43 protein-coding genes and 1 pseudogene are annotated in these 51,321 nt (G+C 56.0%); 25 read left to right on the top strand and 19 right to left on the bottom strand.

Annotation, left to right across the window (positions count from 1 at the left end; genetic code table 11):
• Positions 1-178: 178 nt before the first annotated feature.
• The gene (locus O2S87_RS07400; protein ID WP_475408159.1) at positions 179-466 is read left to right on the top strand and encodes a hypothetical protein; all 288 of its coding nucleotides are present in this window, start codon (positions 179-181) and stop codon (positions 464-466) included.
• A gap of 5 nt (positions 467-471) precedes the next feature.
• On the top strand, positions 472-1,422 hold the full coding sequence (locus tag O2S87_RS07395) for a hypothetical protein (protein WP_475408158.1): 951 nt from the start codon (positions 472-474) through the stop codon (positions 1,420-1,422).
• 51 nt (positions 1,423-1,473) lie between these two features.
• On the opposite strand, the gene O2S87_RS07390 is transcribed toward O2S87_RS07395, so the two are convergent.
• A complete protein-coding gene (locus O2S87_RS07390) occupies positions 1,474-2,571 on the bottom strand; it encodes a hypothetical protein (protein WP_475408157.1) in 1,098 nt (365 codons plus the stop codon).
• A gap of 159 nt (positions 2,572-2,730) precedes the next feature.
• Here O2S87_RS07390 and O2S87_RS07385 point away from each other — a divergent pair, with 159 nt between their 5' ends.
• The 7 genes from O2S87_RS07385 (at position 2,731) to O2S87_RS07355 (ending at position 12,649) form a co-directional block, all read left to right on the top strand.
• Entirely contained in the window at positions 2,731-3,735 is a 1,005-nt protein-coding gene (locus O2S87_RS07385) for a DUF932 domain-containing protein (RefSeq protein ID WP_475408156.1), read from the top strand.
• A gap of 20 nt (positions 3,736-3,755) precedes the next feature.
• Positions 3,756-4,094, top strand: a complete 339-nt coding sequence (locus tag O2S87_RS07380; protein ID WP_475408155.1) for a hypothetical protein — start codon at positions 3,756-3,758, stop codon at positions 4,092-4,094.
• Positions 4,095-4,353: 259 nt separating this feature from the next.
• Positions 4,354-4,617: a hypothetical protein gene (locus O2S87_RS07375; protein WP_475408154.1), complete on the top strand. Its 264-nt coding sequence runs from the start codon at positions 4,354-4,356 to the stop codon at positions 4,615-4,617.
• Between the two features lie 52 nt (positions 4,618-4,669).
• Positions 4,670-6,262, top strand: coding sequence for a type I restriction-modification system subunit M (locus O2S87_RS07370; protein ID WP_475408153.1), 1,593 nt, complete (start codon positions 4,670-4,672; stop codon positions 6,260-6,262).
• The gene (locus tag O2S87_RS07365) at positions 6,259-7,593 is read left to right on the top strand and encodes a restriction endonuclease subunit S (protein ID WP_475408152.1); all 1,335 of its coding nucleotides are present in this window, start codon (positions 6,259-6,261) and stop codon (positions 7,591-7,593) included. Before O2S87_RS07370 ends, O2S87_RS07365 begins: the two co-directional genes overlap by 4 nt.
• A 6-nt stretch (positions 7,594-7,599) precedes the next feature.
• Positions 7,600-10,590, top strand: coding sequence for a type I restriction endonuclease subunit R (locus O2S87_RS07360; protein ID WP_475408151.1), 2,991 nt, complete (start codon positions 7,600-7,602; stop codon positions 10,588-10,590).
• 64 nt (positions 10,591-10,654) lie between these two features.
• Positions 10,655-12,649 carry an ATP-binding protein gene (locus O2S87_RS07355; RefSeq protein WP_475408150.1) on the top strand — a complete coding sequence of 665 codons (1,995 nt, stop codon included), beginning with the start codon at positions 10,655-10,657 and terminating at the stop codon, positions 12,647-12,649.
• Between the two features lie 36 nt (positions 12,650-12,685).
• Here the strand turns inward: O2S87_RS07355 and O2S87_RS07350 are convergent, their stop codons facing one another.
• The gene (locus tag O2S87_RS07350; protein WP_475408149.1) at positions 12,686-15,265 is read right to left on the bottom strand and encodes a GmrSD restriction endonuclease domain-containing protein; all 2,580 of its coding nucleotides are present in this window, start codon (positions 15,263-15,265) and stop codon (positions 12,686-12,688) included.
• 341 nt (positions 15,266-15,606) lie between these two features.
• On the opposite strand from O2S87_RS07350, the gene O2S87_RS07345 reads away from it, so the two are divergent.
• The 3 genes from O2S87_RS07345 to O2S87_RS07335 are packed head-to-tail and all read left to right on the top strand — an operon-like array spanning position 15,607 to position 17,491.
• The gene (locus O2S87_RS07345) at positions 15,607-16,839 is read left to right on the top strand and encodes a tyrosine-type recombinase/integrase (RefSeq protein WP_475408148.1); all 1,233 of its coding nucleotides are present in this window, start codon (positions 15,607-15,609) and stop codon (positions 16,837-16,839) included.
• Positions 16,840-16,894: 55 nt separating this feature from the next.
• Positions 16,895-17,047 (top strand): hypothetical protein, encoded by a 153-nt coding sequence (locus O2S87_RS07340; RefSeq protein ID WP_475408147.1) that lies wholly within the window; start codon positions 16,895-16,897, stop codon positions 17,045-17,047.
• 33 nt (positions 17,048-17,080) lie between these two features.
• Positions 17,081-17,491, top strand: a complete 411-nt coding sequence (locus O2S87_RS07335; RefSeq protein WP_475408146.1) for a DUF8104 domain-containing protein — start codon at positions 17,081-17,083, stop codon at positions 17,489-17,491.
• A gap of 11 nt (positions 17,492-17,502) precedes the next feature.
• Here O2S87_RS07335 and O2S87_RS07330 read toward each other — a convergent pair whose 3' ends face one another.
• Complete coding sequence (locus O2S87_RS07330; RefSeq protein WP_475408145.1) at positions 17,503-18,501, bottom strand: Cdc6/Cdc18 family protein; 999 nt, start codon at positions 18,499-18,501, stop codon at positions 17,503-17,505.
• A 204-nt stretch (positions 18,502-18,705) separates the two neighbouring features.
• Between O2S87_RS07330 and O2S87_RS07325 the strand changes: the two genes are divergently transcribed.
• On the top strand, positions 18,706-19,470 hold the full coding sequence (locus O2S87_RS07325) for a Cdc6/Cdc18 family protein (RefSeq protein ID WP_475408144.1): 765 nt from the start codon (positions 18,706-18,708) through the stop codon (positions 19,468-19,470).
• A 344-nt stretch (positions 19,471-19,814) separates the two neighbouring features.
• On the opposite strand, the gene O2S87_RS07320 is transcribed toward O2S87_RS07325, so the two are convergent.
• Both O2S87_RS07320 and O2S87_RS07315 read right to left on the bottom strand, forming a co-directional pair.
• On the bottom strand, positions 19,815-20,405 hold the full coding sequence (locus tag O2S87_RS07320; protein WP_475408143.1) for a hypothetical protein: 591 nt from the start codon (positions 20,403-20,405) through the stop codon (positions 19,815-19,817).
• A 50-nt stretch (positions 20,406-20,455) separates the two neighbouring features.
• A complete protein-coding gene (locus O2S87_RS07315; RefSeq protein WP_475408142.1) occupies positions 20,456-21,436 on the bottom strand; it encodes an alpha/beta hydrolase in 981 nt (326 codons plus the stop codon).
• A gap of 136 nt (positions 21,437-21,572) precedes the next feature.
• On the opposite strand from O2S87_RS07315, the gene O2S87_RS07310 reads away from it, so the two are divergent.
• The 3 genes from O2S87_RS07310 (at position 21,573) to O2S87_RS07300 (ending at position 24,875) form a co-directional block, all read left to right on the top strand.
• Positions 21,573-23,009 (top strand): NAD(P)H-hydrate dehydratase, encoded by a 1,437-nt coding sequence (locus O2S87_RS07310; protein WP_475408141.1) that lies wholly within the window; start codon positions 21,573-21,575, stop codon positions 23,007-23,009.
• Complete coding sequence (gene moaC, locus O2S87_RS07305) at positions 23,002-23,502, top strand: cyclic pyranopterin monophosphate synthase MoaC (protein WP_475408140.1); 501 nt, start codon at positions 23,002-23,004, stop codon at positions 23,500-23,502. The genes O2S87_RS07310 and moaC overlap by 8 nt, the downstream gene beginning before the upstream one ends.
• Before the next feature lie 212 nt (positions 23,503-23,714).
• Positions 23,715-24,875, top strand: a complete 1,161-nt coding sequence (locus O2S87_RS07300; protein WP_475408162.1) for a glutathione-independent formaldehyde dehydrogenase — start codon at positions 23,715-23,717, stop codon at positions 24,873-24,875.
• A 34-nt stretch (positions 24,876-24,909) separates the two neighbouring features.
• Here O2S87_RS07300 and O2S87_RS07295 read toward each other — a convergent pair whose 3' ends face one another.
• Entirely contained in the window at positions 24,910-25,059 is a 150-nt protein-coding gene (locus O2S87_RS07295; RefSeq protein WP_475408139.1) for a hypothetical protein, read from the bottom strand.
• A gap of 152 nt (positions 25,060-25,211) precedes the next feature.
• Between O2S87_RS07295 and O2S87_RS07290 the strand changes: the two genes are divergently transcribed.
• Positions 25,212-25,364 carry a hypothetical protein gene (locus O2S87_RS07290; protein ID WP_475408138.1) on the top strand — a complete coding sequence of 51 codons (153 nt, stop codon included), beginning with the start codon at positions 25,212-25,214 and terminating at the stop codon, positions 25,362-25,364.
• On the opposite strand, the gene O2S87_RS07285 is transcribed toward O2S87_RS07290, so the two are convergent.
• Entirely contained in the window at positions 25,361-26,473 is a 1,113-nt protein-coding gene (locus O2S87_RS07285) for a CobW family GTP-binding protein (RefSeq protein ID WP_475408137.1), read from the bottom strand. The genes O2S87_RS07290 and O2S87_RS07285 overlap by 4 nt on opposite strands.
• Before the next feature lie 246 nt (positions 26,474-26,719).
• Here O2S87_RS07285 and O2S87_RS07280 point away from each other — a divergent pair, with 246 nt between their 5' ends.
• Positions 26,720-27,037: an RPA12/RPB9/RPC11 RNA polymerase family protein gene (locus O2S87_RS07280; RefSeq protein WP_475408136.1), complete on the top strand. Its 318-nt coding sequence runs from the start codon at positions 26,720-26,722 to the stop codon at positions 27,035-27,037.
• 91 nt (positions 27,038-27,128) lie between these two features.
• Here O2S87_RS07280 and hflX read toward each other — a convergent pair whose 3' ends face one another.
• The 9 genes from hflX to glpA all read right to left on the bottom strand — a co-directional run bounded on the left by hflX (position 27,129) and on the right by glpA (position 38,298).
• A complete protein-coding gene (gene hflX / locus O2S87_RS07275) occupies positions 27,129-28,433 on the bottom strand; it encodes a GTPase HflX (protein ID WP_475408161.1) in 1,305 nt (434 codons plus the stop codon).
• A 132-nt stretch (positions 28,434-28,565) separates the two neighbouring features.
• Positions 28,566-29,291, bottom strand: a complete 726-nt coding sequence (locus tag O2S87_RS07270; RefSeq protein ID WP_475408135.1) for a ribosome assembly factor SBDS — start codon at positions 29,289-29,291, stop codon at positions 28,566-28,568.
• 56 nt (positions 29,292-29,347) lie between these two features.
• Positions 29,348-29,533, bottom strand: a complete 186-nt coding sequence (locus tag O2S87_RS07265) for a DUF7576 family protein (RefSeq protein ID WP_475408134.1) — start codon at positions 29,531-29,533, stop codon at positions 29,348-29,350.
• Positions 29,534-29,568: 35 nt separating this feature from the next.
• On the bottom strand, positions 29,569-30,933 hold the full coding sequence (locus O2S87_RS07260; protein ID WP_475408133.1) for a glycerate kinase type-2 family protein: 1,365 nt from the start codon (positions 30,931-30,933) through the stop codon (positions 29,569-29,571).
• A gap of 62 nt (positions 30,934-30,995) precedes the next feature.
• Positions 30,996-32,372 carry a CRTAC1 family protein gene (locus O2S87_RS07255; protein ID WP_475408132.1) on the bottom strand — a complete coding sequence of 459 codons (1,377 nt, stop codon included), beginning with the start codon at positions 32,370-32,372 and terminating at the stop codon, positions 30,996-30,998.
• 77 nt (positions 32,373-32,449) lie between these two features.
• On the bottom strand, positions 32,450-33,724 hold the full coding sequence (locus tag O2S87_RS07250) for an FAD-dependent oxidoreductase (protein WP_475408131.1): 1,275 nt from the start codon (positions 33,722-33,724) through the stop codon (positions 32,450-32,452).
• Positions 33,725-33,953: 229 nt separating this feature from the next.
• The gene (locus O2S87_RS07245) at positions 33,954-35,261 is read right to left on the bottom strand and encodes an anaerobic glycerol-3-phosphate dehydrogenase subunit C (protein WP_475408130.1); all 1,308 of its coding nucleotides are present in this window, start codon (positions 35,259-35,261) and stop codon (positions 33,954-33,956) included.
• The gene (glpB, locus tag O2S87_RS07240; RefSeq protein ID WP_475408129.1) at positions 35,258-36,553 is read right to left on the bottom strand and encodes a glycerol-3-phosphate dehydrogenase subunit GlpB; all 1,296 of its coding nucleotides are present in this window, start codon (positions 36,551-36,553) and stop codon (positions 35,258-35,260) included. Before glpB ends, O2S87_RS07245 begins: the two co-directional genes overlap by 4 nt.
• A gap of 2 nt (positions 36,554-36,555) precedes the next feature.
• Positions 36,556-38,298 (bottom strand): anaerobic glycerol-3-phosphate dehydrogenase subunit GlpA, encoded by a 1,743-nt coding sequence (glpA, locus tag O2S87_RS07235; RefSeq protein ID WP_475408128.1) that lies wholly within the window; start codon positions 38,296-38,298, stop codon positions 36,556-36,558.
• Positions 38,299-38,588: 290 nt separating this feature from the next.
• Here glpA and glpK point away from each other — a divergent pair, with 290 nt between their 5' ends.
• The 4 genes from glpK (at position 38,589) to O2S87_RS07215 (ending at position 45,510) form a co-directional block, all read left to right on the top strand.
• The gene (glpK, locus tag O2S87_RS07230) at positions 38,589-40,130 is read left to right on the top strand and encodes a glycerol kinase GlpK (protein ID WP_475408160.1); all 1,542 of its coding nucleotides are present in this window, start codon (positions 38,589-38,591) and stop codon (positions 40,128-40,130) included.
• A 2-nt stretch (positions 40,131-40,132) separates the two neighbouring features.
• Positions 40,133-41,110 (top strand): DUF7973 family transport facilitator, encoded by a 978-nt coding sequence (locus O2S87_RS07225; RefSeq protein WP_475408127.1) that lies wholly within the window; start codon positions 40,133-40,135, stop codon positions 41,108-41,110.
• A gap of 159 nt (positions 41,111-41,269) precedes the next feature.
• Positions 41,270-42,448, top strand: a complete 1,179-nt coding sequence (locus O2S87_RS07220; RefSeq protein ID WP_475408126.1) for a Cdc6/Cdc18 family protein — start codon at positions 41,270-41,272, stop codon at positions 42,446-42,448.
• Positions 42,449-42,654: 206 nt separating this feature from the next.
• Entirely contained in the window at positions 42,655-45,510 is a 2,856-nt protein-coding gene (locus O2S87_RS07215) for an extracellular solute-binding protein (protein ID WP_475408125.1), read from the top strand.
• An 11-nt stretch (positions 45,511-45,521) separates the two neighbouring features.
• Here O2S87_RS07215 and O2S87_RS07210 read toward each other — a convergent pair.
• Both O2S87_RS07210 and O2S87_RS07205 read right to left on the bottom strand, forming a co-directional pair.
• Positions 45,522-46,741 (bottom strand): annotated as a pseudogene (locus O2S87_RS07210) (RNA-guided endonuclease InsQ/TnpB family protein).
• Positions 46,738-46,863: a hypothetical protein gene (locus O2S87_RS07205; RefSeq protein ID WP_475408124.1), complete on the bottom strand. Its 126-nt coding sequence runs from the start codon at positions 46,861-46,863 to the stop codon at positions 46,738-46,740. The pseudogene O2S87_RS07210 and the gene O2S87_RS07205 overlap by 4 nt, the downstream one beginning before the upstream one ends.
• Before the next feature lie 234 nt (positions 46,864-47,097).
• On the opposite strand from O2S87_RS07205, the gene O2S87_RS07200 reads away from it, so the two are divergent.
• Positions 47,098-47,385, top strand: coding sequence for an HPr family phosphocarrier protein (locus tag O2S87_RS07200; RefSeq protein ID WP_475408123.1), 288 nt, complete (start codon positions 47,098-47,100; stop codon positions 47,383-47,385).
• 2 nt (positions 47,386-47,387) lie between these two features.
• On the top strand, positions 47,388-49,100 hold the full coding sequence (ptsP, locus tag O2S87_RS07195) for a phosphoenolpyruvate--protein phosphotransferase (protein WP_475408122.1): 1,713 nt from the start codon (positions 47,388-47,390) through the stop codon (positions 49,098-49,100).
• A gap of 93 nt (positions 49,101-49,193) precedes the next feature.
• Here ptsP and O2S87_RS07190 read toward each other — a convergent pair whose 3' ends face one another.
• Positions 49,194-50,585, bottom strand: a complete 1,392-nt coding sequence (locus O2S87_RS07190; RefSeq protein WP_475408121.1) for a PAS domain S-box protein — start codon at positions 50,583-50,585, stop codon at positions 49,194-49,196.
• Positions 50,586-50,910: 325 nt separating this feature from the next.
• Between O2S87_RS07190 and O2S87_RS07185 the strand changes: the two genes are divergently transcribed.
• Entirely contained in the window at positions 50,911-51,297 is a 387-nt protein-coding gene (locus tag O2S87_RS07185; RefSeq protein WP_475408120.1) for a hypothetical protein, read from the top strand.
• Positions 51,298-51,321: the final 24 nt, after the last annotated feature.

Below are 51,321 nucleotides of genomic sequence, written 5' to 3'. Positions count from 1 at the left end.
GTGAGTGTAATCTCGATTGGGGACTCTTTCATTCTAGCACCGAAACAGTCCCCTTCCTCTAACGTATCAACTGCTACTTCGTTGCGGTGAGTGTTGGCTTGGTTCTAAACGATCCTGAGACGCGACCAAAATATTGGTCGCATCACTGGTGACGATGGTCGGACGGAACTTGTTCTATATGCAGATCGACTACTGGTCACGTGAGCTCCGCGCTGATCGATATGCAGCCGAGAAAGTCGGATCCGAGCCATTGGAACGGGCATTGAAGGCTTTTGATAATAACCGGGACAATATGACGAATATTCGTTATGTCTCTGCTGTGGGGATCGCAGATTTTGGTGGTCGATTCTCTCTTCGGCGATCAGTAGACCGGCTTTTTGATCTGTTCTTTGGCGAGTATTCTATTCGGAAGGCCCATCCGGATATACAGGAACGTCTGGAAAATCTGCCTCAGATCACTGATTGAATCGCATGATTCGGAGTATAGATCGCCTTTACAAGGAGTACTTCGAAGACCAATTAGAACCCGGTGAAAGCTACAACAGTGACTTCGTCGAAGAAAAAGAAGGATGGAGAACACAGTTCCAAACACTCCACCAAGCAGAAGACAAATACAGCGACAGTGAAGAAAACGCATTGAACGCAGGCTGGTGGGAAGGCCTCAACATGACAGGAGTCGGCAGCGAATCAACAGAGACCAAGTACTACGACACGGAAACCGCGGAAGACCACTACCTTGGCGGAGAAGCAGTAGATCCCTGGGAACCCGCCAACTCCGGACAAGGAGATGATGCGGTAAGATCGACCGAATTTGAGGGAGGTTTCGCAGGAAACTGCGAAGAAGAAACCTGGACCTATCAAGGTTCGGACGAAATACCTGAATGGAGTTGTGAGGGTGAAGAAGATCCGACTGGTAGCATCACAGGAACCACGGTAGTGGAAGTCCCTGATTTGACCACAACCGCTCACCTGCCGGAACGTGATGATGACAAGTTTGGCATCGTACTGTTTCCGTTCAACAACCAGCCAGAGGGCCAGAGGCCTAACTACATTCCAGATGGTTTAGACACTCAAATTTCACACTACGCTGATGTGTCTGATAGCGGAGGCGACAATAGGAACATCAATCATGCTGAGGTTACGTGCTGGGCAGGAAGCCTAAACGAAAAGCCGAACGACGTTGAGAACTCGGATAGAGCGTTTGTAGAGGATAGAGTTGACATGGGTACTCAAGACCCTGAAGAAGTAATTAAACAAGTAAATGATCCAGGCGAATACAACGGCCACTCATGTGAATGGCAGTACGACGTAACCGACTTTGACGATCCGGTCAAAGGCGGAGAAGTAATCGCATTACATCAAGACGAGAACGAACATTACCTTCAAGATATGAGGGATGAAGGTGTAGAAATTCCAGAATAAGAGAGGAGTTTTTCGAGAGGCCTAAATTAGGCCTCTTTTTTATGTTTGTTTTTATACAGTTCCATAGAATGTTTCGAAGGCTTCTTCGCCTGTCTCGATTAGTTCCGTGTGGTTCTCGAGTAATTCCTCGGCGTACCCGTTGAAGTCGTCGTAATCTAGTCTTCGGGGTAGTTCAGAGGGGGTTGATGTGAGGCTTATTGCTTCGTAGCTGTCAGGGTCTTCGCCAAGGAATTCGAGTGCTTCGTCGAATTGGTCTTCGATGAATATTGTTTCGAGTACTGCGGTTGAGTCTCTTACTGGGCCTAGGAATAGTTCTCCGTCTTCTGCAAGAACGGCCTCTTCAATGTATTTAGGGAGAATCTCTAAAGGCACTCCTGCTTTCTCCTTCAAATCAATATCCTCTGCCTCATAGACACTTCTCAAAATTCCTTGGTAAAAACCTGTCTCCTGTAGTGAGGCATCTTTCAAATTAGACTCATCAAATCCTGCTAACCGGTCAGTTATATTATCGTTGCGGTTTTTAAGAGGTTCATCTTGAATGGCTCCCGCATTATGGGTATTGGAGTCTACAGTAAGTGATTCGTGTTCTGTTGAAAATAACCTCCCGATTCCGTGGTCTTCAACATTGTCATCAGTAACTTTGACTATTGTGTTTTTCAGGTTTTGTCGCTGTACCTCTTCTTTTATTCTTTTGTTGGCTGCTGCGACTGCGTATCTTATTCTTGCTGAAGATTGTCCTCCAAGTTCATCGCTATAATGCTCTACGATAGGATTAAAGAAGTTGGCTGTTGCTTCTCCTACTGCCTCAGGGTCTGTGAAGTCTATTCCTTCATAAGCATTTTGAAGCCCTACTTCTAAGGCGTTTTTACCCCCGGCATCTCTGCTAGCTAAATCCTCATAAAAATCCATTTCTCCACAGTCTACGTATTCCCAAGTAGTATCTGTGTTGAGGCCTTCACTTTGATCATTAGAATCTTTAGAATCATCATTGTTTGAATCAGTGGAGTTGTTAGATTCTGGGTCAGGATCTCTTATGGGTTCTTGGGAATCGTTTCCTATGCAGCCTGCCGCTCCTGTTGTTAGTGCTGCTACTGTTGCTGCAACGAATTTACGCCTACCTATCGAAGTATCGTCATTATTTTTTCTCATTTGTTATCAAGGCCTCGTTACTAAGTAGCAATATAACATGATGTCTTATATGTTTTGTATGAAAACAAGTTTCTGAGTTTCAGAGTATCCTTGGTTCATCGGAAGCTTGGTCTCTCGTTTCTGTATTATTCTGGTTTGTTCTTAGTATGGGTTAGAAGGGTGAATCGAAAAATGAAAGGTGAAAATTATGATTTCAGTGGATTGGATAATTTGTATAAAACCGCGGAGGAGCTGCCGGAGGTGAGTCGACACGATGTGTATGCTCATCAGGAAGAGTTGGATGAGTGGGAGGAGATCCCGTACCGGGACTCGTTGTGGACGGATGATGGCCGTGCTACAGGTGTTGTGTCCAGTAGTGAGAGTTTCTACAACGTGATTCAGTACGGTGATATTCTGGGGACGGTTGGTGATGCGATCGGTCGACACGAGGATATTTGGCCGGAAGGCCGTGTTTCGTTGTCTCCGTCGGCGCACAAGATGTCGGCCTCGATCGATTTTGATGGGGCACGAGTTTACGCTGCTGAGGGTGATCCGGTTGATCTCGGGTTGCAGATTCAGAGCGGGCATTCCGGGTATCACGGCTTGAAATACGATATCGGTGCGGAACGTGAGGTCTGCAGTAACGGGATGACGGCGTTTGTTTCTGAATTGGGTTTCGAGCAGACGCACAGCGATCCGTTCGATCCTGGGTTGGCGTATAATGCGGTCGACGCAGTGGTTGAAAGCCCGGAACAGGTTGAGCACCGGTTGGAAGAGGCCCAGGAGCGGGAGTTGATGAATCAGGATGAGGCCTTGCTGGTGTTGTTGGAGACGGGTGTCGGCCTGTATCTGGAGGATCCGGTACCGGATCTGTTGAACGCCTTGTTTGACGAAATAGATGATCCGGAGGCCCCGACGTTGTGGGAGACGTACAACGCGGCCACGCGTGCGTTGACTCATTATACTCGCGATGTCCCGGAGTACGAGCTTGCCACGGGTTTTGAGAAGGCCTCACAGTTGTTGGAGACCGGGAACAACGAACTCCCGGAGCCGAAAGAATTGGGTCGACAAGCGGTTGATCGGCGTAGCCGTGCGTTGATTGAAGATGGTGATGCTGAGCCGTATTGGGAGAGCGAGCCTGAAACCCTGCGAGAACTCATGCAGATGCACGAGGCAGAGGCTTAGACTCGGGGGTGAATGCTGTTATGAGTGATTACGATGATGTGGAGCCGTTGGCTCAGTGGGAGGCTGCCCTCTTGCCGGACTGGGAGTGGGAGGCCTTCGAAAAGAAGGATGACGAGCTGTATTTTGGCCGGGTTCGGTCGCCGAAGACGTACGGGGACTGGGAGTACGGCTACTTTTCCGAGGCCCAGTTGAAGAGGGCGGGTGCGTATCGAACCGATCTTGACCCCGATAGTGAAGAGCCGTTGTTTCCGGACGGTGGAGGCCTCGACGAAGAACTAGCTGGAGTGTATGAAACCGAGTTAGAGGCCTTACGTAATGGCGAGTGTGGTTTCGATCTCGACGAATGGGGGTGTGACTGACGGTCGACGTAGACGATCTGATCGAGGAATTTCTGGAGGAGAAAGAGTACGTAGAATTTCGGAAGCCCTACTGGCTGTTCCTGGATTCCAGAGAGGAGCTGGAGTGGGGCTTGTTCAATTATTTTCCAGAAGCACATTACAAGAAGGCGATTGATCAGGCCTTCCAAGAAGATGCAGAAATTCGATTGAATTCAAAATCTGAGACTGATTACCAATCACGGGTGGATGACCGATAACAGACTTCGCTGAAGACGATCCGTTGAATCGGACGCTGGAAGAACAGTTGATTGACGACATAACCTACCGCTTCATCCTGAAACAAAACCAGTTCCTGAGAGGTGAGTACAACAGCGATGTCTCACATTTAGATGGAGAGGAACTGCCTCACGGAATCCAAATCATCTACAACAACGGAGGCCCGCAGTACTCGGTCGAAAAATACCTACCTATCTGGCACTACGACAACACCATCGAACACCTTCAAGACAGCTACGAGGCCTTACTCGAATTCACTGATGAATAATCGCAGTTCTCCCAACACAAGTATTAACAGAGTATCCCTACCAGTAGATTATATGGCAATTGCCGGGAATTCTAATGGAGAGCTTGAAAAGAAGCTCTGGAAAACTGCCGAAAAACTTCGAGGCCCTGTCGATCCATCTGAGTACAAGGATTTCGCGCTCGGTTTACTGTTTCTCAAGAGTATGTCTGATTCTTTCGAGCAGCGGCGACAGGAGCTTGAGGAAAGCACGAGGGATCCGGAGTCCCGGCACTATACTGAGGATGAGAAGGAACGGGAGTATATTCTAACTGATAAAGATGAGTACAAGAGCGAGAACGTGTTTTACCTTCCTGAAGAAGCTCGGTGGCAGTACTTTGTCGACAACGCTACTGACCCTCAAATTGGTAAGAAGATCGATGATGCGATGCGGACTATCGAGGATGAGAACCCGCGGCTCAAAGGAATTCTGCCAAAGGGATACTCCCGATCATCAATCTCAAGCAACTCTTCTGACGCATTAGAAGGCCTCATCAACTTGTTTGCAGATCTTGAGATGGGCGAGGTCGACGAGAACGGTGATGAGAAGCAGGATGAGGATATTTTCGGCCGTGTCTACGAGTACTTCATCAAACAGTTTGCGATGAAAGGCGGGCAGAAAGGGGGCGAGTTCTACACTCCAAAAAGCGTGGTCGAACTCATGGTCGAGATCTTAGAACCATATGAAGGCCGGATTTTCGACCCATTCAGCGGCTCCGGTGGAATGTTCGTCCAGAGCCAGAAATTTATCGAAAGCCACGGTGGCGACACCGACAAAATCTCGATCTACGGTCAAGAAATCAAGGAGAGCACTCTCCAAATCTCTAAGATGAACCTGTACCTCCGAGGATTGGACGGAGACATCAAACAAGGTGACAGCATCCTCAACGACCAACACAAAGGCCTCGAAGCTGATTACATTCTCACTAATCCTCCATTCAATATGAGCGAGTGGGGCAAGGACTCGATCGCAGACGATGATCCTCGCTTCAAATATGGTGTAGCACCTTCCAATAATGCGAATTACGCCTTCATCCAGCACATGATTACTCATCTCAACGATACCGGGATGGCAGCCACTGTTATGGCGAACGGAGCGATGTCCGTTCAGGGCAAAGAAGGGGAAATTAGGCAGAGTATCATCGAAGATGATCTGCTTGATGCTGTTATCGCACTTCCCAAGGAACTGTTCTTCACAACAAGCATCCCTGCCTGTATTTTCATTTTGAGTAAGGGGAAAGACTCTGACAAGTACCGTGATAGAGGCGGTGAAACACTGTTTGTAGATGCCAGAGAGGAATTCGAGAACATCAACCGGACACAAAACACTCTTTCTGAAGAGAATATTAATAAAATTGTTGAGAAGGTCAGAGCCTATCGAGGTGAAGAAGGAGCAGCCGAATACAAGGATGAGATAGGATTCTGTAAGATATCTAATATCGACGATATAGAAGAAAACCGTCATATAATCACGCCCGGCAGATACGTCGGAATCAAAAAACAGGATAGCGACGATGAACCCTTCGACGTTAAGATAGAAAGGCTGTCAGCTGATCTCAGAGAAAATTTCCAGAAATCCAACGAGTTACAGGATCAGATTGAGAAGAATTTGGAGGTGCTTGGATTTTGACTTCAAAACAAAAAGAAATTAACGAAGAAATCCTGTCTTCCAATGAAAAATTATGTGACGGGTGGGAGGAAGTAATTTTTTCAGATGTTATCGAAATAAATGACTATCCATCTGCTGAGAAAGGTGATGAGTATAAGGCCGTTGGTATGGCTGATGTGGGCAGAAACAAAAGAAAAATTCAAAATTGGGACATAAAAGAATACTCCTATTCAAGACCCAGATTTAGGAACGCACAGACTTTAATGGCAAGGATCACACCTTGTCTTGAAAATGGAAAAACAGCTTATGTTGATGTTTTTGATGACGATGAAGTTGCGATTGGATCGACGGAGTTCATAGTTCTCTCGGATACAGAAAAAACAATTCCAAAGTTTGTCTACTATACTGCTCGAAGGCCTGAAATAAGACAGTTTGCGATCAAGAGGATGACAGGAACCTCAGGAAGACAGAGGGTTCCTTTGGACATCTTTGACCAGAAACGTATTAGGATTCCACCAATAGAGGAACAGAGAAAAATTGTTGCCATTCTCGATAACTTGGACACAAAAATTGAAATAAATAACAAAATTAGAAATAAGCTGGAAGATCTAATACAGACAATCTTCAAATCCCGTTTCGTAGATTACGATTCATATAGCGAATTCAAAAATACAGATATTGGGGAAATCCCGGTAAATTTCAAAGTAGTTGAGTTAGATAGCATCGTGGAGCTGAAGAGAGGCTATTCCTATAGCAGTGATTATCTTGATAAAGAAAATGAAATTAATGACAGCTACCCTATGATAAATCTGAAGAATGTACAAGAAGGAGGCGGTTTTAGATCTGATGATTATAAATACTATACAGAAGATGTAATTAAAGATAGATACCATATCAAGGAAGGGGATCTCATTTTAGCAATTACAGAGCAGACGCTAGATGGGGAGTTGATAGGTTCTCCAGCTATAATACCGGATCTGAATGCAGAAAAAAGCATCATTTCACAGGATTTGGCAAAAGTTCTGCCAGAAAGCGTCTCAAGGGAGTTCCTGTATCATTTATTCAAAGCAGATGATTTTGATGAGTACACAACATCAGTGGCGACAGGTACTACAGTATTTCATCTTAGCCTAACCTCGATAGGCGAGTATGAATTCTCACTGCCTCCTGAGGACGAAATTAAAAAGTTTACAAACATAGCTCGACCGATTCACAAGCAGAAAAGTGTACTATTAGATGAAAATAGACGTCTCGCTCAAATTCGAGATACTCTCCTTCCTAAGTTGATGTCAGGCGATATCAGAGTTAACAACATTAATCTTGAGAATTTAGAGGTTACTAACGAGGTTTGATTGGTTATGTCGATGAACGAGATGGAGCTGGTGGAGAAGCCGATTTTGCAGATTTTTCAGGAGATCGGTTATGAGTATAAGCCAGGGGTTGAGCTGGGGCCTAATGGGGCTGATCCTGAGCGGAGTTCTCTGTCTGATGTTGTCTTGAGGGGCCGGTTAGAGCGTAAGCTTCGTGAGTTTAATCCGGGTCTTCCTGAGGCGGCGATTGAGGATGCTATTTCGCAGTTAGTTGGTTCTAATTCTCCAAGTCTGTTGAGGAACAACAAGGATTTCCACGAGAAGCTGGTGAATGGTGTCCAAGTGGAATACGAGGTTGATGGTGAGGTCCGAGGCGATTTTGTCGATGTATTCAATTTTGATGAACCTGAAAGGAATGATTTTTTAGTTTCTAATCAGGTGGTTATTCAGATTGGTGATGGGCCTCAGCGGAAGCCGGATATCGTAGTTTTCGTGAATGGCCTACCTATTGGCGTGTTGGAGTTGAAGGATCCGACGAATCCTCAGGCCTCGATGGGGAATGCGTATAAGCAGGTGACGGATCGGTACGTGAACGATATTCCGGACCTGTTCCATTACAATGAGCTGATCGGTATTATGGATATGAATAATGCGAAGCTCGGCTGTTTGAGTGCGGGTTGGGAGTGGTTTTCGCCGTGGCGGTATATTGATGAGCAGAAGGATGCGACGGATGAGTTACCGCCTTCTGAGGTTTTGATTCGTGGTGCTTTCGAAAAGAGTCGACTGCTAGATCTCATTGAGAATTTCGTGGTGTATGATGGTAGTGCTGGGAAGCTGAGTAAGAAGTTGGCTGCGTATCACCAGTTTTACGCGGTGAATAGTGCTGTGGAGAGCAGTCGGAGAGTTGTGCCTGATCCTGATGAGAATCGTATTGGCCTGGTTTGGCATACGCAGGGTTCGGGGAAGTCTCTTTCAATGGTGTTCTATGCGAAGAAGATCAAGCGTGAGAGTTCGATGAGGAATCCGACTCTTGTGTTTTTGACTGATCGGAATGATCTTGACGATCAGTTGTACAAGGAGTTCGAGAAGCATGGTTTGAATGCGGAGTGGGCGGATAAGGATAATCGGGTTCAGCTTCGGGAACGGTTGGATCGGGAGGCTGGCGGTATTATTTTCTCCACGATTCAGAAGTTCCAGACAACTGATGATGAGGTCAGGTATCCGGTGGTGAATGAGCGTGACAATGTGATTGTGGTGGCGGATGAGGCCCATCGTACGCAGTACAAGAGTTTGGCTACGAATGTGCGTGATGGGCTGCCTAATGCGTCGTATATCGGGTTTACTGCGACTCCGATTGAGAAGGAGGATCGGTCGACGACGAATACGTTTGGCGGTTATATTAGCCAGTATACGATTCGGGAGTCGGAGAAGGATGAGTCGACGGTTCCGATCTATTATCAGAGTCGTTTGGCGAAGCTGCAGATTAATGATCCTGAGATCGAGAACCGGTTTAATGAGTTGATGGCGTCGAAGTCGGATGATTTGAAGAATGAGATGAAGCGGAAGTGGACGCAGCTTCGCAGGATCATTGAGAACAGTGAGGAGCGGACCGAGATGATCGCAGAGGATATTGTCGACCACTTCAATAATCGGGAGATTGAGGGCAAGGGGATGGTGGTTGCGATCAGCCGTGAGGCTGCTGTTAATCTCAGTAGGAAGATCAGGGAGGTGCCGGGTGCTCCAGAGACTCGGGTTGTGATTTCTGGGTCAGAGGATTTCATCGAGAATCCGATTTCGAACGAGACGTTAAAACGCCGGTTCAAGGATCCGGACGACCCATTCGAGATCGTTGTTGTCTGCGATAAGTGGTTGACCGGGTTCGATGCACCGCATCTGCATACGTTGTACGTGGATAAGCCGATGAAGAACCATAACTTGCTTCAGGCTATTGGACGGGTCAATCGGGTGTACAAGGACAAGCCGGGAGGCCTGATTGTTGATTATATTGGTATTAGTGAGCGGTTGAAGGAGGCCTTGGATAAGTATACTTCTGAGATTCGGGATGATGCGATGTTGGATATTGAGGAGGCTGTGAAGGTTATGCGGGAGAAGCATCAGGAAGTCGCTGATTTCTTTTCGGCTGTGGATTACAGTGATTGGCCGCAGCTTGAGCGGTTGGAGCGTAAGCGGTTGTTGTATAAGGCCCAGAATGAGGTTTTGATCACGGAGGAGCGGGAGGATCAGTTCCGGAAGTCGATGAAGGGTTTGAAGAAGGCTCATTCGTTGGTGACTCCGCATTCTGCGGCGAGTGAGATCCGTGTGGATGTCGCGTTCTTTGAAGCTGTGCTTGGTGCGATAAATAGTATTGAGAATTCTGGTAATCCTGATGAGGTGGAGGGGTTGGATTCTGCGATGAAGGAGTTGGTGGCTGCTGGTGTAGGTATTGAGGATTTGATTGAGGTAACTGGTTTCGATAAGTGGGAGAAGCAGAAGCCGGTGTTGAGTGATGAGTTTTTGCAGGAGGTGGAGGCGGTTGAGTTCGAGAATTTGCAGGTGAAGATGCTTCGCCAGTTGCTGGAGAACGAGATTTCAACGAGGAAGCAGGGTAATTTGGCGAAGTATGAGTCGTTTGAGAAGGAGTTGCAGGAGACGATCGAGGATTACAATCAGGGCTTCCTGTCCACGGGCCAAGTTATTGATGAGTTGAAGGATTTTGCCGATGAGATTCAGGAGACTGATGATCGGCAGGATGAGTTGAATTTGAGCGATCAGGAGTTGGCATTCTATGATGCGATCTCGACGAATACCGATACCGAGATCGATGAGGAGACGTTGAAGCAGATTGCCCGTGAATTGAAGCAGAATTTGAAGGATAGTGTCGAGCTCGATTGGACGAACCGCGATAAGATCCGAGCCGAGATCACGACAGAGGTCAAAGCAGTTCTACGAAGCAACGGCCTCAGTTTGTACAAGCATGAGCACTTGGTTGACCCGATTATGGATCAGGCCGAGGCCTTCTACGGCGGGGCTGCTGCGTAGGGTATCTTCTATTGAAACATGGCCTTACGGGATATAGTAGAGTTCTGGTTAGCACCTCTTTTTCATGGATCGATCTGGAGAAGGGTTAGTTGATTTTGCGAAGCGGAATGGGGTGTTGGATGATCCGGAGGTACGTCGACTGGTATTGGCAGCCGGTGTTTCAGGCAATGAGAAATTGCAGAAGGCGGCCTCGAAAGCAGTCGTCGGTAAGTCGATTCAGCATTTTCAGTATCCGTTTAGGCCTGAACTCAGCAGTGGCAGTATTGAGTTGGGCAGAACGTTCGATGGAGGACTGTTTCGATTGGAAGAGGATGGTTTGACGCGGCATTTTCTCGCGGTAGGCCAGTCGGGTAGTGGTAAGACTACGTTGTTCTATAATCTATACGAGGAGTTGGGGTGTCCGGCTTGGTTTTTTGATTTGAAGCGGGATTACCGTCATCTCTCGGAGAAGCATGAGTTGTTGGTGTTGCCGTGGAGTGAGTTTCGGTATAATCCGTTGAGGCCTCCTGAGGGTGTTTCTCCGAGGAGGTGGGCGCAAGTGTTCAGCGAGATCTTTGGTCATGCGACCGCGTTGCTTTCGGGGTCGAAGAATTACCTGTTGAAGAAGGTCATTGAGTTGTATCGTTTGTATGGTTTGTTTGATGGTGTTTCAGGGCCGTACCCGAGTCTTCACGAACTCGAACTATTGATCAAGAGCGATAAGATGAATTATGTCCGTACATCATCGAATTACCGTGACCGGTTGCTGAATCGGTTGGAGGCGATTAATTTGGTTGCGGGTAAGGTGTTTGACTGTAGTCAGGGCCATTCTATCGAGGAGTTGTTGGAGAGGGATGTGGTGTTTGAGTTTGATGGTGTGAGCCGTGACTTGCAGAATTTGTTGATGGAGTCGTTGTTCGCTCAGGTGTACGAGTATCGGTTAGCAGAGAATAATCGAGGTGAAAATTTGCGGCACGTGTTTTTCTTGGACGAGGGTAAGCAGGTGTTTTCGGTGTACAAGGAGCGTCAGGATGCCTCGGGTATTCCAGAGATCGATCAGTTGACGGCGAAGATGCGGGAGTTCGGTGAGGGCTTGGTCGTGGGTGATCAAGAGGCCTCGAAGTTGACCGATTCGATTAAGGCGAATACGTATACGAAGGTGTTGCTGCCTATGGGAGACCGGAAGCAGTTTGACGCGTTGGCAGGGTCAATGAATTTGTCTGAGCGGCAGAGAGAGTTTGCTTCTGAGCTCGGTGTCGGTGAAGCAGTAATCCAGGTCGGTAATGGTAGCCCAGTCCCGGTCTCTTTGAACGATTACGGCTTAAAAAAGGATCTCAGTGACTCCAAATTAAGCAGTCGGATGAGTGAGGAGTGGAGCCGGTTATCGTATACTGAGCGGCAACGTTCTGCTGCTTTCCGAAGCGAAGTAGCCCCCGGTCGATCAGAAGAAGTTGAGGAGCCTGAGATTATTGATGATCCTCCGGAACAGGTCGACCTCTCCAGTGATGCTGATCGGTTCCTAGAAGACGTGGTGGAGAACCCTTTCAAGCCGTTGACGGAGCGGTACGAGCGTTTTTCCAGTCGGTACAAGGGAAACAAGGCGAAGGACGAGCTCGTCGATAACGGAGTTCTATTCGAGCGTCAAGTGAAAACAGACGAGAGTCAGAGAAAACTCCTTGAACTAACAGACAAAGGCAGAGACTATGCAGAAAATGTGTTAGAGTTGGAGGCGAAACATAGGGGTCGTGGAAGCGTTGTCCACCGCTACTGGCAAACTCAGATCAAGGAGGCCTTCGAAAACCAAGGCCACCACGCGTTCCTTGAGAAATTCGATGCAGATGTCTACGTCAACATGGGAAACACGGAGTTAGTAGTCGAGGTAGCCATGGGAAACAACGCCCGAGAAATCAAGCACCTACGGAAACATCTTGACCGAGGATTCACGACGTGGATCGCTGCCAGAAATCAGGAGATCTTGGAGGGATTGGAGCAGAGAATACAGGAGCAAGGCCTCAACGCTGATCAAATAGTATTTCGGCTGGTTCGGGACTTCAATAGACCTGAGAATTTATCGAGTTAGGGTGTTCGGCGGTTTCGGCATATCGGAATATAGTAGTTAGATTACTTTTTGTACTTCGTTCCAGTTTTTGAGTATGTTGTCGCCTTTGGTCCACCAGTCTTCGAATGGTGGTCGGGAGGCTGCCTTTGTGATTTCAGCGTACTGGCCTCGTCCAATTGTGTTGATGGATGGAATATTGTAGGCGTGGTTCTCAGAGATTAGCCATCGATCGTGGATTTCGCCTGCTGTTTCTCCTGAAATGACCCGCATCTCGGCCTTTACTCCTTTCTCTTTGAGTTCTTCTTTGAATCTCTCAAAGTCTCCTCTGAGGTTATGGTCAGTTTGAGCGGTTCCGGTGAGGATACGGACTTCGTCGACATCGTCGACGTCTATCTCTTGAATGATGTATTCCAGCCCCTTTCGGGTGAAGTACTTGTCAAACCAGTAGACGTAGGAGTCTGATTTACGGACAAGCTCTCGCATATTCATTTCGTTGGTGAACGGTGTTTCTGGTGAAAGCGTTCCAGCACCTCCCGTTATGTCTTCTTCCCCGGTTACTTCTTCCAACTTATTTAATATCTGTTGAGCTCTGTAGTTCAGGAACCGGTCGTAGTCGTTGTCCATCAAGCCCGATTCATTCAGATTCGGGATCAAGTGGGTTTCAAGCGAGTCTTCGAGCTGAGGATTGTCGATCTCGCTCAAATACTCTTTTGGTGAATCGCTGAAGTCTGAGGATTTGTTGATGTTTGCTGAGAGGAACATAATATTCGCTATACTGTTGATCATCTCGTCCTCAACGCCTTGGGTCCGTAGATAGTTGCGTGGGAAGATGTGGTGCATCTCCGTCTGCTTGTATTTGGAGAAGTTATCGTGAGATACGGGAGCGTTGTTCACAGGGTTATCCGGGTTCTCACTGGCGAACAGGCAGATTATGGTTTTGACGAAAGCGTTTCTCAGAGAATAGTTCTGGTTGATGATGTCGTCGACGGTTCTCCGGATGTAACTGTACTGGAATTCGACTGGATCTTCTTCGACTATCTTTTCTATCGATTGACCGTCTTCTTCCAATTTGCTGGCGACGGCAGAGTCGAAGCGGTTAGAAATAGCAGATTTCCAGAACCAGCGGATAAGCTTCTGTTTCTGCTCTTGGCTTGGCTCTTTATTCCCCATCAGGTAGAAGAACCGACTAAGAGGCACGATTTGTGCAGGGTATGGGAGAAGATTCAGAGTTGGGAGGCTTAGGTTGTTGTGTAAGAAGTCGATTGATTTTTTAATTGACTCCACAACGTTTTCCCACTCTTCTTTGACCGCTTCAGTATCCAGTCCAAGAATGTCTTGTCGACGGCAACGTCCGGCGATATTCAGGGAAACTGATTGTAGTATGGTTATGTCAGGCAGATCTTCTCCGATTTCGTCTTTGAATTCAGCTAGTTCATCCCGTAGATTGAATTCTTGGCCACTCCAAGTCTTGGCGATCATTAGATCAACGACAGTCAGAGTTTGGCCCTTGGTGTTGATCCGTTCGAAGATGTCACAGACTGCTTCCCAGTCAGCTTTGTTAGTGAGTATAATCGAGAAGTCGTAGTCGTGGAAGACTTTTCTCAAATGGTTCAGTTTTCCTCTACGATCTTCAGGGAACTGAGATAGATATTCTATATCTAGTTCTCCCCGATCCACAAGAATTCGTTCTAAGGGAATGAACCGCGATTCTATCTCTTCCTCGATTATTCTAATTTCATCAAGAGTGGCTTTTCCTGAGTCTGTGATGTAGTATCCGCCGTCTTCCTTTTTGATTAATTGTAGTGTCCGTAGCCAGCGACAGCGTCGAGCGAACTGTTGGTAGGCTGTGGTGGTAGAGCCTCCGTAGATCTCTTGGAAGTCCGGTTTAGCTTCGTTGCGAGTGATGCCAGGACTTTCTTGAATCAGTTCGAGGGTTTCCTTGATGAACTTTGATTGGTTGACGAGGTTGTTTGCGACGTATTGGTAGTCGCGGTTCTCCAATGCGTGTTCGCCATCTGGTGTTAGTCTATAACCGTTCTCGGTCTCTGCGAGAATATTAATATCTGCTAAGCTGCTAAGGAATTTGTCTAGAGGGTTATCTCCAATATCTAGATTTTCTTGGACTTCATCTAGAGTTGAGTCTTTCACCCCCTCTAAGACCTGTATCAGCATATCCTCGGCCTTGACTCCTGGTACAGAGTACATACTCTTTTTCCGGTCTCGGATATCCCCTTCCAAGATGAATTCTTCCTCTTCTAGGTCGAATACAACGTCTATTTCTTTCTCCCCGCCCTGCATTTCCAGTTCATCGCTTTTGGCGGCGTAGTAGAGACTTTTTAGCCTTTGCTGGCCGTCTACCACGAAGAATCGATACTTGAGGTTCGAAGAGCCAGATTCGTTGTCTCCAATAGGAGCAGAGTACGTGAAGTCCTCGTTAGTAACCCAAAAAATCAGGCTGCCAATAGGATACTTCTTGTAAATACTGTCGAGGAGATCTAGGATCTTCTGCTCGTTCCAGACAAACTCTCGCTGGAATTCTGGTATGTGAATGCTTCCTTCATCAATACTCTTGATTAGTTCTGCATAGCTGAGATCGTCATTCGCAATGTTCCCCTCTTCGGGGATCGTGATGTCCATTGTATGAACAGTAACTCGGAGATTACTTATTTTATTCTTTGGACCAACATTACGCAAGAGAAACAAGCCAAGGGAAATTGTCGAGATCAACGTTCGTATCTGAATTCTTATTCAGGGAACTTATTTAAAAATTCTAAACCAATCTTCACTTGGAAAATCAAACGAAGGAAGGAGAGGCGAAAAGCACGGCAAGCAGAACGCTTGAACCGCTCATATCTAGGCGGGTCCTGCCATTCGATCAAGGGTTCAATGGTTAACCATTCGAATCCATGTTTTTTCGATCAACTGAAACCGTGTCTATCGGATTCTCCTTCTTAATTCAACAGTGAAACTCTAGAACTATGTCAACCACAGAATACGTGAATGTAAACCGCGATCTCAACAATTTATCTAAAACCACTATCAACTCTGACAATATTCAAGCACTCCACGATTTCGTGAACCACTGCGCTGCCGAAGGAATCAGTGAAGTCCAACAATCACGGCTTCTCTGGTCTTGGAAGACGATGCTAACAAAATTCTCGCCCACAGATTTCACGATGCGCGGAGCTGACGAAAATGAATTAAAACAGATTCTTGCAGCAGTCAACCGCAGTGACTACGCTGACTCAACTAAGGTCAAATTCAAGACCGCTGTAAAGAAGTTCTACCGTATCGAGAACGGAGGTCATGAGCAACCGGAAAAAACTCTGTTCTTCAAAGTCGGTAAAGAGCAGTCTTCGATCAGTAGAGAAGATTTGTTCACAGAAGACGAATTGAAACGACTGTTCAGCAGCTTCTCCCGTGTTCGTGATCGGGCTTTTACAATGATGATGTATGAGTCTGCAGCACGGCCTGGCGAACTCTTAGCCCGGAATATTGGAGATTTCACCTCGGATAGCAAAGGAGATTTCATCTATCTGGAAGGCTTGAAAGGTACACCTGATCGGACGAATCAAATGGTTCGTTCCGGTAGGGCTGTTCGTGAGTGGCTTATGCAGCATCCTCTTGGCGGCGAATTAGGTGATCTGAAGGATCCGAGTGCTCCGCTATGGGTGAAGATGGGCCAACAGAAATGTACTCGATGTGGTGATATTCCCCAGCAGCACAGTGAGAACTGCGACTACGACCCTGATCTCTATGATCGGTTGCAGTACAGGAATTTCTACAAAATGTTCAAGAAGGCCTGCAAAAAGGCTGATATCCCTGAGAATAAGACTCGGCCCTACAATCTGCGGCATACTCGTTTGACTGAGGTGGCGACGTTCATGGGTTATGAGCAGTTGAATAAGTTCGCTGGTTGGAAACCAGGAAGCGACCGAGCTAAAGTCTACGTCCATCTCAATAATGACGACGTCAACAAAGCCATCAGAGAACAATACGGTTTATCGGGTTCAGAAGATGAGGAGAAGGAGGTTCAGTGCCCGTTCTGCAGCACAGTCAACCAATCAGGTCACAGTGAGTGCCGGACGTGTGGAAGGCCTCTCTCATTGCAAAGCGGGTCCGAGAAAGAGGAGAAACAGAACGTCTTGGAGCGGTTGTCGGAGCTGGAGGAGAAAGGTGTCTTGGATAAATTGGATCAACTTGATCTCTAACGAACACCGGTCTCTCCCAGGGTTAAATCAATCCTCTTTGACTAATTATGGATCTATGAGGATTGCATCTGGCGAGGTTTTCGAGGCGGAAGAACTACTGGAAGAAGTGGAGTCGTGGACTGAGGTAGAGATCGAGGAACTGCCCCAGTTCTATAGGAAGAAGGCAAGGGAATACCGAGAATGGCTTACGCAGCAAGGCCTGGAATAACTGGTTTACCCATCCTTCTCGTTATTTCCTTGGGTGAGATACTTCGACTACGATGACAGCGTTGGGGGAAGCAGTTTCCCCTTAGATGATTTTGATGTCGACGAGTTCCTCGAAGAGTCTCAAAGCCAGGAAGAAGAACGGTTAGAACGCGAGCTGGAGCAGATTTTTGAGCAGCTCGAAGAACGCGACCGGATCCACGAAGAGGCCTTGACCGAGTTAGAATCTAAACTCGACTGGTACATCGACCGATTAAAAGACCTGTACTTGAGGAAGCGTGACGAGGGCAAACCCGAGTTGAAAAGCCGGATCAAAGAATTCTACCGCGAAATCAGACGGGAGAAGCGGGAGAGGTGGCGTGACCGCCAACGCTTGGAGAAAGAACGCCGCCAACTACGGAAAGAAATCAGAGGGATCGTCGACATAGATCTTGAAGACCTATTGTAGTTGTCTGCTTTTCAATCAGTCAAGCGAATTTCTCTTGTCTTGCCTTTGGAGCCGCCGTAGTGGTAGTCTGCCGTGATTAGATTGAGTTGCTCTAGTTGTTTGAGATAGTCGCTGACCCGCCGGTTTGAAAGAGGATTTTGGGTTTGCTCTTGGTATCGTTGGTAGATTGATCCTGTATTCGTACTTCCCGAGCTTTCAGAAGCGAGTTCTGCGGTTATTTTGTAGAGTTGTCTGTGAGTCTGGGAGAGGCGGTCATGCTGTTTTTCGATGTATTGTCTGCTCGCTTCTCTGCGAGTCTCTTCAATTAACGATTCGGTGATCGTGTTATCCGCATTTTTTGCGGCGGTTCGGAGCCAGGTTAATCCTAGGCTCATATTCTGTGTGTTGGAGGCAATGTGTTGCAGGGCTTCTTTTTGTAGGGTCTGCGGCTTCAGTGATTTTTCTGCTCGATCAGCCAGTATTTCGTATACTTGATCTGGGTTGTAGGGTTCGAATGCGAGCTGCTTCGGGAGTAAACTGCTCAGTGTTCTTTCTTCTAGTTCGTTACTGAGATCTGCATGGTTGGCTGTGATCAGTATTAGGCCAAGATCTGCGTCTAATCGGGAAAGGAAGTAGAGTAGGTCGTCGGCATCATTCAGCAGCAGAAAATCGAGATCGTCCAATACGATGATTGTCTCAAGTACCTCTATTTGTTTTTGTAATCGTCGTTGGAGTTCTGAAGTGTGATGCCCGGTCCTTACAGGTTCACGCCCTACCTTTTCTAGTATCTGTTTCAGGATTTTGTACTGAGTATCGTATTCGAGGCAGTTGATGTAACAGGTAGTGGCGGTTGATTCTTTCACGGCGTGGTTTATGAGACTGGTTTTTCCTATGCCGTGTGATCCGTGTATGTGGATGTTCTGGAGTTGTTGAACTGCTGTTTGAACCTGTTCTAATTCGGCTTCTCGATGTAATAGCTCAGTAGGCTGGAATTCTCTTTGCAGTGGTTCTGGGTTGTGGATGACACTCATAATGGTATAATTGGTGACTCGATAGAGGCATTGTTTTGAGATGAGGGTGTTTCGCTTGATTAAGTTTCAGATAACAGATTGTATTATTCCCTATAGAAGTGTGGTGTGGTAGCACGTTTTGAAACATTTGTTTGGCCTTATGTGGATATATAGGGGGGTGATGTATCGTTGTTTGATCAAAGGGATCAGTCGCAGAAGCGGGGTGTGCTGCGTTCGGAGTCGTATCTTACTGATGGTTATGTGCCTGAGGAGACCGTGGGACGAGAGGCCGAGATTGAACGTATCGCGGACGCTGTTAGACCGTTGGCCCGTCGACGTACTCCGAGTAATCTCTTGGTGTATGGCCCAGCAGGTATGGGGAAGACCACCTGTGTCAGGTATGTCATGCAGAAGCTAGAGGAACAGGTATCGGTGAAAACGGTGTATGTCAATTGTTGGCAGTACAATACTCGGCCTTCGTTGTTGACTGAGTTGTTGATTCGGCTGGGCTATCCTGCACCGCGTAAAGGCAAACCGATTGATGAACTGCTTTCTAAGCTTAGAGAGTGGCTGGATAAGAATCGGAGTGTAGCTCTAGTTTTGGACGAGTTTGACCAACTCAGTGACCAGACCGAGGTCGTCTATGATCTTCAATTATTGAATATGGAAGCAGAGAACTCGATTGCTGTTTTGATGATCTCGAATCAGAGTCCTTCACGACTGAATTTGAATTCTCGTAGCCGGTCACGGCTCAATCATGATACTCTCGAATTCGAACCGTACACTGCTTCCCAGATCGCTGGGATACTCGAAATGCGGGTCAAACAGGCCTTCCATCCTGGAACCGTCTCCGAAGAAGTCATACAAAGAATTGCTGAGCAAGTAGCAGAAACTAGTGGAGACTGCCGAAAGGCCTTACAGATCCTACTGCAGGCTGGGAGGAAGGCAGAAAAGCATGACCAATCGAAAATCTCGATACAAAATCTATAGCCTCCTTGTTAATCGATCTGGATGGGTGCTCAACCTCTTTATTTCGACAATAGAGGGCTCGGGTTAATAGTCGGTCTACAAGGACGCGTCCCCGCATTTTTATTGAGGAAGCGGTGTAATACTACTTCAGCGGAGCATAGCCTCTAACAAGGGAAAACACGTGGACTGAAGCACGATTACCAAGCAAACATATTAATGGCAACGACAGAAGCCGTCGAAAAATACGGTTTCAGACCTCGATATGTCAGATTGTCTTGGTAAGGACGAGAGCCCGGGTTCAAATCCCGGCCTAGGCTTGTCCATTCTCGTCGACGAGCATTATTTCACATACGACCATTTCACGGTTACGTCGTCGTCTCGACACACGACATCAGTAGTTCGATTATCGCTTGGTCGTGATCCGTGTTCGAAAAGAGCCGAACAGAGCCGCTACGATAGAATCCCACGGTGATCTCCGCGCCGTCTTCGAGCCGGAGGCGGGTTAAGAGATACGAGACGTTCGAGCCGTACTTGTCGAGCAGCGAACGGGCCGTTTCGGTGTCGTCGACGGTCAGATAGCAGTTCCCGTGGGTGTTGGCTTCGAGCGAGAAGTCGGTGATCCGTAGCGCGGTTATCTCCACGCCGACCTCTTGGTCGGCCAACCGACTCGCGATTGCTGGCAGATCGAAGCCCGTCTTGTGGGCCTCAAACTCGGTGACAACCTCGTTGAGTCGATCGAGCACCGTCTTTGTAGCCTGTTTGTCTGCGTACACTTCGAGTCGGCTGCGTTCGAAGTCGACGCGAAACGGAATACTGCTGGTTTCGGTGACCTTCTTTGTCACCGTTTCACCGGCAGTCGCATCGTACGAGCTGACCTGAATCGACTGGGTCGTAATCAGCTTGGCTGCAACAACGCTGTCGCTCACGTAGGTAATATCGAAATCACTCCGTCCCATGCTGTCTTTCTCAGTCTTCCTCTTTCCATCTCACCGTGCCCACCGATGTATCAGTCGAACGCCTTCCAAAGCGCCTCGCCCACGCTCGCCCGCACGTCAACCGCGGCCTCAACGCCCTCGAAGGGATCGGCCAGTCGTCGCATGTTGGCAAAGTCGTGGATCATGTCGTCGTAATGCAGGTGCTCGACGTCAACGCCAGCGTTCTCCAGTGCGTCGATGTAGGCGAACCCCTCGTCACGTAGCGGATCGTAACCGCAGGTGACGACTGTCGCGTCGGGCAGCTCCGAAAGTACTCGCTCGGGCGCACGCAACGGCGACGCCCGGAGGTTCGCGCCGTCGACATCCCCCCGAAGATAGTGGTTCCAGAACCAGACCATCGCCCGCGCGGTGAGGAAGTAGCCATCGGCGTTCTCGTCGTACGATTGGGTCTCGAACTGGTGATCGGTCACCGGATACAGCATGGCCTGATGGTCGATCTCGGGCGTCCCGACCTCTTTTTCTGCGGCCATCTGTGCTACCACCGTCGCCAGAGTCCCGCCCGCGCTCTCACCGGCGACCGCCAGTCCGTTCTCGCCAGCGATCTCGTCGGCGGTCCATTTCGTCGCTTCGTAGGCGTCCTCGACGGCGGCTGGGAAGGGGTGTTCCGGCGCTTTGCGGTAGTCGACCGAAACGACCACACAGCCGCTTTCGTTGGCCAGCGAGCGAGCCACGCCGTCGTGGGTGTCGAGATTCCCGGCGACCCAGCCGCCGCCGTGGAAGTAGACCGTCGCGGGGCGTTCGGCCTCTGGATCGGGGTCGTAGACGCGCACCGGGATCTCTCGCGCCGGAGTGTGGATCGTCAGATCCTCGACTGACGCGACCAGTTCGGGCTCGACGTCGGGCGTGAACAGGTCGCCGAGCGTCTCCCGCGTTTGTTCGGGCGACATCCGACTGATGTCTGGCTCGCCCATCTCGACGAGGGTATCGAGGACGTTGTTCGCATCAGTATCGAGCGCGTCGGCGCGCCGCTGGTCGACTGGTATCTCGGACATAACGTGGTCGCATGCGGCACCCGTTTCAATAAACGTCTATTGCGGCCGCCTCATCCGGTCGAACGAATAGGTCTATCGGCCTGTTTGCCTGCCCAAGGTCCCCTACAGTTACGGGTTCGGCCGTCCTAGCGGTCGTATGATCACAGCCGACCGCATGGCGGCCGTCGACGCCAACACCGCCGCCCTCGGAATCCCCCGCAAACAGTTGATGGAGTCCAGCGGCAACGCCGTCGCCCGTGTGGTTCGCACCGAAGTAGAGCCCGGTAGCCGGGTCGTCCTCGTCTGTGGCCGCGGCAACAACGGCGGCGACGCCTTCGTCGCTGCGCGGTTCCTCAGCGACTACGATGTCGAAACGGTCCTGCTGGGCCGCCCCGAGGCCATCGGTACCGCAATCGCCCGCGAGAACTGGGCGGCCCTCCGGAACGCCAACCTCCCGACGACGGCCGTCACCGATACCACCGACATCGACGATCTCGATCTGGAGGCCGACTGCATCGTCGACGCCATGCTTGGCACCGGCGTCACGGGTGCGCTCCGCGAACCCGAAGCGACGGCGGCGCGAGCGATCAACGCGACCGATACACCGGTCGTCTCGGTCGACGTGCCCTCAGGGGTCGATGCCGACACCGGTGAGGCTGCGGGGGTGGCGGTAGAGGCCGACCACACCGTCACCTTCCACGACACCAAACCGGGACTCGAATCGCTCGACACACGAGTGACGGTTGCTGACATCGGCATCCCGGAAGCCGCCGAGTTGTTCGTCGGGTCGGGCGACGTTCGGGGTCGAGCGCGTGCAGCCGAGAGCCACAAAGGCGACCACGGCGAGATCCTCATCATCGGCGGCGGTCCCTACTCCGGCGCGCCTGCCCTCTCGGCGCAGGCAGCCCTCCGCTCAGGGGCTGATCTCGTCCACGTCGCCTGCCCCGAGTCGGTCGCACCCGCCGTTCAGGGCTACAGCGAGAACCTCATCGTCCACCCCTTTGACGGCGACCGATTCGCCCCCGAGATCGTCGACACCCTCGTCGACCTCGCCGCCGAGCAGGATGTGGTGATCTGTGGTCCCGGCCTCGGTGCTCACGAGGAGCCGCTGGCGGCCATCGAATCGTTTCTGTCGGCCTACCGGGGTCGGGCCGTGGTCGACGCCGACGCGCTGTCGGTCGTCCCCGAGGTCGAGACCGACGCGACGTTGATCTGTACACCCCATCAGGGTGAACTGGTGAAGATGGGCGGCGAGACCGACGACGACTGGGAGCGCCGCGTCGAGTTGGTCGACGCGTTCGCCGCCGAAATCGGTCACACACTCCTTGTGAAAGGTGCCTACGACATCATCGCCGACGGCGAGGAAACGCGGGTGAGCCGGACAGGCAACCCCGGGATGACCGTCGGCGGCACCGGTGACGTGTTGGCGGGCGTCGTCGGCTCGCTGTTCACCGGCCGCGAGCCGCGGGCGGCCGCGGCCGTCGGCGCATATATAAATGGCCGTGCGGGTGATCTGGCGTTCGACGAGCAGGGGTACGGCCTCGTAGCGACGGACCTAATCGACTGGCTCCCCGAGGCGTTCACCAATGAGTGAAGATGCCGAGAGGGCCGACCGCGAGGAGCTAACGCACACCGATGAGACCGGATCGGTCCAGATGGTCGACGTCGGCGACAAGCCCGACACGAATCGTCGAGCGGTTGCCACCGGGCGGATCCGGCTTCAGGAGTCGACCGTCGACGCCATCGCGGCCGACGAACTTGGTAAGGGCGACGTGTTGGCAACCGCCCGAATCGGCGCGATACAGGCGGTCAAACACACGTGGGAGACGATCCCGATGTGCCACCAGATCCCGATTACGAACGTCGAGACCGAGTTTGCGGTTGCTGAGGATCACATCGAACTCACCGTCACCGTCGAAACCACGGGCAAAACCGGCTGCGAGATGGAGGCTCTCGAAGGCGTGACCACTGGGTTGAACGTCGTCTGGGATATGTGCAAAGCAGTCGAAAAGAATGACGAAGGACAGTATCCCTCGACGGCCATTCAGAACGTTCACGTCGTCGACAAACAAAAACAGCAGCGCTGAGATTTCTCGCCTGTCTTTGATCGATAAAACCGAACCGAAATCACTGACTGTTCGTCGTTATGCTGTTAACTGCGGGAGCTAACTAACAATCATTATACTTTCGCCATCGTCTGTTGTCATCGTATTATTTTACAATCTTGAATTATAGAGAAAATTATTCACAACCAGCGGGCCAACGTTTCTGTTGCGGAGAAAGGTGTTATCAAATGTCAATGCAAGCAGTCGTCTATCAGGGACCTCACGACGTCACAGTCGAGGAGGTCGACGAACCGACAATCGAACACGAAAACGACGTGGTTATCGACATCTCGACGACCGCAATCTGTGGGTCGGACCTCCATATGTACGAGGGACGAACCTCGGCGGATCCGGGCATTGTTTTCGGCCACGAGAACATGGGCATCGTCTCCGAGGTCGGCGACGCCGTAAGCACGCTCGAAGCGGGCGACCGGATCGTCGCTCCGTTCAACGTCGCCTGTGGCTTCTGTAAGAACTGTGAAAACGGCAAGACGGGCTTCTGTACCAACGTCAACCCCGGTTTCGCTGGTGGGGCGTATGGCTACGTCGCCATGGGGCCGTATAAAGGCGGACAGGCCGAGAAGCTCCGCGTTCCGTACGCCGATTTCAACGCGCTCAAACTCCCGGAGGGGGACGTCCACGAGGATTCGTTTTCGCTACTGGCGGATATCTTCCCGACCGGCTGGCACGGCACGCGGCTTGCGAACCTCGAACCCGGCGACTCGGTGGCCGTCTTCGGTGGCGGACCGGTCGGCCTGATGGCTGCCTACAGCGCTGATATCCAGGGAGCAAGTGAGATCTACGTCGTCGACCGTGTCCCCTCGCGCCTCGAACTCGCCGAAGACCACTGCAACGCGACGGCGATCAACTTCGAGGAGGGCGATCCAGTCGAGCAGATCATCGACGAACACGGCGCGATGGTCGACAAAGGCGTCGACGCCGTCGGCTATCAGGCGATTGACCCCGAGACCGATCCGAGCGACGACGCCTACGACCCGGCCCGCGAGAACCCGGCGGTCGTCCTCAACCAGCTGATTCAGGTGGTTCGACCAACCGGACAGCTCGGGATTCCCGGCCTCTATGTGCCGTCTGACCCCGGTGCACCCGACGAGATGGCCGCACAGGGTCGACTCGGCATCGACTTCGGGAAACTCTTCGAGAAAGGAATCAAACTGGGCACCGGCCAGTGTAACGTCAAATCGTACAACCGCGAACTCCGGGATATGATCATCTCGGGGAAAGCCGATCCGAGCTGGGTCGTCTCCCACCGCGTCGACCTCGAGGAGGCTCCAGATATGTACGAGGCCTTCGACAACCGCGAAGAAGGTGTGACGAAAGTGCTGCTCGAACCCTAAGGCCGAACCCGCCGAATGCTGATTTATTTATCCGCTAACTTCGGAGCCACGCGGTTGGGTGCTCGCTCCGAAGGTGGTCCTGATAGGCGGTCACGAGTCTGGCATACGATGTCTCGAACGTAATCCACTCGCAGTGTCGACACTCTCCAGAGAGGCTGCCCGTCGTGTGTGTGTTGCAATCCATAGATGCCCGATTGCCAGCCGAGACGCTCGACCGGCACTCGGTGAGGAGTTGGACGGGGTGTATATGAGTATATCGGCGTTCGTGATGCTTGTGGCCGTTGATTCATTACAACTGACAAAACCGATACGACTGTTGGCTGCCTACAGTGTTCCATGTGTCAGTACTGTGCCTACAGTTTCAGCGAAGGCTGGACGGCTCTGCTCGAATACGACGAGGTGTACCAAGCCTCGATGGGAGCCGAATCAGCGTCGACCCACGGCTTTCACGAGTCGTGGGACGAACTTCGCGGCGAACTCGAACTCTAACTTCCGGTCGACTGAATCGGAAACGGCGTCGCCGTCTTTTCGTCGACTGCGGCCTCCGGTTCGACCACACAGTCGTCCAGCCTGGCTTCGATCTCGCCTCGATCCATCTCGGTTCCGATGAAGACGAGTTCGGTCCGTGGCTCGTCGTCGCCCCACTCGCCGATCGGTCCGGCCTGCACCGCCGCCCCGGCTCGATTCATCCCGATCACCTCGTTGCTTCCGGCGACGTAGCAGACGCCCTTGGCGCGAATCACGCCCGCCGGTCGCTCGACGAGTCGGTCGGCCAGCGCGTCGGGATCGAACGGTCGGTATCGTCGGTAAACAAAGGAGTCGACGGCGTGGCGCTCGTGCTCGCCGTGGTCGTGGCCCTGGGTCCTGTCGTCGCGTGACTCCCGCAACGCGGCTTTCCAACCTATCGAATGGCTGGCCTCCGCATAGTCGAACCGGCCGGTGTCGACCACGAGCGCAGGGTCAATCTCGGCGTACTCGGTCGTTCGTATCTCGGCTCGTGGATTGAGTTCAGCGACGACCTCGCGAATCTCGCCAAGCACGTCGTCGGGTACTATGTCGCATTTGTTTATAAGCAGTACGTCGCAGAACTCCACGGACTGGACGAGCACCTCTGCGAGCGGTCGTTCGGGATCGCTCGCGCCGGTCGGAAGCGACGCGCCCGCGTCGAACTCCTTCCAGAAGCCGTATGCATCGAGCACCGTCACCATCGTATCGAGACGGACCGCCTCGCTTGGGTCGACGTCGGCTTTCGATTCTCCGGTAAGCGTCCGGGCGATCGGCGTCGGCTCGGAGATCCCTGAGGCCTCGATCACCAGCGCGTCGACCTCCCGAGTTTCGACGAGGTCGACGATTCCTTCGGCGAGATCGCCGTCGAGCTGACAGCAGATACAGCCGTTCGACAGTTCGACGAGCCCGGTCTCTGGATTCTCGCGCTCGATGAGGTCGGCGTCGACATTGACCTCGCCCATGTCGTTGACGACGACCGCGAGCTCGTAGCCGCGGTTGTGTTCGAGCAGGTGATTAACGAGCGTTGTTTTGCCCGCACCCAGCACCCCGCTGATCACCGTCACCGGCGGCCGACTGTCCGTGGGAGTCATAGTCTCTCTCGGTGTCCGATCCGCAAAAAGCTGCAGAGCCGTCGGTATTCATGATGGTCATCTCGTCCCGAGATTCTGAGCCATCTCTCCGACACCCTGTGATAAGCTGATAACTGTTTGATACGGTCGCACGTTGCCGCTTGCTTCTTCGATAGCTCAGGACAGCCAGCAGAACGCAGGTGCCTGAAATCCACGACGAATCGGAAGTTAACACATATATCCGACACCCGTGTATGGCTCGTTTATATGCAATTCTGTGGCGAGTGTGGTTCGTTGATGCATACGGCGGGCGACAGGTGGGTGTGTCGCTCCTGTGAGAACGCCGAGCCGCGGGACTCGCAAGCGGAAGCGGCGATGGCGACCCAGGACGGACAGCGAGACGACGGTGCACCCGCTGTCGCCGACGCGACCCAGGGTTCGGCTGAGACGATCCAAGAGCCCTGTCGGGCCGACGAGTGCGACAGCAACCGGGCCCGCTACGAGATGATGCCGAAGCCGGGCGGCTCCTACGAGGTTCGGTTGTTCACCTGCGTCGAGTGCGGTCACAAGTGGCGCGAGTCGTAATGCGGTTTGCTGTAGGAACGTACTCTCTTGCGACCCGTGCCGCGTACAGTCGGCTTCGCAAAAAGCATCGCTTCAAATCGAAAACGGGGCCTCAGGCCGACTCGACGGTGTTGAGTTCGGCGGCCTTCGCTCGGGCTTGTTCGATAATCGCCGGGCGGGCATCGAACTCCAACAGCACCTGTTCGGGCTCGTAGGACTCGGTCTCGACGTGGGCGTGGTCGTGGATCCACGAAACCAGGCTCATTGTTTCGTCGGTGATCGGCACCAATAGGCGTTCGTGTTTCCACTCCGGCAATTCGGCTTCGACGCGTCGACGGAGGGTGTCGATGTTTTCGCCCGTGTGACCCGAGACGGCGATGGGGTTCGGGGCGATTGCCGACAACGCCGCGATCTTCTCGTCGAGTTCCGCATCGGACAGTAGGTCGACCTTATTAAACACCGTGAGGATTGGGGCCTCGTTGCGCTCGTGCAGCGTATCGTGAGAGGTGACGAGCTTCTCGCGCATCTCCCTGATCGGTTCGCTGGCGTCGACGACGAGCAAGACGAGATCGGCCCGATACACTGACTCAAGGGTCGATTGGAAGGATTCGACCAGCCAGTGCGGGAGGTTCGAGATGAATCCGACCGTGTCGGTCAGCAGGATCTCGCGGCGTTCGAGTTCGGCACGACGTGTGGTCGTCCCGAGCGTCGTAAACAGCATGTCCTGGGATTCGGCGACCGTATCGAGATCCGGGTGTTTGTCGACGTTCTCGTCGACGTCGAGTTCGGCGGCCAGTTGCCGCAACAGTGTCGACTTGCCGGCGTTGGTGTAGCCCGCCAGCGCGACGAGATCGAAGCCCGACTCTCGGCGTTCGGCCCGTCGTTTTTCTTCGGTTTCGGCAATCGAATCCAGCTCCTGTTTGATGTTGGAAATCTGGGCTTTGATGTCGCGTTCGCGGCTCTCGTCGTACTCACCGAGTCCCATGAAGCCGGGGCGTTCATCGCGCTTGGCGAGGCTGGCTTTCGCGGCCGCTCGCGGGAGTTCGTAGCGGAGTTCGGCGAGTTCGACCTGGAGCTGAGCCTTTCGGGTGTTGGCCCGCTGGCCGAAGATGTCGAGAATGAGTGTAAATCGGTCGAGGACCTCGGTGTCCTCGGGGAGGGCCTGGCCGATGTTGAACATCTGGAACGGGCCAACCTCGTTGTCGATAATGACGGTGTCGGCGTCGGTCCGATCGACCAGCGCGGCGAGTTCCTCGATCTTTCCCTCGCCGAAACAGTAGGCGGGGTCCTCCTCGCGTGTCTGGGTGAGTTCGCCGACGACCGTGTAGCCCGCGGCCGCGGCCAGATCCCGAAGCTCGCTGAGATCGGCCGTCCCGCTGTCGACTCGTTTGGCAACGATCGCTCTCGTTGATTCCATCGTTCCCATCGTTCTCAGCGACCCTCCGGTTGATCGGTAGACTGCGGGAGTGTCGACGGACAGCTAGTTGTGAGCAGTGTGAACCACGTCCATGGAGTAGATTGGCTCGCCACGGTCAAGAATCCCTCGGCGTCACCGCGTTTTGATGTCGTCTTCGTCCTTGATAATCCGGGTTTCGGCCTCGCCGCTCGTCTCTTCGTTCACGAGGTCGTAGAACTCGTTTTGGAGCCCTGCAGGGAACGTCAGCACGCCAACCCACGAGCCGTCGGCCTGCCACTCTTCGCGTTCGAGTTCGCCGTACTGTCGGACCTTCGCCTGGCCACTGCCGGCGTACTCCGGTGGGAGTTGGACCGCGATTGTCACCTCGGCAAACCGGATCGGAATCACCGGCCGAAGCGCGTCGAGCGCCTCGTCGACCTGCGAGGAAACTGGCTGCATGGGATCGATTCGAAAGCCCGCTTCTTCGAGCGCGCGCTCGATCCGCTCGGGTGGGTGTGGCGCGTCGTCCATTTGGGGGTTGACCGCGTTGCGCGCGATGCGGGTGATGAGCTGTTTGCGCTTTTGTTCCTGCATTTCGCGGCGCTGGTCGGCGGTGATCTGGATCTCGCCGCGTTTGATCACCTCTGGGATGATCTCCATCGGATCGGTCGTCTCGAAGACGGTTTCGAGGTCGGTTTCGGCCGGTCGGTCGCCCCGCGAGGCATCCTCGAAGACGTCCTCGGCGGCGATCACGTCTTCGAGGTCGCCGTCGAACTCATCGCGTTTGATCTCCAGTGCGGCATCCGGGTCGACGAGTACTTCGAAGCGTGCGCCGTGCGATTCGAGGCGCGCGGTGACTGCATCCTCAAGCGAAATCATATCTGCTGATAGCGTCGCTGATGGTAAAAACTCTCCCCGAGCGCCGTTCGGATCGGTTACTGGGCTAGCCACTCGTCGCGGCACGAATCGCTGCAGAAATTGTGGTGGACAGCCTGTCCGTCCTCGACCGCCGGGACGACGCGGTGGGTGGGTGACTGTACGATCTTATCGCCGCAGCGATCACATGACGGCGCGTTTTCCTCTGTGACATCCTCGCCGAGATCGGACGTGGGATCGACCATACTGCCAAAAGAACGGTCTCGGTATGTTAAGGTGTCTACTCGCCCCCGCCAGCCAATGAGAATCCTGGTACAACGACCACCCGCAGATCGTTGACGTTCGTCCCGGTCGACCCCGTCCGAATCAGCGCGGCTGCCGCATCGAGCGCCGCGTAGGCGTCGTTGTCGGCCAGTGCGGCTCGGCCCCAGTCGGTCGAGACGGTATCGCGATCCACGATCGCACCTGCCGCGTCGGTGACGCCGTCGATGCCGTCGGTGTCGACCGCGGCGATCACGACACCAGGTTCGTCGAGTTCGATGCCGCCAGCGAGAACGAACTCCTGATTCGGTCCGCCCCGACCCTTGCCGTGGACCGTGACGGTTGTCTCGCCGCCCGAGACGACGACTGCTGGCGGTTTGGCCGGTTCGCCGCTGGCCCGCATCTCCTCGGCGATTGCGACCTGTGCAAGGGCGGCCTCGCGTGCCTCGCCGCGAATCCGCGAGGAGAGGATCAGTGGGTCGAAGCCGGCCGCCGCTGCCTCGGCGGCCGCCGCACGAACGGCCACCATCCCATCGCCAAGCACCGTGACCGACACCCGCTCGAAGATCGGATCGCCGACACCGGGAGTCTCAGTTATCTCGCTGTCGACACCCTCCTGTAATCGCCGTTTGACTGCCTCCGGCAGGCGACAGCCGTAGCGGTCGACGACGGCCTGTGCGTCGGCAAACGTCGTCGTGTCGGCCACCAAGGGTCCGCTGGCGATCGTCCCCAGATCGTTGCCGACCACGTCGCTCACCACCAGCCCACAGACCCGGGCGGGAGCCGCCACGGCGGCCAGTTGGCCGCCCTTGATCGCCGACAGGTGTTTTCTCACTGCATTTATTTCGTCGATCGTCGCTCCCGATTCCAGTAACGACTCGGTGGTCGACTGGATATCGTCCAGCGAAATCCCATCAGCTGGGGCGGCCAGTAGGGCGCTGGCACCGCCAGTGATCACCCCGAGAAGCAGGGTTCGTTCGTCGGCTTCCGCAACCAGTTCAAGCAGTCGACGGGTGCTGTCGACGCCCTGCTGGCTCGGTACCGGATGGTCGCCCGCCAACACCTCGATTCGCTCGGTGTCGACCGCGCTATTGCTGTCGACCGGACGGTCGGTGACGATGACGCCGCCGGTCAGTCGGTCGCCGACAATTGCTTCCAGTTCGACCGCGATAGCGCCCGCCGCTTTCCCCCCACCGACGACGACGACGTCGTCGACCGCCTCAAGCGAATAGCGCTCATCACCGACGGTGAGCGTCGATCCCTCCAGTGCGACGGTCTCTCGGGTCAGGCGGGCGGGGTCGGCCGCCTCGATACCGGCCACCAGACAGTCGAGTGCGGTTGCGTGGGCCGGCGAGCGCTCTAGCGTCTCGCGGTCGTCGATCATGCCCGATCAGACGAACGGCTCACACAAAACAGTATGTTCGGCCCAGTGGCTGGGTGCTACGGCTACGTATCGGCGTTCGGATGTGCGAACCGGTGAACGGTGTCGACCGCCGGCCGATCGATCGTTCGCTCGCGGCCGTCGGGCCACCGAACGGTGAGCGTGTGTGGCTCCTGTCGACGGCTCGTCTCGCCACCAAGCCCGAAGTGGGCAACCGGTTCCGACTGGCAGAGGTAGCTGCTTCCGGCGTCGATGACGCGTCGCTGGGTGGCGTGGTCGGTTTCGAGCCTGACCAGTGCGCCGCGGGCCGGCGCGCCGTACTGGGTCGTCGGCTCGACCCGAAGCCAGTGGTTGTCGGTCGTCGTGCTGTAGAGTGACAGCGGCTGAGGCGCACGCTCGCCGTGGACGACGAGCAGTTCGAGCCGCCCGTCACCATCGACGTCGACCACGACCCCACCCGTGCCGAGGCCGTCGGGTTCGAGCGCATCGCCGACCCCGACCGGCTCCCAACCCGCCTCTCGCTGGGCGAAAAAACGGTTCGGGCCGTCGAGTACGTTTATAAGCAGTTCCTGTCGACCGTCGTTGTCGAAATCCGCTGCTAGCAGGGTTCGGGCCCGAATGGGCTCGGCGAACGTGGGCGGTGCGACGTCGACGAACTCGTCGCCATCCCGCTGATAGATCCGATTAGGCCCCTTCCAGCCGACCACTGCGAGGGCGAACTCCTCGCCCGTGTCGATTACGGTCGCGCCGCGGGCGTCTGAGTCGGTGCCTCTCACGCCCACCTCGCCTGCGACGTCGACGAAGTGGCCGTCGTCGTTGCGGAACAGCCGGTTCGGCCCGTCGTCGACGCCGACGAAGACGTCCATGGCGTCCGAACAGATCGGCGCGGCGACCAGCGAGCGACCCCCACAGACGCAGTCGAGGCCGACCGCCTCGGCCATTTCGGTGATCTCGCTGTCGTCGCCGAGTTCGTAGTAGCGCATCGACCGTCCGTAGCTGGCGACGATCATCCCGTAGCGTCCAGTTCCCAGCCGGTCGACCGCCGCCACCGACCGCCCAGCGTACATGTTGCCACGACCTTCGTTGATCGCGTCGCCGAAGGCGTCGCACCAGACGATTCGACCTTGGTGTGTGATGCGGTTCAACAACAGATCAGAGTTGTCGGTTCGGCCATCGTAGGCGTCGGTGTTGTGAACGTAGAGCTCTTCTCGGCCGTCAGCGTCGAGATCGGCCGCCGCGACGCCGATCGCCTGTCGACTCGAATCCGCGACGATCCCACACGAGCGGTCGACGAGCCGGCCGTTCTCCCAGCGAAACAGCCGATTGGCACCGTCGTGGCCCGTGACGAACACGAGCGGCCCCCGCCTGCTTGGTGTGACCGCCGCACCGTATCCCTTGAACGCCGAGTTGTCGGCGAAGCGGTCGGTGCGGTCGACAAACATACGCTGCGTTGGGCTGTGGGATATAAGAGTTCGCTGTGTGTTTGGCTGAGTGGTTCCGCAGCGAGTACTCTCGGCGATTAGTCGTCGGTCGCGTCGACCTGCCCGCTACGGTCGATCACCACGTCCTCGTCGGCCGGCTGGCGAGCACTATATTTCGCAACGAACTCGTCGAGTTGGTTCGGATCGTCGACCCCCGGCAGTGTCTCGGTGGCCGTGATCGACTCGCCGCCGACACCCAGCACGTCGTCGACGTGGTCGGCGACCGCTTCGGCCATCAGCCGGTAGGTCGTGAGCTTGCCGCCGACCACGCTGGCGAAGTTCTCGACGCCGTCTCGTTCGTGGTCGAGCAAAAAGAAGCCGCGCGAGATACCCCGCTCGTCTCCTTTGCCCGAGTCTTTGCTCCCGCGGCCCGTCTCGTCGGGCGCGTACAGCGGCCGGACGCCCCAGTAGGTTCGGGCGACCGATCGACCGTCGAGTGCGGGCATCATCGCCGCACACTCGTCGAACATCTTGTCGACCTCCCACTGTTCTTCGTCGTAGTCGTCAGGATCGTCGACCGCCACGCTCGTCGTCCCGAGAACGACCTGGCTCTCGTGGGGAATAATGATGTCGCCGTCGTCGGGGAGCCGACACCGGTTGATGACGGGGACGAGCCCCTCGTAGTCGACGCCGACCATCACGCCTTTCGTGGGTTTCATCTCGACGTCGACGCCAGCCATTGCCGCACACTCGCCTGCCCACGCGCCGGTGGCGTTGACGACGTACTCGGCTTCGATCGTCTCGTTGACCTCGCCGCCGACCTCGACACTGGTGATCGCGCCGTCGCTGACCGTAATTGCCTGTACTGGGGCGTGGGTGAGCACGGTCGCGCCATGTTCTTCGGCGCTGGCAGCGTTGGCCGCCACCAGCCGCGACGGGTAGATCACCCCGTCAGGAACGACCAGCGCCCGCTCGACGTTCTCGCTGAGTTCGGGGACGCGCTCGCGAGCTTCGTCGCCATCGATGACCTCGGCCGGAATGCCGTGTTCCTCGCAGCCCGCCAGTTTGGCCTCGAAGTAGTCGGGGTTGTCCTCGCTCAGTTGGACGAAGATACCGCCGGTATCGCCGATACAGTGGCCAGCGATCTCGCGGATGATTCGGTTCTCCTCGATACATTCGGCCGCGCCTTCGGGGTCGGATTCGGCGTAGCGTGCACCGCTGTGGAGCAGGCCGTGCGAGCGACCCGTCGTTCCGCCACCCAGTCCGTCGCGTTCGACGAGCGTGACGTCGACGCCGCGAGCAGCCAGGTCGCGTGCGGTTCCGACACCGGTTCCACCGCCGCCAATAACGAGTACGGCTGTTTGGTGAGTCATAGTTGGAGCTCGGCTGTTCGATACCGACGCTGTTGGCGTCGTGAACAGTCCAGAGCAGTACGAAACTGTACGGTCCGTATACTGATAAGCCCAATTCTTTTCGTGGTGAATACTTGCCGGATAAATCAACTGCTGGTCGACACAGCGTCGACTCGAAGGCGGTGGCGATATAGCGTCGACTCGTAAGGGAGTGTCGACCGAACGAGAACGCGGGGACAGGAAACGGGGATTAGTTGGCGACGGCTTCTTCGAGCAGTTCGAGCGGGTGGCGGATCTCGTAGCCTGTCCCGTGGTTCATCTGCATCGCACAGGTCGGACACTCGGTCATTCCTACGTCTCCCTCGGCGTGTTCCATGTGATCGAACATTTCGGCACCGATCTTCATCGAGGTCTCGTACTTCTCGGATTTCCAGCCGTAGGTTCCCGAGATGCCCGAACAGGACTCGCCGACGTCCTCGATCTCCGCTCCATCGAGCTCGCGGAACAGTTCGACCGCCTGGCGGTCGAGCCCCTGATTCCGCGCGTGACACGGCGCGTGGTAGGCGAACGCCTGTGGGTCGACCTCGCTTTCGCGGATCGCACCGTGGAGGTCCTCGTGGATGCGGAGGAACTCCATGGCTTCGTAGGTGTGCTCGGAGAGGTCTTCGATCCCTTCGATATCGAACAGTTCGGGGTACTCCTGACGGAGTGCCATCGAACACGAGGTACACGACGCGATCACGTCGGCACCGTTTTCGATTGCCTTGCCGAGTTCGCGGACGTTGACCTCGGCCTCGCGGCGGGCGTCTTTCAGCATCCCGTTGGCGAACATCGGTGTGCCGGAACACTGCTGTTTGGGCACCAACACCTCGTAGCCGAACGATTCGAAGACGCGGACCATCGCCTTGCCGACCTCCGGGGTGTTGTAGTTCGAGTAACAGCCGTGGAAGTAGGCCACCTGTTTGTCGGGGTTGGTGACTTTCGAACCACCGCGTTTCTTGAACCACTGGCGGAACGTCTCGGTGGCGAACTCGGGCATGTCCCGCTCGGTTGGCAGCCCCATAATCTTCGCACCGATGGTGCTGGTGATACTCATGCCCATAAAGAAGTTGGCCAGTCGTGGCACCTTGCTTCCGACCGAGGCCAGCGATCGGTAGTTCGCCAGCATTCGGTTGCGGAGGTACTCTCGCGAGAGCTTGTTCATGTGCTCTTCGATGTACTCGCCGCGTGCGGTGTTGTGCATCTGGCCGAGCGGGACCGACGACGGACAGGCGTCGTCACACCGCATACAGTTCGAACACGACATGATCGAGTCGTCGATATCTGTATCACCGCCGCGTTTGAGCCGCCACTGCTCGGGGCCCTGGAACTTGGGGCCGGGGAACGACTCGTCGACCTCGGCGACCGGGCACGACGTGTCGCAGCTCGTGCATTTATAACAGTTGTCTGCGCCGGGCCGGAGGTCCATGTCCTCGCTCGATGGGAAGATGTCGACCGGCTCGAACTCGTCTATCTGTGTTGTCGGATCGAAATCGCTGGCTTGTTCTGCGTCACTCATTGGTGTACCTCGTGTTTCGCTGCTTGCTCTCCTGCGTGCTCGCCCGCGACGACCGCCGTCGCCAGCGAGACGCCGCTCTGTGATTTCTCGGCGATCGTATCAGCCCCACCGACAACGCCACCGGCGGCCCGGAGATTCGAGAACTCGGGGCTGCGGTCGGCGTCGAGCGGGCGCATCGTCTCGTCGACCCGAACGCCGAAGTGGGCGAACGGCTGGTCACCGAAGGCTTGCTCGTCGAACCACTCGTAGCGGTCCTCGGGATGGGGGATGTGACAGCCGAAGATCGGTTCGGTGACTCCCGTTTCCCGTCCCGAATCGATTCCCTTACCCACCAGTCCACCGGTCGCCAGGATGAACTCCTTAGCGAAGTAGGGGACTTCTCGGCCCTTGCTGTCGACGGTCACCGACTGGATCTCGCCGTTTTCGGCCTCGAAGCCAACCACGGGGTTACCGGCCGAGATGCGGACGCCCGCCTCGTCGACGGCTTCTTTAAGTATATCTGCGAGCCGAATGCCGGGATAGCTCGGTGGCCCCATCGGGATCTCGAAGACGTCGACGTCGAGTTCTCGTTCGAGGTCGTTCCGCACCTCGGCGGTGTGGTCGTCGCCTAAGAAGGCCGGAAAGCCGACCCGCTCGGCGTCGCCGACGTGTGGTTTGACTTCCTCGACGAGGGCCTCGCGTGCGCCCATGGTTCGGCCCTCGTACTCAACGCTTTCGTTGAGATCGAGCCGTTTGGCAAAGCGCGTCACTCGCGAGTCGTGCTTGTAGGTTCCCGGCAGCGAGCATTCGACGCCGTCGACGTCGAACGGGACGCCTGAGGACGCCAGGTGGTCAGCAAGCATTCCGCCGTTGTACTCGGTCATGCCTTCGAAGCCGACGATGAGCATCGGGCGGTCGTCGCTGGCGATCCCGGCCACGGCGGCCGCGGGATACCGAGCGGTCGGTTTGACCGTCCCGCCGAATGTTGGAATCAGTGCGTTGGAGTCGGTGTGGCTGCCCTGGTAGCTGTCGCCGACGATCTCGTCGAACCGATCGAGTCCGTCGCGGATCGCCGTCTCGCCAGCGATCGTGTACGGATGTTCGTCCGGAAGCTCGTCGAGTGCCGAAAACGGATCGGCGATCGGGTCGTCACCGGTGTAGCCAAGAACATCAATAAGGCCGCTGGCGTGGCGGAGGGTGCTCTTTTTGTAGGTGACGAGTCGGACCGACGCGCCGGTTTCGGCGGCCTCGATCGCCGCAACCGAGCCAGCGAGCCCGCCGCCGATCACGATCACGTCTTCTCGGATCGCCACGGCTACTCAGCCCCCCGTCGACCGCCATCGGTCGCGGCAGTCCCTGTCGTGCCACCGGCGGCACCGGCACTCGATCCGCTATCGAACGCCGCGAAGTCGACTACTGAATCCGTGGTCGCGGCGTCCTTGTCGCGGTTCATCGTCGTCGCGTGCAGCGAGTATTTGAGCGCGGCCTGCGAGAGCTGAGTGCCCCACAGCGCGTGGCGCTCGCCCTTCCAGCGCTCCTGGTAGAGCTCGTCCCACGCGTCGTAGGCGATCGGCTCGTCGTACTCGCCGTACAGCTCGGCGGCCATCCGGTGACAACAGAAGGCTCCCTGACAGTTGCCCATCGAGCCACGGGTTCGAAGACGGACCGCGTTGAGATCCGAGCCTGCACCCTCGATTCCGTCTTGAATCTCCGCGCGCGTGACCGCTTCGCACTCGCAGACCGTCGGGTTCGGCCCGTCGACGCTGAGCACCTCGTCAGTACGGGAGCCGAGTCGCTGGGCGCTCCGCCGACCGATCGGTGAGCGGATGCCGAACTGGTCCATGTAGTCCCGGAGCACCGTGAAATCCTCACTACCGGGCAGCGGCACGTCGGCGGTCTCACACTCGGCGTCGATTTCGAACTTCTCGCAGACGTGGTCGGAAATCTCTTCGGCCATCAGTCGGTAGGTCGTGAACTTTCCGCCGACAATGGACGTCATCCCTTTGACGTTGTCACGCTCCTCGTGGTCGAGCAGGAAGTACCGCCGGGTGATGTCCGTCGAGTCGCTCGTGCCGGTATCCGGCGGCTCATACAGCGGTCGAACGCCCCAGAAGGAGCGAATCGTCCGGGCCCCCTTGAGAATCGGTACCAGCTCCGAGAGGGTGTCGATCATCAGGTCGACCTCCCATTGCTCTTCGGGGTAGTCTTCGGGATCGTCGACTTCGACGTCTGTGGTCCCCAAAATCGCGGTTGTCTCGTGTGGGACGACGATGTCGGCGTCGCCTTTCGGTTTACACCGGTTGATGACGGTGTCGACCTGTCGGGTGTTCATGATCGTCATGACGCCTTTGCCGGGGCGGACGGCGATCTCCTGTTCGAGGCCGGCCATCTCGCCGATGCGTCCGGCCCACGCGCCGGTGGCGTTGACGACGTAGTCGGCGTGTATCTTCTCGCGCGTGCCCGGTTCACGGTGGACGCGTTTGCCCGGCCCGTTTTCGTGTTCGACCTCGACGCCGACGACCTCGCCCTCGTCTTTGAGGATGTCGACAACTGGTGCGTGTGTCTCGATGCGCGCGCCGTGTTGCTCGGCGCTGGCGGCGTTGGCGACACAGAGCCGGAAGGGATCGACCGCCCCGTCGGGTACCTTGATCGCCTTGTCGATATCTTTGGCGAGATACGGCTCGATTTCGCGGGCCTCTTCGGCCGACAACACCTCGGCTGGAATGTTGCACTCCTTGCAGCCCTCCAGTTTCTTCTGGAAGTACTCCTCGGTGTCTTCGGGTCGCTTGACGAACAGCCCACCGGTCATCTCGACACAGTGGCTGGCGATATCCCGCAGAATTCGGTTTTCGTCGATACACTCTTCGGCAGCAATCTGATCAGAGACAGCATACCGACCACCGCTGTGTAAGAGCCCGTGCATCCGTCCCGTTGTCCCGTGGGTTAGGTTCCCCTGTTCGACGAGCGTCACGTCGACCCCGCGCATAGCGAGGTCACGCGCGATCCCGCACCCCGTGGAACCGCCCCCAATAACGACAATGTGTGGCTTGTTACTCATCCGTTCAGTTGGATTTTGCACTATAGTAACTTTACTTTACCCCTACTCGGCTCGTAGCTGTAACTGGGTCTTGTTGATGTATTTGTATGAGTTAATTGTAACGACAGACTGCCTGAGACGTCCATAATCGGCACATTCGCAACTAACGTGCATATATGTTATGGACAATTATGGGTAGGAGAGGAAGATTTATCATGTTATTCCATAGTGTTTACCTGTGGTCCGGGAACCGTCCGTAAAGAACGGTTTCCAGGCCAGGGGGATCGACCCCCAAGGAGTGTGGTGAACATATAATGTCAGAAACATACGTTGGTTCCATCGATCAAGGGACTACAGGAACGCGATTCATGGTCTTCGACCATGGTGGCAATGTCGTAGCGAACGCTTATGAGAAACACGAGCAGATCTATCCGGAGCCAGGTTGGGTCGAACACGACCCGATGGAGATCTGGGAGAACACGAAGTCGGTCATCAACAAAGCGCTGGACAAAGCCAGCCTTGACGCTGAACAGCTCGAAGCGATCGGCGTCACCAACCAGCGAGAGACCACGATCGTGTGGGACGCCGAGACCGGCAAACCGATTCACAACGCACTGGTCTGGCAGGACCGCCGAACCACCGACCGTGTCGAAGAGGTCCAGGAGATGGACGGCAAGGTCGAAGAGATCCGCGAGAAAACGGGTCTCGAATGCGACGCGTACTTCTCGGCGACCAAAACCGAGTGGATTCTCGATAACGCCGATCCGATCAAGCTCCAGCGCTCGCGACCACAGGACGTCCGCGACCGCGCCAAAGACGGCGAGCTCCTGATGGGAACGATCGACACGTGGGTGATCTACAACCTCACCGGTAACCACATCACCGACGTCTCGAACGCCTCGCGGACGATGCTGTACAACATCCGCGAACTCGAGTGGGACGACGAACTCCTCGATCTGTTCAACGTGCCAAAGGCCATGGTGCCCGAAGTCCGACCGTCGTCGGACGATGACACCTACGGTTCGACCGACCCCGACGGCTTCCTCGGTGCAGAAGTGCCTGTCGCAGGCGCGCTCGGTGACCAGCAGGCCGCCCTGTTCGGCCAGACCTGTTTCGACGCAGGTGACGCCAAGAACACGTACGGTACCGGTTCGTTCATGCTGATGAACACCGGTAACGAAGCCGTTCCATCCGACCACGGTCTGCTCACGACGATCGGTTTCCAGCGCTCGGGCGAACCAGTGCAGTACGCACTCGAAGGTTCGATCTTCATCACTGGCGCAGCCATCGAGTGGCTCGAAGACATGACGCTCATCAACGACGCCGCCGAGTCCGAAAGCCTCGCCCGCAGCGTCGACTCGACCGACGGCGTCTTCGTCGTGCCGGCGTTCGCCGGTCTCGGTGCGCCGCACTGGGATCAGCGCGCCCGCGGTACCATCGTCGGGATGACGCGCGGAACCCGGCGCGAGCACATCGTTCGCGCAACGCTCGAATCGATCGCCTACCAGACGAAGGACGTCGCCGAGGCGATGGTCGAAGACGCGGATATCGACCTGGCAAGCCTCCGTGTCGACGGTGGCGCAGTCAAGAACAACTTCCTCTGTCAGCTCCAGGCTAACATCATCGGCACGGAGATCGTTCGCCCGGTCGTCGACGAGACCACCGCGCTGGGATCGGCCTACGCCGCTGGGCTCGCCGTCGGCTACTGGGACACGGTCGACGAACTGCGTGACAACTGGCAGATCGACCGCAGCTTCCAGGTCGACGAGAGCGCCAACATCAAGGTCCAGTACGGTCGCTGGAAGGAAGCCGTCGAGCGCTCGGCTGACTGGGCACGTGACGGGGGCGAGTAACGATGGTACTCGGTACACAGCTCGGTGACCCGACGTTCTGGATCGCCGCCTTCGCGGGCGGTGCGTTCGGAGCAGCGATCGGTGCACTGCCGGCGTTCATCTTCACTGGTTTCATGGTTATCGCCGGTGAAGCCCTCGGACTGGCTGGCGAGGAGGTCGTCGACAGTGGCAGTTCGATCACGGGACTCCTCGGTTTCGGTCCGGTCTTCGGCCCACACATCAGCTTCGCGGCCGGTGCAGCCGCCGCCGCGTATGCTGCCAAACAGGGCTATATGGATGACGGGAAAAACATCCTCTGGGCCGCCGGAACCAACCACGTCGACGTACTTGTCGTCGGTGGTGTCTTCGGTTTGATTGGCCTGATCGGTACGAACCTGCTCGACTTCATCGCGTTCCCCACTGACAATATCGCCGTGATGGTGTTCGTCTCCGCACTGCTCCACCGTGTCGTCTTCGGCTACAGCGTCATCGGTGAAGTCACCGGGAGCGGTCTGTTCGACGTCAGTCCGTGGGAGCGCGGTGAGGACGAAGCACCAGGTATCTGGCTCGGACACCAATACAAATGGGGTAACGTCGCCTTCCTCGGTCTCATTGGCGGTATCCTCGGTGCCTTCATCTACCAGTCGACCCAAAGCACCACGCTCAGCTTCGGTATCAGCGCGGCCAGCCTGCTGTTCCTGCATACTGGCACCGACGTCCCGGTCACTCACCACATCACCCTTCCGGGGTCGGTGGGTGCGCTGGGTGCAGCCGCCGCAGGCTACAGTCCGGCGCTCGTGCTTATCATCGGTGGGCTCTTCGGCGTCTTCGGCGCAACGATGGGTGAGATCTGTAACCGTGTGTTCTACATGCACGGCGAGACCCACGTTGACCCGCCGGCGTTCGGTATCATGATGTCGGGTCTGCTTTCGGCAGTCCTGACCGCAGCCGGTGTGCTCGGTGGCACGTTCTGGGCGGACATCGCGACGTTCCTCGGATAAGCCACCAGTCGTCCAACCACTCCTTGCTCGCCGGACTGGTGAGTTCGGAGCCGTCGACACTCGTCACTCGGTGACGATTGTGACGTCGATTTTCACGTTTTCAACCCACCGACACAGTCAGTACTACCCACCCAATCGTCTCCACAAGCCACTCCACGCATGAATCTCGAAGAGCGCGTTGCCCGCAGACAGCGGATCGACCACGACCCACGGCTGGTGATCGAATCTGACGCGTTGAATCCCATCGCCCATCCGACCGAGCCGACCGGCCGCGGGCTCGAACTCGAGCAGTTGCTCGATGCGGTCGACCCGGTTTTCGACGGCCAGCTGCCTGAAGACTGCTACGTCTGGGGGCCCAAAGGCACCGGCAAATCCGCGATCGTCCGTGCACTGTTCGTCCAACTTGACCGGCTCGTCGGTCAGTCCGACCGCCGTATTTATACCACAACCCGTGCGCAGCCAACCTCGAACATCACGTTCGTCTACGTCGACTGTCGAACGGTTACCACCGGGTTCGCCCTCGTTCATACGGTCCTCGACAGCCTTTCGAGCGAGTCGGTCCCCAAACAGGGAGTTGGTGCGGACACTATCAGAACTCGGTTGGCTGATCGGCTTGACGCTGCTGATCAACTGGTCGTCGTTGCGGTCGACCACGTCGAAGAGCCAGAGTCGCTTGCGATCCGGACCGTCTTCGACCAGTTCGAACCGTTCGACTCCTGTGTTTCGACCGTCATCTGCGGCCGCCAGCCGCTCGCGGAGCTCTCGACCGACATGTTGACCAACGCCCAAACGGTTGCGTTCGAACCCTACCGGCAACACACGTTGATCGAGATACTGACCAGTCGCCAGACCGATGGCCTGCTTCGGGCGGCGGTTACGCACGAACAGCTCCGCCAACTGGCGGTGTGGGCCGACGGCGATGCCCACGACGCCTTGGCGGCGCTGTTCGGTGCTGGACTCGTTGCCGACGGCCATGGCCACGACCGGATCGAGTCGACCGATCTCGACGCTGGTATGCAGATGGTCCCCCAACCCTGTGTTCCGCTCGGCCGCGTGCTTTCGCTCCCCGAAACCCGACAGCAGGTACTGTGTCGGCTGATCGATCTGTCCGACGCCAAACGAAATTCGGTCGGATCCGCGGCCGATGCAATCGCCGATGGCCGCGTCGACCTCTCGCGAGCAACGATCGAACGAGTGCTCTACGAGCTCGCGGAGGCCGAAATCATCCGTCGGCTCAAAGCTGATGTCGACACACAGATCGGCCGACCGCCCTCACGTCTCGAGCTCCAGTTTCCCACGCTCGTGTTCCAACACCTCTCGTCCGTCTGCAACACGTAGCACACCGCTCGTCCGTCTGCAACACGTAGTACACCGCTCGTCCGTCTGCAACACGTAGCACACCGCTCGTCACTACGTCTGTTCGTGGAACACTGGCTCACAGCTCACTGATCCTATTACTGTGCAACAACGTCTCACAAACACGTTCTCAGACACGATAATTTGGAACACAAGCTTATTTAAACACTGGTGTAACACCGATTAACATGAATGTTCAACTGAGTGTCAGCCGCGCCACAGCCGTCGACGGCAAGGCGTCGGACCGTTTGACGTGTGGTGTGATCGTTTGTGGGATCGTCGCAATCTGTGCCGGAGCCACCTTTCTAATGGATGTCTCGGTCGGTGGTGAGCTCGTTGTCGGCTTTTTCGGGTTGTTTTCGAACCCCTGGCGAACCGGTTCCGATGAGGAGTCGGACGACACGTCGAACTCGACTTCGAACGACGGCGAGCCGCTGGCGTCCGACAAGTCTTCCCCTGCGGTAGCTCCACTCGACCAATCCGACGAGGCTCCGAAACCAAACGCGGGGTCCGGCGTGACGGACTCGTCAGCCGACACGGAGCCATCAGTAGCACCGACATCCTCGGTCGACGAGGATACGTCCGTGACTGTGGAGCGATCGACCGAGTCGACCGCCTCGGCCAGCACGCCGGTTTCGACCGCTTCCGACGGCGGCAAGCCGGTCTCGGAGTACTCCGAGACTGCGGGCGACGATGCGGTCGACTCGGCAACCGGGACCGATTGGGAGGCGCTGTCGTCGGAGCTGTCTTCGGCCATGGAGCGGTGTGCCGACGGGGATCTGACTGTCCGCTTGGACGCTGACACCGACGACCAAACGGCTGCTGAGGTGGCCCACTCGTTCAACAGGATGCTCGACGAGTTCGAGGACACGATCCAGACCGTAGACGAGTTCGGTGACCAAGTCGACGGGGCGACCGAACGCGTCACGGGCCGTGTCGACGAGGTAAAATCCGCGAGCAAGGAGGTCAGTCGGTCGGTGTCAGGAATCTCAGAAGACACGATCAACCAACACGAGATGATCGACGATCTGTCCGACGAGATCCGCTCGCTGTCGGCGGCCACCCAAGAGGTCGCTTCTTCGGCCAACGAGGTGGCTGCGGCCTCCGAGACGGCCGCCCAGCGCGGTGAAAAGGGCCGTGAGTTGGCGGCTAACGCGCTGTCCGAGCTCGACGAGATCGATACACGGACCAATCGGACGCTCGAAGCCACCGAGCAGCTCGACGAGCTGATCGGCGAGATCGAAGAGATCGCCGAGTTCATCGGCGACGTCGCCAGCCAGACCAACATTCTGGCACTTAACGCCTCGATCGAGGCTGCCCGTGCTGGCGAGGCTGGCGAAGGCTTTGCAGTCGTCGCAAACGAGGTCAAGAGTCTCGCCGAGGACGCCGAGGAGGCTGCTGGCGACATCGAAAGCTCGGTGGCAACCGTCCGCGAGCAGGCCGATACTACGGTCGACGAGATGCAAGAAACCCGCGAACGGATCGATGCCGGTGTCGACACCATCGAGGGTGCGGTCGAGACGTTCCGCGATATCGCCGACGATGTCGAAGAAACCAACGTCGGGGTCCAAGAGATCAGCCAGGCAACAGACAGTCAGGCAACCTCGCTTCAGGAGGCTGCGGCCATGATCGACGATGTCGGCGAGATCTCCGATGAGACCGCCGAGCGATCCGAAATCGCGGCGTCGGCAGCCCAACAACAGACGACCGCGCTCGCCGAAGTCTCGACATCCGTGACCACACTCGACGAGCGGATGGCGACGCTCGACAAACTCATCAACTCCTTCGAGCGCCGTGGAACGCGCTCGCGAACAACGGTAGACGAAACCGTCACCTCCATCGAGTTCTGGCACGCGATGGGTGGTGAAAAGGGGCTGTTGCTCGAACGGCTTATTCGCGAGTTCGAACAGCAGACCGAGGGTATTCAGATCGACGCCCGCTCGAAAGGCAGCTACCGTGGCACGTTCGAATCGGTTCTGACCGCCGCCGAGAAGGGCAACGCCCCAACGCTGGCCCAGATCTACGAGATCGGTACCGCCCGCGCGGTCGACAGCGGGGCGTTCGCCACTGTCGAGAGCATCCTGCCCAACTCCGTCTCGTTGCACAGCTACCTCGATCCCGTGTTGAACTACTACCGAACAAACGGTCGGCTCAACTCGATGCCGTTCAACTCCTCGGTGCCCGTGCTCTGTTTCAACGTCGACGCGTTCAAACGCGCTGGTCTTGATCCGAACAACCCACCGAAAACGCTGGCGGAAGTCAGCGACACTGCCCAGCAGTTGGTCGACAAAGGCATTACCTCCCATGGTATTACGTTTGCAAACTACTCGTGGTTTATCGAAGAGTGGTTTGCAACCGCTGGCCAGGAGATCGTCAACAGGGACAACGGCCGCGCCGGAACGCCCAACGAGGCCCACTTCGACAGCGATTCGGCCGAAGAGATCTACAGCTGGTGGACGGACCTCGACAATGAGGGGCTCTACCACAATCCCGGCATGGAAGCACGCGGGAAGGCCCAAACGGCGTTCCACGACGGCACCGCACCGATGCTCATCGCTTCGTCCTCGTCGCTGGGCGGGATTACCGGCGATGCCTCGTTCGAGGTCGGTATCAGTAGCTTCCCGACGCCCGGTGTGGGCCAGGGGTTGGTCGTCGGCGGCGCCTCGCTGTGGGTCTCTGAATCGGCAACAAGCGCGGAGAAAGACGCTGCCGGTGAGTTCCTCGCGTGGCTCACCCAACCCGAACAGCAGGCCCACTGGCACCGTGAGACAGGGTATCTACCGATCCACGAGGGTGGGATCGATCAGCTCGAACACGACGGCTGGTTCCGGCAGAACCCCGGTCACAAGGTCGCGATCGACCAACTGTTGTCGAGTAAAGACACCCCGGCGACCAACGGGGCACGGATCGGCCCGTTCAGCACGGTCCGGACGCTCGTCGGCGAGGCTTACCCCGACATCCGTGACGGCGAGCTGTCGGTCGAACTCGAACGACTCAGCGATCGGGTCGAACGCCAGCTCGATTCCTACTCACGCACCCAGTGAACTACCCCACCCTACTCACCAGCTGACGCTGGTTCGTTAAGGGTGGGGCTTCCTGTTTCCACGACGCACTTTGCAGATACGGGTGTATCCACAGTGAGCGCAGTCTCCACAGGCGTTCCTTCGGAGTGTCCCACTTTTAGCTGGCTCAGACCGCGAGAAAGGATGTTAATCGCCGCGTTCGCGTCTCTGTCCATCTCAAACCCACAAGCTGGACAGGAGTGTTCCCGTACCCAGAGCGGCTTGTCCGTCTTCTCGCCACAGGACGCGCACTCTTTTGTCGTATCTGTGGGATTGACCGCCACGAAATACGTTCCTTCCCGCTCACACTTGTATTCGAGCATCCGCTTGAATGCCCCCCACGCCGCCGACGCTTGGTTGCGTGAGTTACCGGGGAGTTCGATCAACCCTTTCGCATCCAAGTCCTCGACTGCCACCAGATCGTACTCGGTGGCGTAGTAGTTTGACAGTTTATGTAAGAAGTCTCGCCGCTTCCGTTTCAGGTCAGCGTGCCGCTGGGCGACGACTTTTCGCTGTTGCTCCCAGTTGTTTGAGCCGTGTTCCTTTCGAGAGAGATCACGCTGGGCGCGTTCCAATCGCTCACGTTCTGCCGACAGGTCAAGTGATTCTACGGCGGTTCCGTCCGTATCATGGGCGTATTTGAGTATCCCAACGTCGATGCCAACGCATCGTTCAGGGTTTGTTGGTTTCGCGGGTGGGTCGGCGGGAGTTTCGATGCCAAGGATAGCATACCACTTGCCAGTGGGTTCTTTTTGATGGTAACGGTCTTGATCTTGGCGTCGTCGGGGAGATCTCGGTGGAAGGTAAGCGGAATTTCTCCGAGTTTCGAGAGCCGCAGTCGCGTCCGACCGCTTGTGTTCTTGAGCTTGAAGCCGGATTGACTGTAGGTGAAACTGCGGTACTCGCTCGGTGCTTTCCAGTTGAGGGTGCCAACAGGGTGGCCGTTATTTTTGCGCCCGCGTAGCGTCGAGAGGTTGTCGTACAACCGCTGAACGACTTTTTGAAGCACTTTTGAGTGAACTTGGTTCAGGTCGTCCCACCACTTCTTGAGAGTCGGCAAGAGCTTCTGTTCGCTGTATGCCGAGGTATCATCGTTTCGGTTGAACCGGTAGAAAAAGTGGTTGTAGACCTGCCTACAGGTATCGACAGTCCACGCTAACCGTTCTTCGAGCGCGTCGGAGGGGTGGAGTCGATACCTGTAGTTGTAGTTCATTGGGAGCGTTCTTGGATGAGTTCGTCGAGTTTCTCTTGGACAAATGAGGACAGACTCAGGTGATTCTCCTGAATCCACTCCTCTTGATCGTCGCGGATTGAAATTGTCTTGCGCGTTGCCACACCATAACTTATGCAAAAAACACAGTAAACAGTTGCGATTGCGTGGGCCTGTGGGTCGGGTGTCGAACGTATATGAGAACTGTGCGGTGCTGTATCCTCTCCCTACTCGCTCCCGCTGGTCGCTCCTTGAGGAAGGGGCCTTAGCACCTCGAATCACCTAATCCTGGCGGGCCTGTGGGTTGTCGGTTCGGGCCCGTTCAGTAATATAAAGGCCGTCGGCGTTCAACCGGTTGTATGGAACGCACACTGACTGTCGTCCCACGTGATGGAATCCACGCTCGTCCTGCAGCAACGTTCGTCGAAACCGCAAGCAGCTTCGATGCAACCGTTACTGTCGAAGCGGTCGACGGCAACCGACCAGCAGTATCGGCTGACAGTATGCTCGGTGTTACCGGGCTGGGTGTCCGCGGTGGCGACGATGTCCGGCTCGTCGCTGAGGGCCCCGACGCCGAGGCCGTGCTCGACGCGCTGGAATCCATTCTGTCGACGCCCGAAAACGAGCTCGCCGATGGTGGATCCTGATCATGGCAGAACGCCGATTCGAGGGGATCGGAGCGACACCGTCGATCGGCGTTGGCACGGCCACGTGGTACCGACCGACGGACGTTAGCGACCTCGGCGAACCACCGGCGGCCGAGTCGGTCGACCCGGCGGCCGAACGCGAGCGGTTCGACGAGGCCCGCGACGAGGCCACAGCCGAGTTGGAGGCCGAACGCGAGTCGACGCGCGAGCGCGTGGGCGAGGATGAAGCGGCGGTGTTCAACGCCCACCTCCAGTTCCTTACAGACCCCCAGATCGACGACGGCGTCCAGGACGGTCTCGACGAGGGGCTTCCGGCTCCTCACGCCGTCAAGGGGGCCTTTGCGGGACCCATCGAGCAGTTTTCGGCGATGGAGGGGATGATGGCCGAGCGTGCCGACGACCTACGGGACGTTCGGGACCGCCTGCTGCGGCCGCTGACGGGGACCGAGCGCATCGATCTCGGCTCGCTACCCGAGGGGTCGGTCGTCCTCGCCGAACTGCTGACGCCCAGCGACACCGCCCAGCTCGATCCCGAGGCGATCACGGGGATCGCGACGATCAAGGGCGGCCGCACCGCCCACGCTGCGATCATCGCCCGCTCGCTGGGCATCCCGGCGGTCGTCGGTGTCGGCGAGGGCCTCAACGAGATCGAAGACGGGACCGAGGTGGTCGTCGACGGCGAGGAAGGCGTCGTCATCGCCGAGCCGAGCGATGAGAGCCGGACCCGGGCCGCGGAGTCGACCCGGACCCCGGTCGTCGAGGAGTCGGTTTCGACCGCAGACGGCCGCGAGATCGAGGTCGCCGCTAACCTTGGGACGCCGGTCGAAGCCGAGCCCGCGGTCGACCGCGGGGCCGACGGCGTCGGCCTCTTCCGAACCGAGTTCCTCTTTCAGGACCGCGCGGCCGCACCCGACGAGGACGAGCAGTACGAGGCCTACCACGAGGTCTGTGAGACCTTTTCCGAGGGCGTCGACGGAGACGAGGGCCCCCGGATCGTCGTCCGCACGCTCGATGTCGGCGGCGACAAACCCATCGACTATCTGGATCTCGACCCCGAGGAAAACGGCTTTCTCGGCGCGCGTGGCATCCGGCTGTCGCTGGAGGAGCACGCCGACCTCTTCGAGGCTCAACTCCGCGCGCTGCTGCGCGTGGCGGCCACCGTCGCTGGAGCCGGACTCGCAGTCATGTTCCCGCTGGTCTCGACCGTCGAGGAACTGGAGGCCGCCCTCGACCGCGTCGACGCGGTCGCGGCTGATCTCGACGACGAAGGCGCGGAGTACGCGATTCCCGAACTCGGCGTGATGGTCGAGACCCCGGCGTCGACCTACTTGGCGGATGCGTTCGCCGAGCGGGTCGACTTTCTGTCTATTGGGACCAATGACCTCACCCAGTACATCCAGAGCGCCCAGCGCGATCTCGATCGGATGACCGACTATCAGGACCCCTTGGCTCCTGCGGTGCTCCGGGCGGTCGACCGAACGGTCCGGGCGGGCCACGACGGCGGCGCGTGGGTCGGCATGTGCGGTGAGATGGCGGGCGATCCTGACCTGACGGAACTATTAATTGGATTGGGGCTCGACGAACTCAGCATGAGCGCGGTCACGATTCCCGACGTAAAATCGAGGATTCGGGAGGTCGACACCGAGACGGCCGAGGAGTTGGCTGACTCGGTGTTAGCGGCCGAGACGCTTGCCGAGGTTCTGGAATTGTTGTAGGTTGGTCAACTAATCAATATTTGAACTAGTCTTATTGTCCTCTTCATATGTTTCTTCATATGTTAATACAATACTGCGTGCGCGTATTGAGCACTACGCAAGATCGACATCAGTGAACTCGAACCGAGCTCCACCGTCCGTCCCATCAACAACTGCAACCTGCCAACCGTGGGCCTCAGCGATCCGGTTGACGATTGTCAGCCCGAACCCGGTCCCGCCGCTTGTCGAAGTATGGCCCGGCTCGAACACTGTCTCACGGGCGTCTTCAGGAATCCCCGGGCCGGTATCTTCGACGTAAAATCCGTGGTCGTTGAGCTGTCCGACCCGGATTGTCACGGCTGGCCCGCCGTGTTCGAGTGCGTTCCGAAAGAGGTTCTCAAAGACGTGCTTCAGTCGACCCCGGTCACCGGCGATCGTGATCTCGTCTTCGATCTCGATGATTGCCTCATCCGTGCTGACGTTTTTCCAGCATTCACCAACTATATTGACTAGTTGTATCGGTTCGGGGTCCGAAACGACCTGCCCCTGTCTGGCAAGTGTGAGCGTATCGGCGACGATTTCTTCCATCCGGTCAAGTGACCTGACAACGGGGGCAAGATGCTCACTGTCGCAGTCAGTAGCGAGCAGTTCTGCTCGGCCCCGTGCGATGTTGAGTGGATTCCGCAGGTCGTGGGACACCACGCTTGCGAACTCGTCGAGCTGTTCTTTCTGGCTCTGGAGGTGTCGTTCCCGCTTGATCCGTTCGGTAATGTTCCGTGTGATTCCGATAATCTGGGTCACCTCCCCGTTCGGAATAACTGGTGTGAGAACGGTCTGCCAAAACCGTGCGCCCGGTTCGACGGGGAGTTCTTCCTCATACGAAATCGGTTCCCGAGCGTCGACACACCGGCGGTAGTTTGCGTCGAGGTCGGCTCCGATGTCTTCACCGAACACCTCCGTCGGGGTTTTTCGCCGGACTTCGTCGGTCGTAATCCCTGTCTGTTCCTCATAGGCACGATTCAGGCGTTCGAACTGGAACACGTACTGCGTCCGCTCTGCGTCGACCGTAAGGAAGAAAATACTATCTCCGACGGTCTGCAGCAGTGTTTTGTACTCTTCGGCAAACGCCTGAAACTGTAGGGCTTGGTGTTTTCGCCGGGAGATGTCACGGCTATTGACGAGGATGCCGTTTATATCTGAATCGGTGAGTCGATTTTGGAGTGTTGCCTCAATCCAACACCACGACCCATCGGTGTGCCGAAACCGTGTCTCGATTATTTCAATCTCATCAGGGTTCGTGCGGATGTTCTCGATAGCTTCGGCTACGACATCACGGTCGTCGGGGTGTTGGTACTCGTAGCCGACTTCGCCGACCAACTCCTCGGGTTCGTATCCGAGCGTCCGCGTGACCGAGGGGCTCACGTACGTAATCGCCCCGTCCACATCGATGATCGTCGCAATGTCCGAGGCTTCTTCGATTAGTTTTCGGTGCAACTCGCTTTCCATGTGATATCTACGACCGCTCAATAAATAACATCTCGTAAGCTAGGAATGCGCGTCTGTGAGATACACCGTTCACGTAGCGTATCGAGTCAGGTAACGGTCTTGGTTGACAAACCGATCAAACATCGATATGTGAGTATTCGAACATATTCTTTTTTGCATAAATCAATATCAGAAGAAGACGATGTTCACATATGTATGCTACATTGAGAGAGTCCACACAGAATTTGGAGACGATTAGTTGTACCCACAACCGTATATTCCAACACTGGAGCACCGCAACAACAGGAACTTACATTGAGGCCACGTATTAATCGATAGTACTGATATGCGAGAGTTCGTTTTTGACCTCGTTTACGAGGAGACCACGGGGCCACTACAGCAGTTGTTTACTGATACTACGGGGGTGTCTTCAAGGGGGATCAGTGGCAGTATCGACGCCGAGGAGTTCTGGCGGTTCGAACTGTTCGAGGGACCGAAAGACGCCCTAGGCGAACTTGCAAACGCCGGGCAACGGGAACTACTCGCTGTCGAGCAAATCACCCCGGCTAGTTGTGAAGGAACGGTTCACAGAGAGGTGCTGAAACGGACTGATTCGGGGCGTGAGTTGTACTACCTAATACAAGGAGAGAGTCCCGGCGTTCACGCCGGGCGTGAATCCGACAAAACACTGCACAAACCACGCTCAACGCTTAATCCAGGGTATCCCCTTTGACTTTCCGTTCGCCTTCAGGGGGTA

The organism is Halohasta sp. A2 (assembly GCF_056175805.1).
This window is presented reverse-complemented; position numbering and strand designations above follow the sequence as displayed.

Excerpts from the sequence above, each read along its gene's own strand:
- O2S87_RS07185 (WP_475408120.1), top strand. The coding sequence starts at position 50,911 with ATGCGAGAGTTCGTTTTTGACCTCGTTTACGAGGAGACCACGGGGCCA.
- O2S87_RS07350 (WP_475408149.1), bottom strand. The coding sequence starts at position 15,265 with ATGGACATCACGATCCCCGAAGAGGGGAACATTGCGAATGACGATCTC.
- O2S87_RS07295 (WP_475408139.1), bottom strand. The coding sequence starts at position 25,059 with ATGGATTGCAACACACACACGACGGGCAGCCTCTCTGGAGAGTGTCGA.
- O2S87_RS07370 (WP_475408153.1), top strand. The coding sequence starts at position 4,670 with ATGGCAATTGCCGGGAATTCTAATGGAGAGCTTGAAAAGAAGCTCTGG.
- O2S87_RS07245 (WP_475408130.1), bottom strand. The coding sequence starts at position 35,261 with ATGAGTGACGCAGAACAAGCCAGCGATTTCGATCCGACAACACAGATA.
- O2S87_RS07300 (WP_475408162.1), top strand. The coding sequence starts at position 23,715 with ATGCAAGCAGTCGTCTATCAGGGACCTCACGACGTCACAGTCGAGGAG.
- O2S87_RS07340 (WP_475408147.1), top strand. The coding sequence starts at position 16,895 with ATGAGGATTGCATCTGGCGAGGTTTTCGAGGCGGAAGAACTACTGGAA.
- hflX (WP_475408161.1), bottom strand. The coding sequence starts at position 28,433 with ATGGAATCAACGAGAGCGATCGTTGCCAAACGAGTCGACAGCGGGACG.
- O2S87_RS07400 (WP_475408159.1), top strand. The coding sequence starts at position 179 with ATGCAGATCGACTACTGGTCACGTGAGCTCCGCGCTGATCGATATGCA.
- O2S87_RS07315 (WP_475408142.1), bottom strand. The coding sequence starts at position 21,436 with ATGTCCGAGATACCAGTCGACCAGCGGCGCGCCGACGCGCTCGATACT.
- O2S87_RS07390 (WP_475408157.1), bottom strand. The coding sequence starts at position 2,571 with ATGAGAAAAAATAATGACGATACTTCGATAGGTAGGCGTAAATTCGTT.
- O2S87_RS07255 (WP_475408132.1), bottom strand. The coding sequence starts at position 32,372 with ATGTTTGTCGACCGCACCGACCGCTTCGCCGACAACTCGGCGTTCAAG.
- O2S87_RS07225 (WP_475408127.1), top strand. The coding sequence starts at position 40,133 with ATGGTACTCGGTACACAGCTCGGTGACCCGACGTTCTGGATCGCCGCC.
- O2S87_RS07285 (WP_475408137.1), bottom strand. The coding sequence starts at position 26,473 with ATGACTCCCACGGACAGTCGGCCGCCGGTGACGGTGATCAGCGGGGTG.
- O2S87_RS07220 (WP_475408126.1), top strand. The coding sequence starts at position 41,270 with ATGAATCTCGAAGAGCGCGTTGCCCGCAGACAGCGGATCGACCACGAC.
- glpA (WP_475408128.1), bottom strand. The coding sequence starts at position 38,298 with ATGAGTAACAAGCCACACATTGTCGTTATTGGGGGCGGTTCCACGGGG.
- ptsP (WP_475408122.1), top strand. The coding sequence starts at position 47,388 with ATGGCAGAACGCCGATTCGAGGGGATCGGAGCGACACCGTCGATCGGC.
- O2S87_RS07345 (WP_475408148.1), top strand. The coding sequence starts at position 15,607 with ATGTCAACCACAGAATACGTGAATGTAAACCGCGATCTCAACAATTTA.
- O2S87_RS07215 (WP_475408125.1), top strand. The coding sequence starts at position 42,655 with ATGAATGTTCAACTGAGTGTCAGCCGCGCCACAGCCGTCGACGGCAAG.
- moaC (WP_475408140.1), top strand. The coding sequence starts at position 23,002 with ATGAGTGAAGATGCCGAGAGGGCCGACCGCGAGGAGCTAACGCACACC.
- O2S87_RS07200 (WP_475408123.1), top strand. The coding sequence starts at position 47,098 with ATGGAACGCACACTGACTGTCGTCCCACGTGATGGAATCCACGCTCGT.
- O2S87_RS07360 (WP_475408151.1), top strand. The coding sequence starts at position 7,600 with ATGTCGATGAACGAGATGGAGCTGGTGGAGAAGCCGATTTTGCAGATT.
- O2S87_RS07190 (WP_475408121.1), bottom strand. The coding sequence starts at position 50,585 with ATGGAAAGCGAGTTGCACCGAAAACTAATCGAAGAAGCCTCGGACATT.
- O2S87_RS07265 (WP_475408134.1), bottom strand. The coding sequence starts at position 29,533 with ATGGTCGATCCCACGTCCGATCTCGGCGAGGATGTCACAGAGGAAAAC.
- O2S87_RS07355 (WP_475408150.1), top strand. The coding sequence starts at position 10,655 with ATGGATCGATCTGGAGAAGGGTTAGTTGATTTTGCGAAGCGGAATGGG.
- O2S87_RS07270 (WP_475408135.1), bottom strand. The coding sequence starts at position 29,291 with ATGATTTCGCTTGAGGATGCAGTCACCGCGCGCCTCGAATCGCACGGC.
- O2S87_RS07310 (WP_475408141.1), top strand. The coding sequence starts at position 21,573 with ATGATCACAGCCGACCGCATGGCGGCCGTCGACGCCAACACCGCCGCC.
- O2S87_RS07395 (WP_475408158.1), top strand. The coding sequence starts at position 472 with ATGATTCGGAGTATAGATCGCCTTTACAAGGAGTACTTCGAAGACCAA.
- O2S87_RS07280 (WP_475408136.1), top strand. The coding sequence starts at position 26,720 with ATGCAATTCTGTGGCGAGTGTGGTTCGTTGATGCATACGGCGGGCGAC.
- O2S87_RS07250 (WP_475408131.1), bottom strand. The coding sequence starts at position 33,724 with ATGACTCACCAAACAGCCGTACTCGTTATTGGCGGCGGTGGAACCGGT.
- O2S87_RS07260 (WP_475408133.1), bottom strand. The coding sequence starts at position 30,933 with ATGATCGACGACCGCGAGACGCTAGAGCGCTCGCCGGCCCACGCAACC.
- O2S87_RS07380 (WP_475408155.1), top strand. The coding sequence starts at position 3,756 with ATGAGTGATTACGATGATGTGGAGCCGTTGGCTCAGTGGGAGGCTGCC.
- O2S87_RS07290 (WP_475408138.1), top strand. The coding sequence starts at position 25,212 with ATGTGTCAGTACTGTGCCTACAGTTTCAGCGAAGGCTGGACGGCTCTG.
- O2S87_RS07320 (WP_475408143.1), bottom strand. The coding sequence starts at position 20,405 with ATGGGACGGAGTGATTTCGATATTACCTACGTGAGCGACAGCGTTGTT.
- O2S87_RS07330 (WP_475408145.1), bottom strand. The coding sequence starts at position 18,501 with ATGAGTGTCATCCACAACCCAGAACCACTGCAAAGAGAATTCCAGCCT.